This is a genomic window from Pseudomonas sp. GW821-FHT04D07 (assembly GCF_059420225.1).
Genome location: NZ_JBWKTH010000009.1, coordinates 82,678 through 137,959, shown reverse-complemented (window position 1 = coordinate 137,959; position 55,282 = coordinate 82,678). Strand labels below are relative to the sequence as shown.

Annotated in this window: 57 protein-coding genes and 1 pseudogene (1 of these 58 cut by a window edge); 39 read left to right on the top strand and 19 right to left on the bottom strand. The window is 63.2% G+C overall.

Annotation, left to right across the window (positions count from 1 at the left end):
• From AC07T0_RS13975 to galU, 5 genes are all read right to left on the bottom strand, one after another.
• A protein-coding gene (locus AC07T0_RS13975; RefSeq protein ID WP_495001731.1) for a quinone oxidoreductase family protein crosses the window boundary here: on the bottom strand, window positions 1-499 show its 5' portion. It extends 461 nt beyond the left edge of the window; only the first 499 of its 960 coding nucleotides appear in the window; it begins with the start codon at window positions 497-499; the stop codon falls past the left edge of the window.
• Between the two features lie 34 nt (window positions 500-533).
• The gene (locus tag AC07T0_RS13970) at window positions 534-707 is read right to left on the bottom strand and encodes a DUF1427 family protein (protein WP_084615061.1); all 174 of its coding nucleotides are present in this window, start codon (window positions 705-707) and stop codon (window positions 534-536) included.
• A gap of 240 nt (window positions 708-947) precedes the next feature.
• Window positions 948-1,715: an AraC family transcriptional regulator gene (locus AC07T0_RS13965; RefSeq protein WP_495001730.1), complete on the bottom strand. Its 768-nt coding sequence runs from the start codon at window positions 1,713-1,715 to the stop codon at window positions 948-950.
• Window positions 1,716-1,718: 3 nt separating this feature from the next.
• Entirely contained in the window at window positions 1,719-3,077 is a 1,359-nt protein-coding gene (gene gorA / locus AC07T0_RS13960; protein WP_495001729.1) for a glutathione-disulfide reductase, read from the bottom strand.
• A 266-nt stretch (window positions 3,078-3,343) separates the two neighbouring features.
• A complete protein-coding gene (gene galU, locus AC07T0_RS13955) occupies window positions 3,344-4,183 on the bottom strand; it encodes a UTP--glucose-1-phosphate uridylyltransferase GalU (RefSeq protein ID WP_100943795.1) in 840 nt (279 codons plus the stop codon).
• A gap of 277 nt (window positions 4,184-4,460) precedes the next feature.
• Between galU and AC07T0_RS13950 the strand changes: the two genes are divergently transcribed.
• Window positions 4,461-4,649 carry a hypothetical protein gene (locus AC07T0_RS13950; RefSeq protein WP_495001728.1) on the top strand — a complete coding sequence of 63 codons (189 nt, stop codon included), beginning with the start codon at window positions 4,461-4,463 and terminating at the stop codon, window positions 4,647-4,649.
• Between the two features lie 8 nt (window positions 4,650-4,657).
• Window positions 4,658-4,939: a hypothetical protein gene (locus tag AC07T0_RS13945; RefSeq protein ID WP_495001727.1), complete on the top strand. Its 282-nt coding sequence runs from the start codon at window positions 4,658-4,660 to the stop codon at window positions 4,937-4,939.
• A 16-nt stretch (window positions 4,940-4,955) separates the two neighbouring features.
• Here the strand turns inward: AC07T0_RS13945 and AC07T0_RS13940 are convergent, their stop codons facing one another.
• Entirely contained in the window at window positions 4,956-5,312 is a 357-nt protein-coding gene (locus tag AC07T0_RS13940; protein WP_495001726.1) for a hypothetical protein, read from the bottom strand.
• Window positions 5,313-5,521: 209 nt separating this feature from the next.
• On the opposite strand from AC07T0_RS13940, the gene AC07T0_RS13935 reads away from it, so the two are divergent.
• The 3 genes from AC07T0_RS13935 to alkB are packed head-to-tail and all read left to right on the top strand — an operon-like array spanning window position 5,522 to window position 6,719.
• A complete protein-coding gene (locus tag AC07T0_RS13935) occupies window positions 5,522-5,827 on the top strand; it encodes a DUF1883 domain-containing protein (protein ID WP_100943791.1) in 306 nt (101 codons plus the stop codon).
• A 39-nt stretch (window positions 5,828-5,866) separates the two neighbouring features.
• Window positions 5,867-6,043, top strand: a complete 177-nt coding sequence (locus AC07T0_RS13930) for a hypothetical protein (protein ID WP_495001725.1) — start codon at window positions 5,867-5,869, stop codon at window positions 6,041-6,043.
• Window positions 6,044-6,062: 19 nt separating this feature from the next.
• Window positions 6,063-6,719, top strand: a complete 657-nt coding sequence (alkB, locus tag AC07T0_RS13925; RefSeq protein ID WP_495001724.1) for a DNA oxidative demethylase AlkB — start codon at window positions 6,063-6,065, stop codon at window positions 6,717-6,719.
• Between the two features lie 11 nt (window positions 6,720-6,730).
• Here the strand turns inward: alkB and acuI are convergent, their stop codons facing one another.
• From acuI to AC07T0_RS13910, 3 genes are read right to left on the bottom strand one after another with little or no spacing between them, the layout of a single operon-like run.
• Window positions 6,731-7,714 carry an acrylyl-CoA reductase (NADPH) gene (acuI, locus tag AC07T0_RS13920; protein WP_495001723.1) on the bottom strand — a complete coding sequence of 328 codons (984 nt, stop codon included), beginning with the start codon at window positions 7,712-7,714 and terminating at the stop codon, window positions 6,731-6,733.
• A gap of 46 nt (window positions 7,715-7,760) precedes the next feature.
• Window positions 7,761-8,396 carry an acrylate utilization transcriptional regulator AcuR gene (acuR, locus tag AC07T0_RS13915; RefSeq protein ID WP_495001722.1) on the bottom strand — a complete coding sequence of 212 codons (636 nt, stop codon included), beginning with the start codon at window positions 8,394-8,396 and terminating at the stop codon, window positions 7,761-7,763.
• 58 nt (window positions 8,397-8,454) lie between these two features.
• Window positions 8,455-8,913 (bottom strand): GyrI-like domain-containing protein, encoded by a 459-nt coding sequence (locus AC07T0_RS13910; protein WP_495001721.1) that lies wholly within the window; start codon window positions 8,911-8,913, stop codon window positions 8,455-8,457.
• A gap of 187 nt (window positions 8,914-9,100) precedes the next feature.
• Here AC07T0_RS13910 and AC07T0_RS13905 point away from each other — a divergent pair, with 187 nt between their 5' ends.
• The 9 genes and pseudogenes from AC07T0_RS13905 to AC07T0_RS13865 form a co-directional block, all read left to right on the top strand.
• Window positions 9,101-10,165: an NAD(P)H-dependent flavin oxidoreductase gene (locus AC07T0_RS13905; RefSeq protein WP_495001720.1), complete on the top strand. Its 1,065-nt coding sequence runs from the start codon at window positions 9,101-9,103 to the stop codon at window positions 10,163-10,165.
• Between the two features lie 190 nt (window positions 10,166-10,355).
• Window positions 10,356-11,123: a molybdate ABC transporter substrate-binding protein gene (modA, locus tag AC07T0_RS13900; protein ID WP_495001719.1), complete on the top strand. Its 768-nt coding sequence runs from the start codon at window positions 10,356-10,358 to the stop codon at window positions 11,121-11,123.
• Window positions 11,124-11,804: a molybdate ABC transporter permease subunit gene (gene modB, locus AC07T0_RS13895; protein WP_495001718.1), complete on the top strand. Its 681-nt coding sequence runs from the start codon at window positions 11,124-11,126 to the stop codon at window positions 11,802-11,804.
• 3 nt (window positions 11,805-11,807) lie between these two features.
• Window positions 11,808-12,896 carry a molybdenum ABC transporter ATP-binding protein gene (gene modC / locus AC07T0_RS13890; RefSeq protein ID WP_495001717.1) on the top strand — a complete coding sequence of 363 codons (1,089 nt, stop codon included), beginning with the start codon at window positions 11,808-11,810 and terminating at the stop codon, window positions 12,894-12,896.
• Window positions 12,897-12,969: 73 nt separating this feature from the next.
• Window positions 12,970-15,603 carry an MGH1-like glycoside hydrolase domain-containing protein gene (locus tag AC07T0_RS13885; protein WP_495001716.1) on the top strand — a complete coding sequence of 878 codons (2,634 nt, stop codon included), beginning with the start codon at window positions 12,970-12,972 and terminating at the stop codon, window positions 15,601-15,603.
• A 420-nt stretch (window positions 15,604-16,023) separates the two neighbouring features.
• Window positions 16,024-16,320: a hypothetical protein gene (locus AC07T0_RS13880; RefSeq protein ID WP_495001715.1), complete on the top strand. Its 297-nt coding sequence runs from the start codon at window positions 16,024-16,026 to the stop codon at window positions 16,318-16,320.
• Between the two features lie 286 nt (window positions 16,321-16,606).
• Complete coding sequence (gene mgtA / locus AC07T0_RS13875; protein WP_495001714.1) at window positions 16,607-19,318, top strand: magnesium-translocating P-type ATPase; 2,712 nt, start codon at window positions 16,607-16,609, stop codon at window positions 19,316-19,318.
• A 174-nt stretch (window positions 19,319-19,492) separates the two neighbouring features.
• A complete protein-coding gene (locus AC07T0_RS13870) occupies window positions 19,493-21,223 on the top strand; it encodes a Na/Pi cotransporter family protein (protein WP_495001713.1) in 1,731 nt (576 codons plus the stop codon).
• Window positions 21,211-21,459: pseudogene (locus tag AC07T0_RS13865) on the top strand (DUF2493 domain-containing protein); the annotation flags it as partial. The gene AC07T0_RS13870 and the pseudogene AC07T0_RS13865, both read left to right, overlap by 13 nt.
• 34 nt (window positions 21,460-21,493) lie before the next feature.
• On the opposite strand, the gene AC07T0_RS13860 reads toward AC07T0_RS13865, so the two are convergent.
• Together AC07T0_RS13860 and AC07T0_RS13855 are read right to left on the bottom strand one after the other, a co-directional pair.
• Window positions 21,494-21,793 carry a putative quinol monooxygenase gene (locus AC07T0_RS13860; protein ID WP_495001712.1) on the bottom strand — a complete coding sequence of 100 codons (300 nt, stop codon included), beginning with the start codon at window positions 21,791-21,793 and terminating at the stop codon, window positions 21,494-21,496.
• 166 nt (window positions 21,794-21,959) lie between these two features.
• A complete protein-coding gene (locus tag AC07T0_RS13855; RefSeq protein WP_495001711.1) occupies window positions 21,960-22,178 on the bottom strand; it encodes a hypothetical protein in 219 nt (72 codons plus the stop codon).
• A gap of 160 nt (window positions 22,179-22,338) precedes the next feature.
• Between AC07T0_RS13855 and AC07T0_RS13850 the strand changes: the two genes are divergently transcribed.
• Entirely contained in the window at window positions 22,339-22,989 is a 651-nt protein-coding gene (locus AC07T0_RS13850; protein ID WP_495001710.1) for an HAD family hydrolase, read from the top strand.
• A 9-nt stretch (window positions 22,990-22,998) separates the two neighbouring features.
• Here AC07T0_RS13850 and AC07T0_RS13845 read toward each other — a convergent pair whose 3' ends face one another.
• The 5 genes from AC07T0_RS13845 to AC07T0_RS13825 all read right to left on the bottom strand — a co-directional run bounded on the left by AC07T0_RS13845 (window position 22,999) and on the right by AC07T0_RS13825 (window position 29,358).
• Window positions 22,999-24,252, bottom strand: coding sequence for a 3-phosphoshikimate 1-carboxyvinyltransferase (locus AC07T0_RS13845; protein WP_495001709.1), 1,254 nt, complete (start codon window positions 24,250-24,252; stop codon window positions 22,999-23,001).
• An 86-nt stretch (window positions 24,253-24,338) separates the two neighbouring features.
• A complete protein-coding gene (locus AC07T0_RS13840) occupies window positions 24,339-24,962 on the bottom strand; it encodes a helix-turn-helix transcriptional regulator (protein ID WP_495001708.1) in 624 nt (207 codons plus the stop codon).
• Between the two features lie 169 nt (window positions 24,963-25,131).
• Window positions 25,132-26,103 carry a Rossmann-fold NAD(P)-binding domain-containing protein gene (locus AC07T0_RS13835; protein WP_495001707.1) on the bottom strand — a complete coding sequence of 324 codons (972 nt, stop codon included), beginning with the start codon at window positions 26,101-26,103 and terminating at the stop codon, window positions 25,132-25,134.
• Complete coding sequence (locus tag AC07T0_RS13830; protein ID WP_495001706.1) at window positions 26,100-27,236, bottom strand: aminotransferase class I/II-fold pyridoxal phosphate-dependent enzyme; 1,137 nt, start codon at window positions 27,234-27,236, stop codon at window positions 26,100-26,102. Before AC07T0_RS13830 ends, AC07T0_RS13835 begins: the two co-directional genes overlap by 4 nt.
• A gap of 130 nt (window positions 27,237-27,366) precedes the next feature.
• Window positions 27,367-29,358: an APC family permease gene (locus AC07T0_RS13825; protein ID WP_495001705.1), complete on the bottom strand. Its 1,992-nt coding sequence runs from the start codon at window positions 29,356-29,358 to the stop codon at window positions 27,367-27,369.
• A gap of 224 nt (window positions 29,359-29,582) precedes the next feature.
• Between AC07T0_RS13825 and AC07T0_RS13820 the strand changes: the two genes are divergently transcribed.
• From AC07T0_RS13820 to AC07T0_RS13765, 12 genes are all read left to right on the top strand, one after another.
• Complete coding sequence (locus tag AC07T0_RS13820; RefSeq protein WP_495001704.1) at window positions 29,583-29,729, top strand: hypothetical protein; 147 nt, start codon at window positions 29,583-29,585, stop codon at window positions 29,727-29,729.
• Window positions 29,730-29,822: 93 nt separating this feature from the next.
• Window positions 29,823-29,906 (top strand): K(+)-transporting ATPase subunit F, encoded by an 84-nt coding sequence (kdpF, locus tag AC07T0_RS13815; protein WP_100943765.1) that lies wholly within the window; start codon window positions 29,823-29,825, stop codon window positions 29,904-29,906.
• A 61-nt stretch (window positions 29,907-29,967) separates the two neighbouring features.
• Window positions 29,968-31,695 carry a potassium-transporting ATPase subunit KdpA gene (gene kdpA, locus AC07T0_RS13810; RefSeq protein ID WP_495001703.1) on the top strand — a complete coding sequence of 576 codons (1,728 nt, stop codon included), beginning with the start codon at window positions 29,968-29,970 and terminating at the stop codon, window positions 31,693-31,695.
• Between the two features lie 16 nt (window positions 31,696-31,711).
• Window positions 31,712-33,802 carry a potassium-transporting ATPase subunit KdpB gene (gene kdpB, locus AC07T0_RS13805; protein ID WP_495001702.1) on the top strand — a complete coding sequence of 697 codons (2,091 nt, stop codon included), beginning with the start codon at window positions 31,712-31,714 and terminating at the stop codon, window positions 33,800-33,802.
• Between the two features lie 12 nt (window positions 33,803-33,814).
• On the top strand, window positions 33,815-34,438 hold the full coding sequence (kdpC, locus tag AC07T0_RS13800; RefSeq protein WP_495001701.1) for a potassium-transporting ATPase subunit KdpC: 624 nt from the start codon (window positions 33,815-33,817) through the stop codon (window positions 34,436-34,438).
• A gap of 45 nt (window positions 34,439-34,483) precedes the next feature.
• Window positions 34,484-34,768, top strand: a complete 285-nt coding sequence (locus AC07T0_RS13795) for a hypothetical protein (protein WP_495001700.1) — start codon at window positions 34,484-34,486, stop codon at window positions 34,766-34,768.
• Between the two features lie 226 nt (window positions 34,769-34,994).
• Window positions 34,995-35,585, top strand: coding sequence for an amino acid synthesis family protein (locus AC07T0_RS13790; RefSeq protein WP_495001699.1), 591 nt, complete (start codon window positions 34,995-34,997; stop codon window positions 35,583-35,585).
• A 25-nt stretch (window positions 35,586-35,610) separates the two neighbouring features.
• The gene (locus AC07T0_RS13785; protein ID WP_495001698.1) at window positions 35,611-36,444 is read left to right on the top strand and encodes an alpha/beta fold hydrolase; all 834 of its coding nucleotides are present in this window, start codon (window positions 35,611-35,613) and stop codon (window positions 36,442-36,444) included.
• On the top strand, window positions 36,441-37,922 hold the full coding sequence (locus AC07T0_RS13780; RefSeq protein WP_495001697.1) for an aldehyde dehydrogenase: 1,482 nt from the start codon (window positions 36,441-36,443) through the stop codon (window positions 37,920-37,922). The genes AC07T0_RS13785 and AC07T0_RS13780 overlap by 4 nt, the downstream gene beginning before the upstream one ends.
• Window positions 37,923-37,934: 12 nt before the next feature.
• On the top strand, window positions 37,935-38,420 hold the full coding sequence (locus AC07T0_RS13775; protein ID WP_495001696.1) for a flavin reductase family protein: 486 nt from the start codon (window positions 37,935-37,937) through the stop codon (window positions 38,418-38,420).
• A gap of 101 nt (window positions 38,421-38,521) precedes the next feature.
• A complete protein-coding gene (locus AC07T0_RS13770) occupies window positions 38,522-39,274 on the top strand; it encodes a GntR family transcriptional regulator (RefSeq protein WP_495001695.1) in 753 nt (250 codons plus the stop codon).
• Between the two features lies 1 nt (window position 39,275).
• On the top strand, window positions 39,276-39,839 hold the full coding sequence (locus AC07T0_RS13765) for an NUDIX hydrolase (RefSeq protein WP_495001694.1): 564 nt from the start codon (window positions 39,276-39,278) through the stop codon (window positions 39,837-39,839).
• 6 nt (window positions 39,840-39,845) lie between these two features.
• Here AC07T0_RS13765 and AC07T0_RS13760 read toward each other — a convergent pair whose 3' ends face one another.
• Complete coding sequence (locus AC07T0_RS13760) at window positions 39,846-40,139, bottom strand: DUF1330 domain-containing protein (protein WP_495001693.1); 294 nt, start codon at window positions 40,137-40,139, stop codon at window positions 39,846-39,848.
• 75 nt (window positions 40,140-40,214) lie between these two features.
• Between AC07T0_RS13760 and ribBA the strand changes: the two genes are divergently transcribed.
• The 6 genes from ribBA (at window position 40,215) to AC07T0_RS13730 (ending at window position 46,454) form a co-directional block, all read left to right on the top strand.
• On the top strand, window positions 40,215-41,327 hold the full coding sequence (ribBA, locus tag AC07T0_RS13755) for a bifunctional 3,4-dihydroxy-2-butanone-4-phosphate synthase/GTP cyclohydrolase II (RefSeq protein ID WP_495001692.1): 1,113 nt from the start codon (window positions 40,215-40,217) through the stop codon (window positions 41,325-41,327).
• Window positions 41,328-41,793: 466 nt separating this feature from the next.
• Window positions 41,794-42,819 carry an ABC transporter substrate-binding protein gene (locus AC07T0_RS13750; protein WP_495001691.1) on the top strand — a complete coding sequence of 342 codons (1,026 nt, stop codon included), beginning with the start codon at window positions 41,794-41,796 and terminating at the stop codon, window positions 42,817-42,819.
• A complete protein-coding gene (locus AC07T0_RS13745; protein WP_495001787.1) occupies window positions 42,816-43,760 on the top strand; it encodes an ABC transporter permease in 945 nt (314 codons plus the stop codon). Before AC07T0_RS13750 ends, AC07T0_RS13745 begins: the two co-directional genes overlap by 4 nt.
• 6 nt (window positions 43,761-43,766) lie before the next feature.
• On the top strand, window positions 43,767-44,576 hold the full coding sequence (locus AC07T0_RS13740; RefSeq protein WP_248796337.1) for an ABC transporter permease: 810 nt from the start codon (window positions 43,767-43,769) through the stop codon (window positions 44,574-44,576).
• A 17-nt stretch (window positions 44,577-44,593) separates the two neighbouring features.
• The gene (locus AC07T0_RS13735) at window positions 44,594-45,748 is read left to right on the top strand and encodes an ABC transporter ATP-binding protein (RefSeq protein ID WP_495001690.1); all 1,155 of its coding nucleotides are present in this window, start codon (window positions 44,594-44,596) and stop codon (window positions 45,746-45,748) included.
• A 70-nt stretch (window positions 45,749-45,818) separates the two neighbouring features.
• Window positions 45,819-46,454 carry an START domain-containing protein gene (locus AC07T0_RS13730; protein WP_495001689.1) on the top strand — a complete coding sequence of 212 codons (636 nt, stop codon included), beginning with the start codon at window positions 45,819-45,821 and terminating at the stop codon, window positions 46,452-46,454.
• Here AC07T0_RS13730 and AC07T0_RS13725 read toward each other — a convergent pair whose 3' ends face one another.
• Both AC07T0_RS13725 and AC07T0_RS13720 read right to left on the bottom strand, forming a co-directional pair.
• The gene (locus tag AC07T0_RS13725; RefSeq protein WP_495001688.1) at window positions 46,455-47,447 is read right to left on the bottom strand and encodes an HNH endonuclease family protein; all 993 of its coding nucleotides are present in this window, start codon (window positions 47,445-47,447) and stop codon (window positions 46,455-46,457) included. It lies immediately after the preceding gene.
• A gap of 3 nt (window positions 47,448-47,450) precedes the next feature.
• Entirely contained in the window at window positions 47,451-48,773 is a 1,323-nt protein-coding gene (locus AC07T0_RS13720; RefSeq protein WP_495001687.1) for an AAA family ATPase, read from the bottom strand.
• Window positions 48,774-50,022: 1,249 nt separating this feature from the next.
• Here AC07T0_RS13720 and AC07T0_RS13715 point away from each other — a divergent pair.
• The 6 genes from AC07T0_RS13715 (at window position 50,023) to AC07T0_RS13690 (ending at window position 55,159) form a co-directional block, all read left to right on the top strand.
• On the top strand, window positions 50,023-50,694 hold the full coding sequence (locus AC07T0_RS13715; RefSeq protein ID WP_495001686.1) for a GntR family transcriptional regulator: 672 nt from the start codon (window positions 50,023-50,025) through the stop codon (window positions 50,692-50,694).
• Window positions 50,695-50,809: 115 nt separating this feature from the next.
• Complete coding sequence (locus AC07T0_RS13710) at window positions 50,810-51,742, top strand: 4-hydroxyproline epimerase (RefSeq protein WP_495001685.1); 933 nt, start codon at window positions 50,810-50,812, stop codon at window positions 51,740-51,742.
• Window positions 51,739-52,854 (top strand): NAD(P)/FAD-dependent oxidoreductase, encoded by a 1,116-nt coding sequence (locus AC07T0_RS13705; RefSeq protein ID WP_495001684.1) that lies wholly within the window; start codon window positions 51,739-51,741, stop codon window positions 52,852-52,854. Before AC07T0_RS13710 ends, AC07T0_RS13705 begins: the two co-directional genes overlap by 4 nt.
• On the top strand, window positions 52,847-53,083 hold the full coding sequence (locus AC07T0_RS13700) for a 2Fe-2S iron-sulfur cluster-binding protein (RefSeq protein WP_495001683.1): 237 nt from the start codon (window positions 52,847-52,849) through the stop codon (window positions 53,081-53,083). The genes AC07T0_RS13705 and AC07T0_RS13700 overlap by 8 nt, the downstream gene beginning before the upstream one ends.
• On the top strand, window positions 53,080-54,378 hold the full coding sequence (locus tag AC07T0_RS13695; RefSeq protein ID WP_495001682.1) for an FAD-dependent oxidoreductase: 1,299 nt from the start codon (window positions 53,080-53,082) through the stop codon (window positions 54,376-54,378). Before AC07T0_RS13700 ends, AC07T0_RS13695 begins: the two co-directional genes overlap by 4 nt.
• Window positions 54,379-54,409: 31 nt before the next feature.
• Window positions 54,410-55,159 carry an AraC family transcriptional regulator gene (locus AC07T0_RS13690; protein WP_495001681.1) on the top strand — a complete coding sequence of 250 codons (750 nt, stop codon included), beginning with the start codon at window positions 54,410-54,412 and terminating at the stop codon, window positions 55,157-55,159.
• Window positions 55,160-55,282 lie beyond the last annotated feature (123 nt).

The following is a 55,282-nucleotide window of genomic DNA, read 5'->3' as shown; positions in this document are numbered from 1 at the left end:
CCCGCGCCCCGCGAATCTTCGCCAGGGCCAGCGCGGCGCTGCCGACGGCGCCATTGGCACCGATTACCAACAAGCGCGTGTCGGCCTTCACCAGACTGCGCTCCAGGGCGTCCCAGGCGGTGGTGAACGGCACGCCGAGGCTGGCGGCCTGGGCGAAGCTCAAGTGCGTCGGTTTGATCGCCACGCCACTGGCGGGCAAGGTCAGGTATTGGGCATGGGAACCGTCGCCGGTAAACCCCAACTCCTTGCCAGTGCCCCAGACTTCCTGGCCGAGCAACGATTGCGGTCCTTCGATCACCACACCGGCAAAGTCCCGACCGGGAATCCGCGGCAATGTCGTGTAGGAGAAACGCCCGAGCACATTTTTCACATCGCTGGGGTTCAGGCCGGCCGCCTTGATCTGCACCAGGACTTCACCGGCAGCCGGCACAGGGGTGAGCACGTCGACCAGTTGCAGGGCCGAGAGATCGCCGGTTTTCGCAAATTGCAGGGCTTTCATGAAATACGCATCCAGTCAGAAAAAAACGTGGGATTCAGGACAGCCAGCCGGCGACCAGTTGCTTGCCCAGGGGCCAGGCCTTTTCGCCCAGTTGCATGCCCAACAGGCCGACCAGGGCCACGGCGGGCGGTGCCGGGGAACGGAAGTCGAGCCCGCCGTAAAGCAGGCCGACGGCGATGCCGATAGCGAGAGAGATAAGGTAGCTCATGATCAACGCCGGGCTCGATGAGGGAATACCCAGAGTCTATGACCGGCAAAGCGTGGGCGTCGGTCAAAGGCTTCTGTATTTCGGCCAAAGCGCTTACGTAACTTGTAGGAGCGAGTTTGCTCGCGATGGACGTCAACGATAACGCGGAAAACCTGATACCCCGCGGTGCCCGGACCACCATCGCGAGCAAGCTCGCTCCTACAGGGGCAGACCGTACGCGTTATTGTTGGAGGGCAGTCGCTAGCTCGCCGGATAGTGGGATGGAGCCACGCCCAGTGCACGCCGGAACATATCGCTGAAGCTGCTGGGCGAATACCCCAACTCCCGAGCGATACGACTGACCGGCACGCCCTGGATCAGCTCCACCACGGCCGTCGCCAATTGCACCTGGCGCCGCCATTCGGCAAAGCCCATGCCCAACTCGCCCTGAAACAAGCGCGCCAAGGTCCGCACGCTGGCCCCGGCCGATTGCGCGTGCTGCTCGAAAGAAATATCCAACGACGGTGCGCTCATGACTGCCTGGCACAGGTTCATCAGCCGACGGTCACTGTCCGACGGCATCGGAACTTTCAGAAACGCACGCCGCGCCCGCTTCAGCTCCAGCAGCGCCAGGTTGACCAGCGTTTCGTAATAGTCACCCTGGGGATCCTCGGCCAACGCCACCAACTGCACGATCAACTCGCGCAGCAGCCCGCCGACCTCGATCACCTGGACCGTGTCTTCGAGGGTTTCGGCCAACGTCGGACGTAGATAGATATTGCGCATCTGCAGGTCCGACACCACCCGGATCCCGTGGGGAACGCCGGGCGGCAACCACACCGCGCGCTGCGGAGGGACCGCCAGGGCCTCGTGGGGCGTCTCGACCCACATCACCCCCGACATCGCATAGAGCAACTGGCCCCAGACATGCGCGTGGGGCTCGATAAACAAGCCCCGCGGGTAAGTCCGGGCCAGGGGTTGCAGCGGCCTGTCGGTGTCGCTCAGGTCCGGCGGTGTAGCCAGCGCCATGGTTCAGCCAGCAACCGGTGTGCGCAGGGTGACGAACTCTTCAGCCGCCGTCGGATGCACACCGATGGTTTCGTCAAAATGCTGCTTGGTGGCGCCAGCTTTCAAGGCAATGGCCAGCCCTTGGATGATTTCCCCGGCCTCCGGCCCGACCATGTGGCAACCCAGCACCTTGTCGGTCTTGGCGTCCACCACCAACTTCATCAGGGTCCGCTCCTGGCACTCGGTCAGGGTCAGCTTCATCGGCCGGAAGCGGCTTTCGAAGATCTGCACCTCGTGGCCCTGCTCCCGCGCCTGCTCTTCGCTCAGGCCGACGGTACCGATATTCGGCAGGCTGAAGACCGCCGTCGGAATCATCGCGTAGTCCACCGGACGATACTGTTCGGGCTTGAACAGACGCCGGGCCACCGCCATGCCTTCGGCCAGGGCCACCGGGGTCAGTTGCACACGACCGATGACATCGCCCAGGGCAAGGATCGACGGTTCGCTGGTCTGGTATTGCTCGTCGACCTGGATAAAGCCGTTCTTGTCCAGCTTCACCGCAGTGTTTTCCAGGCCCAGGTTGTCCAGCATCGGCCGTCGGCCGGTGGCGTAGAAGATACAATCGGCCTCCAGCTCGCGACCGTCCTTGAGGGTGGCCTTGAGGCTGCCGTCGGCCTGTTTGTCGATCCGCTCGATATCGGCGTTGAAGTTCAGGCCCAGGCCGCGCTTGGTCAGTTCTTCCTGCAGGTGACGGCGCACCGAACCGTCAAAACCGCGCAGAAACAGGTCGCCGCGATAGAGCAGTTGGGTCTTGGCGCCCAGCCCGTGGAAGATCCCGGCAAACTCAACGGCAATGTAGCCGCCGCCGACCACCAGGATGCGCTTGGGCAGTTCCTTGAGGAAGAAGGCTTCATTGGAACTGATGGCGTGTTCGCTGCCGGGGATATCCGGAATCTGCGGCCAGCCGCCAGTGGCGATCAGGATGTGCCTGGCGCTGTAGCGTTGGCCGTTGACTTCGACCTGATGCGGATCCACCAGCTTGCCGTGGCCTTCGAGCAAGGTCACGCCGCTGTTGACCAGCAAGCTGCGGTAGATGTCATTGAGGCGATGAATTTCCTTGTCCTTGTTGGCGATCAGGGTCGCCCAGTCGAAGTCCGCCTCACCCAGTGACCAGCCAAAGCCCTGGGCCTGCTCGAAGTCCTCGGCGAAATGCGCGCCGTACACCAGGAGTTTTTTCGGCACACAGCCAACGTTGACGCAGGTCCCGCCCAGATAGCGGCTTTCGACCACCGCCACCTTGGCGCCAAACCCGGCGGCAAACCGCGCCGCACGCACACCGCCGGAACCGGCGCCAATCACAAACAGGTCAAAATCGTAGGCCATTTCAATCTCCTCGGCAGGTGCACAGCATACCCGCTGTAGCCTTCTGGGTCAGCGTCAGGAGTCTATAAGGGCATTCAGATGAAATATAAAACGGTAGGCGCGAGCTTGCTCGCGAAAGAGAGCCGCCGCACCGCACCCCGTCAGCTCGCCCGCGTCATCGTTGGCCATTTTTTCGCGAGCAAGCTCGCGCCTACAAGAAGCCTGGAAGCAGCGCCCATAAAAAAGCCACCGTGAGGTGGCTTTTTTCTATAAAACAACAGGCCTTATCAGTAAGCCTTGCCCGTCTTGTAGAAGTGCTCAAAGCAGAAGTTGGTGGCTTCGATGTAGCCTTCAGCGCCACCGCAGTCGAAACGCTTGCCTTTGAACTTGTAGGCAATCACGCAACCGTCCTGGGCCTGTTTCATCAGGGCGTCGGTGATCTGGATCTCGCCACCCTTGCCTGGCTCGGTCTGTTCGATCAGGGCGAAGATGTCCGGGGTCAGGATGTAACGACCGATGATCGCCAGGTTCGACGGTGCATCTTCCGGCTTCGGCTTCTCGACCATGTTGCGTACGCGGTACAGGTCGTCGCCGATCAGGTCGCCGGCAATCACGCCGTACTTGTTGGTTTCCTGCGGATCGACTTCCTGGATCGCGACGATGGTGCAGCGATACTGCTTGTACAGCTTGACCATCTGGGTCAGGACGCCGTCGCCTTCGAGGTTGACGCACAGGTCGTCCGCCAGTACCACGGCGAAGGGTTCGTCACCGATCAATGGACGGCCGGTCAGGATCGCGTGACCCAGGCCTTTCATTTCGGTCTGACGGGTGTAGGAGAACGAGCACTCGTCCAGCAGTTTGCGGATACCGACCAGGTATTTTTCCTTGTCGGTGCCCTTGATCTGGTTTTCCAGCTCGTAGCTGATGTCGAAGTGGTCTTCCAGCGCGCGCTTGCCGCGACCGGTCACGATCGAGATCTCGGTCAAGCCGGCGTCCAGCGCTTCCTCGACGCCGTACTGGATCAGTGGCTTGTTCACCACCGGCAGCATTTCTTTGGGCATGGCTTTAGTCGCTGGGAGGAAGCGAGTACCGTAACCGGCTGCTGGGAACAAGCATTTCTTGATCATATAAGTCCTTGAAAGGGCGGTGTGTACAAGTTTCGGCGCAGTCTAATCAGGCAGCGGCCACCTTACAATGCCCGGCTGATAGCAGACTGACGCCAACATAGAGAAACCTGACGGCAGATAGTTCCGGGATTGTGTCAAATATTGCTACATCTGGCGCTCACCGAGCGGGTCAATCGTCGGTCTTTGTGCTTCGGCCATCAACTCTAGCGGCTATTGACGGTTTATGCCTTGATCTGAGCTATCATCAGCACCTTTCATCAGCCCATGAGACAGATCGATGTCGGCAGCAAAGAACGTGAACGGTTACCTGATCAATCAAGCAAAAGACGGCCAGTGGTGGCTGACCGGTGCCGATGGCGAACCGGTCGCCGGCCCCTTTCCGAGCGAAACACTGGCCATTGAAGTGGCCTCGGTCTTCGAAGATACCCCCGCCCCCGCCGCCCGGCGTCGTGGCAACAAGGACTGAATACCGGCATGAACAAATTCCTGGTATTGATTGCGCTGCTGGCCCTGGGCGGCTGCGCCACGGCGTCCAAGACCTACCTGAACAACGGCCAGCAGGGCCTGGCCATCGACTGTTCGGGCGAAGCCATGTCCTGGGCCAAGTGCTATGAGAAGGCCGATGCCTCCTGTGCCGGTACCGGCTACACCATCGTCGGCACCGATGGCACCCCCTCGCCCAAGGAAAGCGACAAGACCCTGGGCATCGATGTCGGCAATTTCAAAAGCCGCACAGTGACGGTGGTGTGTAAATAGCCAGGCGCCAGGTGCTTCAGCCTGAAATACAGTGCTCCGCCGCATCGAGCACGGCTCGCGAGCGCAACGGGAAATTCGACATGCTCTCGAAGACCTTGATGCTGCTGCCGCTGGAGCGCTCCTCGATAAACAGCACCGCCGACGGATGGGTGGAAAAACGGTCACGCACGATCACCTTGACCCCGTCCTTGTGATAAGGCTCGATCAATGAAGGCCCACGGTCCTTGGCCAGCCGCGAATCGAAGCACTGCGCATAGGCCATGGGCTTCTTGCCGGAGATCACGGCCATCGTCGGCGGTGACTGCTCGATATCCGATACATTCGCGCATCCGCTCATGACCAGAGCAACCAATGCCCACACACCCCACTTCATAAGCAAATCTCCGACAAAGACGGTAGGACAGCGTCCGGGCGATTTTTCTCCCGCGCCCAAGGATTTAATCCAAACTTTATGGCGACAAGGCTACGCAATCCGTCAGACTGGGAGGCGTAGCGGTCGAATAAATCGGCTACCGTGCTAAAAACACCCTGTTCCACATGCTATCTTTTTGATTTTGTAGAAAAAGCCTTCTGGAGACGCCCTTGAAATTCATCCACCAGCGCGAGCACCTCAACGAAGACGACATCGTCGTGATCGAATGCTCCCAGACGTGCAACATCCGCCTGATGAACGACGCCAACTTTCGCAGCTTCAAGAATGGCGGTCGTCACACTTACCACGGCGGCGCATTTGATACCTTTCCGGCGAAAATCACCATCCCGAGCACCGGTTTCTGGAACATTACCATTGATACCGTGGTGACCAAGCGCGCCATCAGCGTCACCCGCAAGCCGAACCTGACGCACTCGATTCGCATCATCCGTCGTTCCAGCTCGAAACTGCGCTGAATCGCCACCGCTGTCCATCTTCTCGTTACTGGAATCGCCGTGAACACCACACCCACCACCAAATACGTCATCAAATACAAGCTCAACGGTGAGCGTCGCTTCGAATTCGCCCAACTGGAAAACGGCAGCGACGAACAAGCCCTGGCCGCGCTGAAAGCCATTCATGGTGACAGTGACGCGGTCATCAGCGACGTGAAAGCCAGCAAGGCGCTGTAAGAACGCGCGACCGTCTGCCATGACCCTCGACCTGTTTGCCGACGCCGACCTGCAGCAACCCGAACGCTTCGAAGCCATCGGCGCACAGTCCTGCGTGCTGCGCGGCTTTGCCCTGCCCTGGGTCGAGCGTCTGCTGCCGGCCCTGGCCGAGGTGCTGGAACAGGCGCCGTTTCGGCAGATGGTCACCCCGGGCGGCTTTACCATGTCCGCCAGCTTGAGCAGTTGCGGCACATGGGGCTGGACCACCGACCGCGACGGCTACCGTTACACCCGCGTCGACCCGCAGAGCGGCCGGCCTTGGCCAGCAATGCCCGAGGTGTTCCGCCAACTGGCGCTGGAGGCGGCCCAGGCCGCGGGCTTTGCACACTTTTGTGCCGATGCCTGCCTGATCAATCGCTATTTGCCAGGGGCGAAGATGTCCCTGCACCAGGACCGCAACGAGCGCGACTTCAGCGCGCCCGTGGTCTCGGTCTCACTGGGCCTGCCGGCGATCTTCCTGTTTGGCGGCCATGAACGCAGCGACAAATCCCAACGCACCCCGCTGTTTCACGGCGATGTCGTGGTCTGGGGCGGCGTCGACCGACTGCGCTTTCATGGCGTCCTGCCGATCAAGGAAGGTCACCACCCACAGATGGGGGCCGAACGCCTCAACTTCACCTTGCGCAGCGCCGGTTAGCCGCCTGTGGCTTAGCGGTTGACGTCCACCACCACCCGGCCGCGCACCTGCCCGGCGAGCAATCGCGGTGCTAGTTCAAGCGCCTCGCTCAGACTGATTTCCTGGCTGATCAGCGCCAGCAGCCCACGGTCGAGATCTTTTGCCAGGCGCTCCCAGGCGAGGATTCGTTGCGCCTTGGGTTGCGTCACGCTGTTGATCCCGGCCAGGGTCACGCCGCGCAGAATGAAGGGGGCCACCGAGGCCGGAAAGTCCATGCCCTGGGCCAGGCCGCAAGCGGCCACCGTGCCGTTGGCGCGGATACCGGCGCAGACGTTGGCCAGGGTGTGACTGCCCACCGAATCGATAGCGGCCGCCCAACGCTCTTTCGCCAGTGGTTTGCCCGGCTGCGACAGGGTCTCGCGATCGATGATCTCGGCCGCGCCCAGCTGTTGCAGGTAGGCATGCTCGGCGGTACGTCCGGTCGAGGCCACCACCCGATAGCCCAGCCGCGCGAGCAAGGCCACGGCAAAACTGCCGACGCCGCCGTTGGCCCCGGTCACCAGCACATCGCCCTGATCCGGCGTCAGGCCATTGCGCTCCAGGGCCAGGATGCTGAGCATGGCGGTGAAACCCGCGGTGCCGATGGCCATGGTCTGCGCCGGGGTGAAGCCCGCTGGCATCGGGATCAACCAGTCACCGTTGAGCCGGGCTTTCTGCGCCAGGCCACCCCAATGCCCTTCGCCGACACCCCAGCCATTGAGCAGCACCCCATCGCCGACCCGATAATCGGCGTGACTGCTCTGCTCCACCGTTCCCACCAGATCAATACCCGGCACCATCGGAAACTGTCGCACCACCGGGCTTGCGCCGGTGATTGCCAAGCCATCCTTGAAATTCAAGGTGCTGTAGGCCACCCGCACCGTCACATTGCCTTCCGGCAACTGAGCCTCGCTGATGGACGCCAGGTTGGCCCGATAACCGTCCGCGTCCTTTTCGATCAAGATGCCACTGAACATGCTTGCCTCCAATTTAGACCGATCGCCTAGAAATAAACCCAAAAAATCAACCTGCCAGACTGCGTACAAATCCCTGCATGAAAATTTCCAACGGTGCATCGCTGCGCACCAGCCGGGCGCGCAATACCGCACCTTCCCAGCCGATCCAGAAAAAACTCGCCAAGGCCTCGCAATCCGCATCCGCCGCCAACTCGCCCGCGGCTTGCGCCGCTTGCAAACAGCGTGACAGACGCAACTCCCAACTGCGAAACACCGCCTCCAGCTGCTCGCGGTAACTGTCCGGCAACAGCGTCACTTCCTGCCCGAGATTGCCCACCAGGCAACCGCGACGAAATTCATGCCGGGCCATGCCGGCCTTGGCCTCGTCGACAAAACCGCGCAGGCGCTGCAACGGCGCCATGGACGCGTCCAGCAGCCAGCGGTCGAGCTTACGGGCAAAATACCCGGCGTAACTCTCAAGCACTGCCTGGCCAAACGCTTCCTTGCTGTCGAAGTAATGGTAGAACGAGCCCTTGGGCACCCCCACCCGCTTGAGCACGGTATCGATCCCCGTGGCCATGAAACCTTGCTCGGTGAGGATCTCGGTGCCGCAACGAATCAGCATCTCGCGGGTTTGCAGGTTCTCCCGGGGGATCTTCGGCGGACGGCCAGGCTTGCGCGGTGCAGGGGTTATCGAGGTCATGGAGACAATATAGACCGACTGACTACAAACTACATACGACCAAAGATAGAGTCCCGGCTCAATCGACGACGCCGATATACACCGCCACGCTGTCAGGCCCGGTATAGACTTCGAAATCCGTGGCAAAACGGCGCTGCCCGGGATGCTGCTCGAAGTAGGACCAGATCCGGCCCCAGGTGTCGATCACGGTTTGCGGCATGGCACCACGGCCCTCGAAGACCAGGTAGGGACCCGCCTGTACCAGCAGCGTCTTATAGCCCGGTGCGGGCGCGCTGACCGCCACCGCGGCCGTCACATCGAAATAGCCGCTGGCATCGGATTCGTAACCGGAATAGACGCCATACACCGGCGAGTCGGGCTGCCGGGTACTGATGCGCTCGGCCAATCCCTCGGCGAAAAAGCTGCCCCACAGCCCGCCGATCCTTGCCGTCCGAGGTTGCTGTTCATCCTGATTGCGGGTGCGGACCTGTGGGCCGGAGACCTGGAAAGCCGCCACTTCCATGCGTTTCACATCCATCTGAATTGTGCTCCTGAGCGGGTGTTTTGAAGTGCGACAACTTTAGGTGGATTCTGCGGCGCCGTCACCCGGGAGCACTTTTTGCGTATGCAAATAAGACGGCCGCTGGCCTTGCAGACCTTATTCCTGATACAAACCAGCCCTGTTCTCGTCGTTATCCTTTTATCTGCCCCGGAGAAAAGTCGTCATGAGCACCTGGCCTGATACCCGTATTCTTGACCTGTTCGGCATCGACCTCCCGATCATCCAGGGGCCGCTGGCCGGGGCGACCACGTCCGCCATGATGATCGGCGTGGCCCGGGCCGGCGGCCTCGCCTCCCTGCCGTGCGCCATGCTGACCCCGGAGCAGATTCGCCAGGAAGTGCAGGTGTTTCGCAGCGCGACCCAGGCGCCATTGAACGTCAACTTCTTCTGCCACCAACCGCCGGCTTCGGACCCCGAACGGGAAAAACGCTGGAAAGAGCGCCTGGCGCCCTACTACCGTGAACTGGGGGTGGACTTCAATGCGCCGACGCCGGTGTCCAGCCGTGCGCCCTTCGATGAAACCAGCTGCCAACTGGTGGAAGAGCTGCAGCCGGAGATCGTCAGTTTCCACTTCGGCCTGCCGCCCGAGGCCCTGCTCAAGCGGGTGAAGGCCACCGGCGCAACGATTATCGGCTGCGCCACCACCGTGGATGAAGCGCGCTGGCTGGAAGAACGCGGCTGCCACGCGATCATCGCCATGGGCAATGAAGCCGGCGGCCATCGCGGCATTTTCCTCAGCAACGACCTCAACACCCAGGTCGGCACCATTGCCCTGGTGCCGCAGATCGCCGATGCGGTGGATGCTCCGGTGATTGCCGCCGGCGGTATCGGCGACGGCCGTGGCATCGCGGCGGCCTTTATGCTCGGGGCCTCGGCGGTACAGCTAGGGACGGCCTATCTGTTCACCCCGGAGGCCAAGGTCTCGGCCTCGCATCACCAGGCGCTGCGCAGCGCGAAGGAAAGCGAGACGGCCCTGACCAACCTGTTCACCGGCCGGCCGGCGCGGGGCATCATGAACCGGGTGATGCGCGAACTGGGACCGATCAGCGATATGGCGCCGGCGTTTCCCCTGGCCGGCGGCGCGTTGCTGCCACTGCGGGCCAAGGGCGAGGCGGACTTCAGCAACCTGTGGTCGGGCCAGGCGTTGCGCCTGGGGGTGGAATTGCCGGCCGAGGCATTGACCCGGCAGTTGGCGGAACGGGCCCAGACGATCTTGAAAGGACGGTAACGAACAGCGCGGATCGGCCCTAATGTCGTTCAGCCAAGGAACCCTGAACGGCATTAGGGCATGCCCACTCGCCACAGGAATAGAATCGCTATATATTTATTTATATAGCGATTCATCCCTCTAAGCGCCGCGCACGTCTTATAACAAGCGGTGCATTTACCTGTCCCTTTCCTTTGAACGGAGCCGCTTCATGATCATTCGTGCCTCACGCTTTGCCCCGACTTGTCTGGCCGCCCTGCTCAGCGTAGTTGCTTTCAGCGCAGCCCAGGCCGCTGAAGTCCAGGTGGCTGTCGCGGCCAACTTCACCGCGCCGATCCAGGCCATCGCCGCTGACTTCGAGAAAGACACTGGCCACAAGCTGGTCGCGGCCTACGGCGCCACAGGCCAGTTCTACACCCAGATCAAGAACGGCGCACCGTTCGAAGTGTTCCTCGCCGCTGACGACAGCACCCCCGCCAAGCTGGAAAAAGAAGGCGATATCGTCGCCGGCTCGCGCTTCACCTACGCCACCGGCACCCTGGCCCTGTGGTCGGCCAAGGACGCTTACGTCGACGCCAAGGGCCAGGTGCTCAAGGACAACCAGTATCAGCACCTGTCCATCGCCGACCCGAAAGCCGCGCCTTACGGCCTGGCCGCCACCCAGGTCCTGGCCAAGCTGGGCCTGACCGACAAGGTCAAGGACAAGCTGGTCACCGGCCAGAACATCACCCAGGCCTACCAGTTCGTCTCCACCGGCAATGCCGAGCTGGGTTTTGTCGCCCTGTCGCAGATCTACAAGGACGGCAAGGTCACCAGCGGTTCGGCGTGGATCGTCCCGGCCGATATGCATGAGGCCATCAAGCAGGACGCGGTGATTCTGGCCAAGGGCAAGGACAACGCCGCCGCCAAGGCGCTGGTCGAGTACCTGAAAGGCCCGAAAGCCGCCGCCATCATCAAGTCCTATGGCTATCAGCTATAAATGCCGCTCTTGAGTGCCGACTTCACCGCCATCTGGCTGACCCTGAAACTGGCGTCCCTGGTCACGCTGATTCTGTTGCTGATCGGCACTCCGATTGCGCTCTGGCTGGCCCGTACCCGCTCCTGGCTGCGCGGACCGGTCGGCGCGCTGGTGGCGCTGCCGCTGGTGCTGCCGCCGACGGTGATCGGCTTCTACCTGCTGCTCGCCTTCGGTCCCCACGGCTTTATCGGCCAGTTCACCCAGTCCATCGGGCTGGGCACCCTCACCTTCAGCTTCACCGGGCTGGTGATCGGCTCGGTGATCTACTCGATGCCCTTTGTCGTGCAGCCGCTGCAAAACGCCTTCAGTGCCATTGGCACTCGCCCATTGGAAGTGGCGGCGACCTTGCGCGCCAATCCCTGGGACACTTTCTTCAGCGTGGTCCTGCCCCTGGCACGACCGGGCTTTATCAGCGCCGCGATTCTCGGCTTCGCCCATACCGTAGGCGAATTCGGCGTGGTCCTGATGATCGGCGGCAATATCCCGGAAAAGACCCGGGTGGTCTCGGTGCAGATCTACGACCACGTCGAGGCCATGGAATACCTCCAGGCCCATTGGCTGGCGGGCGCCATGCTGGTGTTTTCCTTTCTCGTGTTGCTGGCGCTGTACTCGAGCCGCAAGACCAAAATGGGCTGGAGTTGAACCATGACGTCTTCGATACAGGTCCGTCTGCGCCAGAGTTATCCGGACTTTTCCCTGGATCTCGACCTGCAACTGCCCGGCCGTGGCGTCACCGCCCTGTATGGACACTCGGGCTCGGGCAAGACCACCTGCCTGCGCTGTATCGCCGGTCTGGAAAAAGCCCCCGAGGCCTTTATCCAGATCAACGACCAGGTCTGGCAGGACAGCAGCCGCCAATTGTTCGTCCCGCCGCACAAGCGCGCTTTGGGGTATGTGTTCCAGGAAGCCAGCCTGTTCGCGCACCTATCGGTCCGCGCCAACCTGGAATTCGGCCTGCGCCGCATACCCCGCGCCCAACGCCGGGTCGACATGGCCCACGCCACCGGGTTGCTGGGGATCGGCCATTTGCTCGACCGCCAGCCACAGCACCTGTCCGGCGGCGAGCGCCAGCGCATCGGCATTGCCCGGGCGCTGCTCACCAGCCCGCAACTGCTGCTGATGGACGAACCGTTGGCGGCGCTCGACAGCCAGCGCAAGAACGAGATCCTGCCGTACCTCGAGCGCCTGCATGACGAACTGGATATCCCGCTGCTCTATGTCAGTCACTCCCAGGACGAAGTGGCGCGCCTGGCCGACCATATCGTCCTGCTCAGCGAAGGCAAGGCCCTGGCCAGCGGCCCCATCGGCGACACCCTGGCCCGGCTCGACCTGCCCCTGGCCCTGGGCGACGACGCCGGCGTGGTGATCGAGGGCACGGTCAGCGCCTACGACCCCCAATATCAGTTGCTGACCCTGCAATTGCCCGACAGCCTGCTGAACGTACGGGTGGCCCACGCACCGCTGGCCCCGGGCAAGCGTCTGCGCATCAAGATTCAGGCCCGCGACGTCAGCCTCAGCCGGCAACCAGGCGAACACAGCAGCATCCTCAATCTGTTGCCGGTGACCATCACCGGGGAAGCCCCCGCCGACAACAGCGCCCACGTGCTGGTCCGGCTGGAGGCTGCGGGCACGCCGTTGCTGGCGCGGATCACCCGCTACTCGCGCGACCAGCTCAAGCTGGCGCCGGGACAGGCCCTCTGGGCGCAGATCAAATCAGTGGCGGTGCTCGCCTGACGGCAACCGACTTCCCGCAAGGGAGCCGGTGCGTTCTACACTGCTGCTCAGTCCCCCAGCGACGGAAGACCCGATGACGGCCAAACCAGCAGCGACGCTTCTCGACACCCTTGAAGGCCAGCGCCTGGCGGGCGAGGATGCCGCCCGCTGGCGCGAATGGGGACCGTACCTGAGCGAACGGCAATGGGGCACGGTACGCGAGGACTACAGCGCCGACGGCGATGCCTGGGCCTATTTCCCCCACGATCACGCCCGCAGCCGCGCCTATCGCTGGGGCGAGGATGGCCTGGCGGGGTTCTCCGACAGGTCCCAGCACTGGTGCCTCGGGCTGGCCCTCTGGAACGAGCGCGACCCGATTCTCAAGGAGCGCCTGTTCGGCCTGAACAACGCCGAAGGCAATCACGGTGAAGACGTCAAGGAGCTGTACTTCTACCTCGACGGCGTGCCCAGCCACGCATACATGCGCATGCTCTACAAATACCCGCAGGCGGCCTTCCCCTACAACGACCTGGTCACGGAAAATGCCCGGCGCGGCCTGGGCGATGCCGAGTACGAGATCCTCGATACCGGGGTGTTCGAGGACAATCGCTATTTCGATATCACGGTGGAGTACGCCAAGCAGGGGCCGAACGACATCGTCATGCGGGTCAGCGTGCACAACCGCTTTCACCTACCCGCGCGCCTGCGGGTGCTGCCGCATCTCTGGGCGCGCAATGACTGGAGCTGGAGCCTCCATGCCCGGCGGCCGAGCCTGACCCTGGAAGGCGACCGGGTCATCGCCCAGCACGCCGGCTGTGACCCGATGCAAGCCAGTGCCTGGGGCGATGGCGGCTTCGAATGGCTGTTCTGCGAAAACGAAACCAACACCCGGCGACTGAACGGTTCGCAAGCCGGCGGCCCGTTCAAGGATGGCATCAACGACCATGTGGTCGACGGCGCCGAGAGCATTCGCCGGGATGCCGGGACACGGGTGGCGGCGCACTTTTCCCTGACACTGCAAGGGGATGAAACCCGCACGGTCTACCTGCGCTTCGCCGCGCCCGACAGCGAAAAAATCAATGCCCGTCAGCTGTTCGCCAAGCGCCGCCAGGAAGCCGATGACTTTTATGCCGCCCTGCAACATGACCTGGCCGACGCCGACGCGCGCAATGTCCAGCGCCAGGCCCTGGCCGGCCTGCTGTGGTCCAAGCAGCTCTATTACTTCGACGTGAACCAGTGGCTCGACGGCGACCCGACACAACCGCAACCGCCGGCCGAACGCCTGCATATCCGCAACAAACACTGGCGGCATCTGTCGAACTTCGACATTGTCTCCATGCCGGACAAATGGGAATACCCCTGGTACGCCTCCTGGGACCTGGGTTTCCAGGCGGTGGCCTTCGCCCTGATCGATCCGGGCTTCGCCAAGCAGCAGTTGCTGCTCCTGGTCAAAGACCGCTTCATGCACCCCAACGGCCAGTTGCCCGCCTACGAGTGGCGTTTCGACGACGCCAACCCGCCAGTGCATGCCTGGGCGTCGTGGCGGGTCTACCAGCGGGAAAAGGAACTGATGGGGACCGGCGACCTGGATTTCCTCGAACGGATCTTCCACAAGCTGCTGCTGAACTTCTCCTGGTGGGTCAACCGCAAGGACGCCGAGGGCCGCAACCTGTTCCAGGGCGGCTTCCTGGGGCTGGACAATATTGCCTTGTTCAACCGCTCCGACGACCTGCCGCCCGGCGACACCCTGGATCAGGCCGACGGCACCGCCTGGGTCGCCGCCTATGCCCTGGACATGATGCGCATGGCCCTGGAACTGGCCAAGCGCAATCCGGTGTATGTCGATATCGCGGTGAAATTCTTCGAGCACTTTCTCTATATCGCCGGGGCGATCAACCGGGTCGATGACAGCGCCGAAGGCCTGTGGGACAGCCAGGACGAATTCTTCTACGACGTGCTGCAACATCCCGATGGGCGCAGCGAACCGGTGCGCCTGCGCTCCATCGTCGGGCTGATGCCACTGTTCGCCGTGCTGGTGCTGGAGCAGCGCGAACACGAAGGCCTGCCCGGCCTGCGTGAGCGGCTGCTGGGCTTCCTGCACCACCGGCCGGATCTCGCGGCCCTGGTCTCGCGCTGGAACGAACCCGGCGACGGCAATCGCCTGCTGCTGGCCCTGCTGCGCGGCGAACGGACCAAGAACCTGCTCAAGCGCATGCTCGATGAGGCCGAGTTTCTCTCCGACTTCGGCGTCCGCTCGCTGTCCAAGGCATTTGCCGAACAGCCATTGGCCCTGCAGCTCGACGGCAAGCTCCTCAGCGCCCGCTATCAGCCGGCGGAGTCCGACTCGCGCCTGTACGGTGGCAACTCCAACTGGCGCGGGCCGTTGTGGATGCCGATCAACTACCTGCTGATCGAATCGCTGCGCGAATTCCACCGTTACTACGATGATCACTTTTCCGTGGAGTACCCCAGCGGTTCCGGCTACCTGTCGTCACTCGGCGAAGTCGCCGACGGCCTGGGCCGGCGCCTGACCTCGCTGTTCCTGCTGGACGAGGACGGCCGGCGGCCGACCATGGCGGCCTATGCACAGTTGCAGGCCGACCCGGCGAGTCGCGACCTGGTGCTGTTTCATGAGTATTTCCACGGCGACAGCGGACGCGGCCTCGGCGCCTCCCATCAGACCGGTTGGAGCGCGCTGGTGGCCTTGTTGCTGCAACCGCGAAAATGATCCGCTGCCAGGCTGAAAACATCAGCCTGGTTAAACGTCCCCATGAATATGCACCCAAACAGCTCGGTACATATTCATTTCATGGCAACAAAACAACTTCAGAACTCAATGCCCGAAACTCATTTCCATCACGTCAGCTTATATTCAGGTTACTCCAACAAAACGCCACATTGGATGTTGACTTCAAGCACTTCGTTGAGTAAATTTCCCCTGCCTGCTGCTCAGGCCTTTTTTTAACTCACAAAAGAACCCAATGGACACAGTATCTAGACGCTGTCCGGTTCCCGCGTATGCGGCTCACCGGACGCTTAACCCAGAAAATGACGGGACTCGACGCACAGGTCGGGTGAGCTGCGCCAGGGCTTGATGCTCTTTCCGTAACTCGCCTCTGCCGGCGCCAGTCCGGTCGCGAGGTGTGTTATGACTTTCAAATCCTCTGTAATGCCCGGCGTTCGCGCCTTTGCTTCGAACATGCGCGTCAAACTGTCCCGCGAACCGGTGAAATCGGCGCGCGGCCATGCCCTGTTCGCCGCCCCCGCCTCCTCCAAGGCTTGCGCACGCGCCTCCATCGGCTGGCGTATCTGCCCGGCCACCGGTCAGCTGCAGCAACGCTGGAATTTCGATGACAGCCAGGACCCGCAGAGTCTTGGGCTTGCGCAGCTGTTCCAGCGCGCCGGCCTGACCCTGAACCTGTATGTCGAGGCCCGCGCCGCTTAATCGCCTGGCGCTGACACTGACAACTACCGCAACAGCATTTCCAACTTGGAAGTGCACGGCATTGTCATATCCTTAATTATTAAAACTTGAGCACTTCATTATGGACGAAGCCAGTAGACGGTTCGCTGTCCGTTACTCTTTCGTGGACGGGCAGCGAACGTTAAAACCTTATAAACCCTCTTATTCGAATCCATCGCCCCGGCGTGACTCGGCCTGTATTCGTTCGCCTGTTGAATAGGTGAGTCGTCTATATGCCCGGTCACGCAGAGGTGACAGAGGCATCGCTATGAACGCAGTCAAAGACCCTATCCGGCCAACCGCAAACCGCGCCAAGGAAGACAGCAAGCTGTCGATGCGCGCCGCTCGTGAAGCCCAACACACCCTCGCCACCACCTTCAGCAACGTCAACGCCAGCCGTGATGGCCTGACCGAACTGGATGCCGCCGGCCGCCTGCAACGCGAAGGCTTCAACGAAGTCGCCCACGACAAGCCGCCACACGCGCTTGTCCAGTTCCTCCAGGCGCTGAACAACCCCTTCATCTACGTACTGCTGATCCTCGCCGGCATCAGCTTCTTCACCGATTTCTGGCTGGCCGAGCGTGCTGGCGAAGAAGGTGACCTGACCAAGGTCATCATCATTATGACCATGGTGACCCTGAGCAGTACCCTGCGCTTCTGGCAGGAACACCGTTCGGCCAAGTCCGCCGAAGCCCTCAAGGCCATGGTCCGCACCACCGCCACCGTGCTGCGTCGCGAACAACTGGGCAACAAGCCGGTACTGCGCGAAGTGCCGATGCGCGACCTGGTGGCCGGCGATATCGTGCACCTGTCGGCCGGTGACATGATTCCGGCGGATATCCGCCTGATCGAGTCCCGTGACCTGTTTATCAGCCAGGCGGTGCTCACTGGCGAAGCCTTGCCGGTGGAAAAGTACGACACCCTCGGCGATGTCGCGGCAAAGTCCGCCTCCACCAACACCGATCAGAGCAATCTGCTGGACCTGCAGAACATCTGCTTCATGGGCACCAACGTGGTCAGCGGCACCGCCAAAGCCGTGGTGGTCGCCACCGGTGCGCGCACCTACTTCGGCTCGCTGGCCAAGGCAATTGTCGGCTCGCGGGTGCAGACCGCCTTTGACCGCGGGGTGAACAGCGTCAGTTGGCTACTGATCCGCTTCATGCTGGTGATGGTGCCGATCGTGTTCCTGCTCAACGGCTTCTCCAAAGGCGACTGGAGCGATGCCCTGCTCTTCGCCTTGGCGGTCGCGGTGGGCCTGACCCCGGAAATGCTGCCGATGATCGTCAGCGCCAACCTCGCCAAGGGCGCCATGGCCATGGCCCGACGCAAGGTGGTGGTCAAACGCCTGAACGCCATCCAGAACTTCGGTTCCATGGACGTGCTGTGCACCGACAAGACGGGCACCCTGACCCAGGACAAGATCATCCTCGAGCACCACGTCGACGCCGTCGGTCAACGCGACGAAGCAGTGCTGGGGCTGGCCTGGCTCAACAGCTATCACCAGAGCGGCATGAAGAACCTGATGGACCAGGCGGTCCTGCAGTTCTCCCGGGAGAATCCCAACTTCCAGGAACCGCTCGCCTACAGCAAGGTTGATGAACTGCCCTTCGACTTTGTCCGTCGGCGCCTGTCGATCATCGTCAAGGACAGCCGCAACGATCACCTGTTGGTGTGCAAGGGCGCGGTCGAGGAAATGCTCGCCATCTCCAGCCACGTCATGGAAGGCAATAACGTCGTGGCCCTGGACGAGCAGCGCCGCAAGACCCTGCTGGCCCTGGCCAACGATTACAACAAGGACGGTTTCCGCGTCCTGCTGCTGGCGACCCGCGACATTCTCCAACCGCAAACCAAGGCGCAATACAAGACCGCCGATGAGCGTGAGCTGGTCATCCGTGGCTTCCTGACCTTCCTCGACCCACCGAAGGAAACCGCCGGGCCGGCGATTGCCGCCTTGCGCGATATCGGTGTCACGGTCAAGGTGCTGACCGGCGACAACGCCGTGGTCACCTGCAAGATCTGCCGCGAAGTCGGTCTGGAGCCGGGCCTGCCGCTGCTCGGCCAGGACATCGAACACATGGACGAGGCGACCCTCAAGCTGCGGGTCGAGGAACGCACGGTCTTCGCCAAACTGACCCCACTGCAGAAGTCCCGGGTGCTCAAGGCCCTGCAAGCCAACGGCCACACCGTCGGTTTCCTCGGCGACGGCATCAACGATGCACCGGCCCTGCGCGATGCCGATGTCGGCATCTCGGTGGACAGCGGCACGGACATCGCCAAGGAATCGGCCGATATCATCCTGCTGGAAAAGAGCCTGATGGTGCTGGAAGAAGGTGTGCTCAAGGGCCGCGAAACCTTCGGCAATATCATGAAGTACCTGAACATGACCGCCAGTTCCAACTTCGGCAACGTGTTCTCGGTGTTGGTGGCCAGTGCGTTCATCCCGTTCCTGCCGATGCTGTCGATCCACCTGCTGCTGCAGAACCTGATCTACGACATCTCCCAGCTGGCCCTGCCGTGGGACAAGATGGACAAGGAATTCCTGCGCAAGCCGCGCAAGTGGGATGCGAAGAACATCGGCCGCTTCATGCTGTGGATCGGGCCGACCTCGTCGATCTTCGACATGACCACCTTTGCCCTGATGTGGTACGTGTTCGCCGCCAACAGCGTGGAAGCCCAGGCACTGTTCCAGTCCGGCTGGTTTATCGAAGGCCTGCTGTCGCAGACGCTGGTGGTGCATATGCTGCGGACCCAGAAAATCCCGTTCTTCCAGAGCACCGCCTCGTTGCCGATCATCGTCATGACCTGCCTCGCGGTGTCCATCGGTATCTACCTGCCGTTCTCGCAACTGGGCACGCTGGTGGGCCTGGTGCCGTTGCCGATGGCCTATTTCCCATGGCTGGTGGGCACCCTGCTGGCCTACTGCGTGGTGGCCCAGGGCATGAAGACGTTCTATATCCGCCGCTTCAAGCAGTGGTTCTAACGCGACGCCAAGGATGACACCGAACCTGTAGGAGCCAGCTTGCTGGCGATAGCATCCGCAAGGTCGATGCAAGACTCCCCGGCCTCATCGCCAGCAAGCTGGCTCCTACAGGGTTCGTGGCGTTCACACCATTGTATTTCCGGAAAGTAAAAAACCAGTACGTGGAGAATCCTCATGTCTGGAACCGCTCTGTTGATCCACCTCGCCGGCGCCATAACCCTGTTGCTGTGGGGCACCCATATGATTTCAACCGCCCTGCTACGCGGCTTTGGCACCCAGCTGCGCAATGGCCTGGGCCGCAATCTGGATAAACGCTGGAAGGCCCTGCTCTGCGGCATCGGCATCACCAGCGTGCTGCAAAGCAGCACCGCGGTCAGCCTGATGGCCACCTCCTTCACCGCCGCCGGCACCCTCAGCCTCGCTCCGGCGCTGGCGGTGATGCTCGGGGCCAATATCGGCTCGACCCTGGTCGTGCAACTGCTCAGCTTCGACACCTCGATCGCCATCCCCCTGGTGTTGCTGGCGGGCTTCGTGGTGTTTCGCCTGCGCGACGATTCGCGCTATGAAAGCGTCGGCTGTGCCCTGATCGGCCTGGGCCTGATGCTGCTCGCCCTGAGCCTGCTCAGCGCCGCCCTCGGGCAGATGGAAAGCACGCCACTGTTCCATGTGCTCATGCAAGGCCTGGACGGCGACCTGTTGATCGCCCTGCTGGTGGCGGTAGTGCTGACCTGGATGTGCCATTCCAGCGTCGCGCTGATCCTGTTGATCGCCTCCCTGGCCGGTACCGGGCTGATGTCGCCGGTCACCACCCTGGCCCTGGTGCTCGGGGTCAATATCGGCGGCGCCCTGCCCTCGGTGATGAATGCCACGACCCCGGTCGCCCGACGCCTGCCCCTGGGCAACCTGCTGGTGCGACTGTTCGGCGCGCTGCTGGTGCTGCCGTTCGCCTCGCTGCTCGGCAAAAGCCTGGCCGACACCGCCGTCGCTCCCGCCCATCTGGTGGTCTACCTGCATATCGCCTTCAACCTGCTCCTGGGCCTGGGCTTTATCGGCCTGGTGGACTGGCTCGCCAACGGCCTGACCCGGCTGCTGCCAACACCGGAGCAGGCCGCCGACCCGGGCATGCCGCAGTACCTCGACGAGGCCGGCCTGGAAGTGGCCAATATCGGCCTGTCGAACGCCGTGCGCGAAGCCCTGCGGATCGCCGACATGCTCGCGGTGATGCTCGACCGGGTGCTGCAACTGTTCCAGAAACCCGGCGAAGTGTCGGCCGAAGATATCCGTCAGCTCGACCAGTCCCTGGACCTGCTCAGCGCGGCGATCCGCGCTTATCTGGCGGATATCGGCCAGGACGGCCTGAGCGACGAGGATGCCGACCGCGCCCAGGAAATCCTCATGTTCGTGATCAACCTGGAACATGCCGGCGACATTCTTTCCAGCAACCTCGCCCAGTTGGCGGCACGTCGGCGCCGCCGTGGCGAACGCTTCTCGGCGTTCGAGTTGGCGCACATCTATCCGCTGCACGAGGAACTGCGCGAAAGCCTCAGCCTGGCGGTCACGGTGTTCCTGCGCGAAGACATCGTCACCGCCCACCGCCTGGTCGAGCGCAAGGAAGTGATTCGCCGCCTGGAAGCCAGTGCCAGCCGCGAGCACTTTCGCAAACTCAGTGCTGACAAGAGCACCTGGGCCGAATCGGGAGATATTTTCCAGCGGGTGCTGCGCGATTACCGGCGCGTGCACCACCACATCGCGGCGCTGGCCTATCCGGTTCTCGAACGCTCGGGAGAACGCGCCCTGGAAGCCCGGCCCCTGGGCGCGAACGAGCCGGCGCCAGGGCCCGGGCACGGCCTTGAACTCCACCACGAGCACTTGACCGACAAGGACAACTACCCATGCGCGTCCTGATCTGCGCCGGGCGCTACGACCTCAATGCCGCCATGTGCCGGAAGATCCTGGAGGCCTATCACCGGACCCACAAGATGGGCGTGCTGATCCACGGCGGCAACCAGTTCCTGGGCAGCGAAATCGAGGATTGGGCCCGGGAAAACGCGGTGCATCTGGTGCGCTATCCGTCCAATTGGCAGCTCTACGGCAAGCAGGCCGAACGTCGGCGCAACGGTGCGCTTCTAGAAAACCGGCCGCGAACCTGGCGCTTGCCAGCCAGGTTCATCCGCGTTACTGCCCAGGGACCTCATCCAGCTGCAGCACCTGGCGCGCGCTCAACAAATCGCCGATTGCCACGGCCATCACCCGGTAGTGCGCGGTGTTGCGGTGGTGTTCGATGGCAGCTTGATCGATCCAGCGCTCGACGAAGACGAAACGCTCGGGGTCGGCCTGATCGACATGCAGGATATATTCACGGCAGCCGGGCTCGGCGCGGGAAGGTACTACGCACGCCCTGAGATGGGGCTCCAGCTCCGCGGCCTTGCCCGGTTTGGCATGAAGGATGGCCACAACACGAATTTCATGGTTCATGGAATTTCCTGGAATCAAGGGAGATGAGGTCGTGTGCGATCATGAGCCCTTGCCCCGGCGCCTTCAAGTCAAAGGAGCGCATTCGCCACGGGCGCGGCGTTGATCGGGTCCGGGTTTTCAGCGGCAGACCAACGGCACCGCCCGGCTTTGCGCCGGGCCGTGTGCCTCAGGGTTTGAGCGGCAGTTCTTCATCCAGCTCCGACAGGCTCTTGCCGTCGTCGGGGTGTTTCCAGGTTTGCGGTGGCACCTGCTCATCGGTTTCGTCGCTCGGGCTCTCACTGGGCGGTTCTTGATCCTCATCCGGGATCGGCACCTGGCGCCAGGGCATGGCCTGGACGCGCGAATACGCAAATGCCGTGAACGGGGAAGCAGGTTGAGTGTCCATACGCACCTCGCGTCAGCAGCCCGGACCACCCGGGCTGTCAATTTCAGTGTAGGCAATGCAGGCACAGGTTGCTGTATGGCCGGCCGCCAAAAAACATCTGAAAAGCCCGTGTTAGCATAGCGTTTTGCCCTGAGGCAAGGGCTGATCATGGAGAACAGAGATGGTTGAAGGTCAGCGATTCGCGGCGTTTCTATTCGATATGGACGGGACGTTGCTCAACTCCATCGCCGCCGCCGAGCGCGTCTGGGCCCGGTGGGCAGAGCGCCACGGCCTCGATGTGGAAACTTTCCTGCCGACCATTCACGGTGTCCGCAGTATCGAGACCGTGCGCCGCCAGAACCTGCCGGGCGTCGATCCCGAGCGTGAAGCCGCGGCGATCACCCAGGCCGAAATCGACGACGTCGAAGGTGTGATCGCCATCGAGGGCGCGAAAGCCTTTCTCGCCAGCCTGCCAGCGGAGCGCTGGGCGATTGTCACCTCGGCGCCACGGGCCCTGGCCGAACGCCGGATGGCCGCGGCCGGCCTGGACTTTCCAGCGTTGGTAATCACCGCCGAGGATATCGCCCACGGCAAGCCGGCGCCCGATTGCTACCTGCTGGCGGCGCGGCGCTTGGGCGTTCGCCCACAAGACTGCCTGGTATTTGAAGATGCCCCGGCGGGCATTAGCGCCGGCGAAGCGGCTGAGGCCCGGGTGGTGGTGATCAGTGCCACCCACGCCCACCCGATGGAAACCCCGCACCGGGTGCTGGCCGATTACCGCCAGGTCGCCATCGATATCAACGATCAGGGCCTGGCGCTGGTCCAGGCCTGAGCGAATCCGTCAGGCGTACTGTACGCCCAGCGAAGCCAGGGCCTTCCAGTAATCCGGGTAGGTCTTGGCCACGCAATCGGGGTCCTGGATACGGATACCCGCCACTTTCAGACCGGCCAGGGCAAAGCACATGGCAATGCGATGGTCGGAGTGGGTGTCGATCAGGGCATCGCAGGTGGTGCCAGCCAGGGCCGGATCGGCAGCCACCAGCAGGTCGTCACCTTCCACGCTCGCCAGGCCCGGACGAATGCCGTTGAGGCCATCGAACAGCGCCTGGACCCGATCGCATTCCTTGACCCGCAGGTTCGCCAGCTCGACGAAACGCACCGGGGTTGTATTGAACGCCGCCAGCACCGCCAGGGTCGGGATGGCGTCCTGCATCTGCGAACCGTTGATCAGCGCCGGCATATGCGGGAACTGCTGGATCACTTCCAGCGCCTTGGCGTCCGGCTGGGTGAAGTCTTCGCCGGCCACGCCCAGGTCGATATGGCCGTCGGTCAGGGCTTGCGCCGCCCACAGGTAAGTGGCCGCCGAAGCATCCGGCTCGATCCGGTAGTCACAGGCATGGTAGCCAGTGGCCGCGACGCGCCAGAGGGTCTCGTCGAGCACTTCGACCTGGGCACCGAAGGCCTGCATGCAGGCGATGGTCAGGTCGACGTAACCGCGGGCACCGATGTCCTTGCCGGTCAGCGCCACCTCGATCGGCGCCTCGCCGCAGGCCGCCAGCATCAGCAATGCCGATACGTACTGGCTGGACAGGCCGCCGTCGATCTCGAAACGCTTGGCCTGCACGCCACCACGCCCATTCACGATCACGGGTGGGCAACCGGTCTCGCTGGCGACATCCAGGCCACCGCGTTGCAGGGCTTCGAGCAGCGGGCCGATCGGACGCTTGCGCATATAGTGGTCGCCGTCCAGCACCACGCGGCCGTTCACCGTGGTCACCGCCGCGGTCAGGAAGCGCACCGCGGTCCCGGCATTGCCGAGGAACAGCGGTTGCTCCGGCACTTGCAGCTTGCCATTGCCGGTGACCACGAAGGTGGTTTCGTCCGGCTCGTCGATCTGCACGCCCATCTGCCGCAGGGCGGTGGACATGTGGCGGGTGTCATCGCTTTTCAGCGCGCCGGACAGGCGGCTGGTGCCCTTGGCCAGGGCGGCGAGCAACAAGGCCCGATTAGTGATCGACTTCGAACCGGGCGGCGTCACCTTTCCGTTCAGGGGCGCGTTCGGCGGGATCACGGTGAGGGTTTGCTGCACAGCCATTCATCAACTCTCCAGGCTCTAAAGATAAGCGCACAAGCCAGTGCGCCTCGACAGTCCGCCATGATGCCATTAATGCGCCCGCTGGATCATCCGTTTCCGTCGTCGGCGGCAATGGCTTTCAGGTAGTTGTAAACCGTCGCCCGGGAAATCTCGAAGTATTCAGCGAAATAATCGACGAAATTGCGGATATCCAGCAGCCCGCAGGCCTTGGCCTCGATCAGCGCCAGGCGGACTTCCCCACGGCCGAAATCGCTGCGGCGCACAGATTGGCGGACCGAGATCGCCTCGACGATATCGTTGAGTTTTTCCCGCCAGTCGGCGTTGAACAACGCCTGCGGGCGTGGTTGTGGTTTGAGGCCGGCGGCAAAGCCGCCGAGCAACTTCTGCACCTGGGACAGGGCCGTGACATCGAAATTCAGGCACAGCAGGGCCACGATCTCACCGCTGTCGGCGCGCGCGGCGATGCTGATGGAGCGCAACTGGCGGTTGTTGGCCCCGTTTTTTTCGTAGGGGCCGATGACGTCCGCGCCCTGCTCCAGTTCAGCGAGGTCGTCGAGCAGCGAGGGATCGCCGACCTTGCGCCGGGAGAAGCCATTGGCGATATGAGTGATCCGTGCGCTGCGAACATCGTGGACCACCGCTTCGAGGTCGGGAAACAGCAACGCCGCGAAGCCTTCGGCGGCGGCGTTCATAAAGGCGATATCGACCATAGGGGAGCCGGGCCATTGAAAATAAGTGGAAATTGTACGCAATGCCCCCTGTAGGAGCGAGCTTGCTCGCGATGGTCGTTAACGATAACGCGTGTTTATCAGGTACACGCGGCGCTCTTGAGCCCATCGTGAGCAATCGAGCGTCGACCGGTTGCGCCTACAACGGCGCCTAGCGCTCGGCGTTGCGCAGCGACTCGATCGCCAGGCTGGCAATGGCGATGTCATGGGCCGCCAATCCCGTCAGGTCGGCCACGGTCACGTCCTCGTCGCTGAAGCGTCCCGGGACCTTGCCCGCCAGCACCTGCCCCAGTGAAACATCGACCCCGGACTCAACCAGCCCCGCCGCCAGGGCATGGGCCAACTCGCCCCGCTCGGCGCATTGATGACGATCATCGGTCATGATCACCCGGGCCCGGGCCAGAATCGCCGGGTCCAGTTCCTGCTTGCCAAGGCTGTCGGCCCCCAGCGCGACGATATGGGTGCCGGGCCGCACCGCCGAAGCCGGGACCAGCGCTGCCGTCGAAGGCGTGCAGGTGATCACCACGTTACAACACTCGAACAGTTGCTCCACGCTCGGCAGCGCCTGGGCGATCAAGCCCTGATGGCTGAGACTGGCCGCCAGCCGCGCGGCTTTCTCCGGGCTTCGGCCCCAGATAAACACCCGGTCGATGCCGAGCATCTCGGCGCCCCAGCGCGCCTGGTGTTCGGCCTGATGCCCCGTACCGACAATGCCCAGCGCCGAAATTTTCGACGGCGCGCCGGCCTTGGCCGCCAACGCCCCGGCCGCGGCGGTCCGCCAACTGGTCAACCAGCCCTCATCATTAAGCACAGCCAACGTCGCCCCGGTCCGTGCATCGAAAACCAACATCAGGCCGTTGTTGGTCTCAAGCCCCTTGGCGGCGTTCTCATAGAAGCCCATCGCCACCTTGACCACCAACATCTGGCCACCGCGAAAATGGCCGAACTTGATATGACAATCCCCCGGCGGATCCTGGAACAGCAACTCACCGCCACCGGGCGCGACGACTTCACCCTCGGCATGACGGATAAAAGCCTCACGCACCACTCGCAACATATCCTTGCGCAGCAGCACGTCGCGCAACTCGCCCAAGCCGTAGACCGGCAGCGCTATCGGGCTCATGGGCGACGACCGCGCAGGTAGTCGGCAAACACCTCCAGCCCCTCCTCCATATGCGCCCGGCCATAGCCGATGCGGAAGCGATCCTGGGGCACCGGCCCCAGTGCCGATTCATAGATGCTCGACGGTAATAACAGCACGCCAGTGCGTTCCACCAGGTCGGTGGTGAAACGCTCGACCCCTTCGGCACCCAGGTAACGCGGGTAGGCAATACAACCGCCATCGGGGCGATACCACTCGAACAGCCCTTCGAACTCACGGAAAAACCCGTCCAGCAGCGTGAGGTTGTGGCGCATCAGTTGGTGAATCCGCGCCAGGATCGGCTCGCGGGCCTTGAGCGCGATCCGCGCCAGCACTTCACTGGGGCCCGCATTACAGATCGACAGGTAGTGCTTCATGCGTTCCATGCGCGACAGCAACTCACGGTCCTGGCAGGCAATCCAGCCGATCCGCAACCCCGGCAAGCCATAGGGCTTGGACATCACCGCCAGCGACAGGCCGCGTTCGTAGACATCGGCCACCGCCGGCAACTGCCCGCCCTCACCCAAGCCCAGCAAGCGATAGGCCTCGTCGCTGAACAGGTAGATACCGTGCCGGCGACACAGGTTGACCAGTGCGTCAAAACGCTCGCGTTCGAGGATCTTGCCAGTGGGGTTATGGGGGAAATTGATCGAGATCAGCCGGGTGTTGGGGCGAATCGCCGCCGCCAGCGCATCGATATCCAGCGTCCAGCCCTGCTCCGGGTCCAGGGCCACGCCCGTCACCTCGCAGAGACTCAAGGGGATGGTTTCCGAAGACTGGTAGTTGGGCGTCACCACAATGGCATGGTCGCCTTTGTCCAGCAGCGCATGCATGGCCACGTAGAGCCCTTCCTCGGCTCCGGCGAAGCAGAGCAGGTTGGCCGGGGTCTGGCGCTCGTAGGTCGAGGCGATCACGTCCAGCAGCTCGGGCGCGCCGAATGTCTGGGTGTAGCCCAGGGACAGCGTCTCGAAGGCTTCGCGGTCCGGCGCGTCGGCCAGCGCCAGCAGGTCCTTGATGGTCAGGCTTTGCGCATCGGACGCGGTCATATGGTAGCGCGCGGAGAATTCCCACTTGGAAAAGTAGGTCTCCAGTCGAAAATCCGGAAGTGTGGCCATGCGTTGTTCCCCAGGTCGATTCAAGTCACGGCCCTCGTGTCAGGGACAACAGGCCTTGGACTGAGAATACGCAGAATTATACAAACTGTCTATTTTTTACATTTGATGCAAAATAAACATTCCGGAGCACTCAGGCCATCACACTCTTATGCTCGGACCCGTTCAATCTGAGGGGCAAAATCACCAAGGGAATGCCATCCAGGTGCAGCCGGCGTTGCAATAACAGCGGCGTCTGGTTGTGCAACCACTCGCTGAAGCCCCAACTGTCCTGCAGGATCAGCTTATTGCTGAAGCACACGCAGCCGGGGTAGTGCCGGGTCGCTTCGCCCAGCAGCTTCTGCAGTTCGGCGACCGGGTCGGTGCCGTAGCCGATCCGCCGCGTGGCGCTGATACCGGCCTGGGCACAGAAGGCCTCCAACTGATCCATGGATTCGTCGAGCCGGGTCTTGCGCCGTTGCACACCGTCAATCCGCCCCCACACGTGGCCCTCCACCTTGACGATACCGACAAACACCACGTTGGCGAAACGATTCGGGAACAGGCGTTGCACCCAGAGCAAGGTATGGATCGCCGCGCCCCAATGTTCGGTGGCCAGGATCACTGCCGTCGGTGCATCCGGCGAGGGCTCGATGCGGGTGACCGTTGCCAGCACCTGCGCCGGCAGGGTGAATTCGCTATCCATCTGCGTCCGCAGGGTTTCCACCTTGGCGTAGTGATGCCGAACCAGGGCGCAACCGCCGATCACCAGCAGGGTCAGGCAAAGGGTCGCCCAGCCGCCTTCGAAGAATTTTTCCGTCAGGGTCACCAGCAGAATGCCCGAGGCCACGCAAAAGCCGGTGACCGCCACCAGCATCCGCCCGAGCCAAGGCCCTTCGCGGCGATGCTGCCACCAGTGCCGGCACAACCCGGCCTTGGCCAGGGCCAGGCTGAGGAACACATTGATGCTGTAGAGCACCACCAACAACCCGAGGGATCCCCGGGACAACAACAGGATAAACAGCGCGCAGGCCCCGACGAAAACCACCCCGTTCTGCTTGACCAGGCGGTTGGACAAGTTGCAGAAACGGTGAGGCAGCCAGGAATCGGCAGCCATGCGACCGAGCAGCGAGGGGGCGAAGATCAGGATCGAATTGGCCGCCACGAACACAATCGCGCCTTCCAGCGCCAGGGTCAGCAGGAGCAGTGCGTGGCTGACGCCCGGGGCGACTCCGAGTTGCTCGATAACGGACTTGAACACCACCGCGTTCAGGGTCTGCCCATAGGTCGGTTGCGCGCCCCAGAGGCTGTACAAAAGAATCATGCCGCCGGCCATGAACGCCAGGGAAAAACCGACCGAGAGCAAAGCGATACGCCCGGTCTTGATCCGGGGTTCGGCCAGCAGGTTGACGTTGTTGGCAATCGCCTCGGACCCCGCGTAAGTACTGCCGCCCAGGGAATAGGCGCGCAGGAACAGGGCCACCAGCAGCGGCCAGCCGATATCCCCGGACAATGCCACGGTGTCAGCGGAGCTGCGGACCAGCGTACCCGTCAGGTCACCGGCTTTCGAGGCAACGCCATAGACGATCAGCCCCACGTGCACCAACACAAACCCCAGCGTCAGGGGCAGCAACAAGCGGATCGAGTCGGCGATACCGCGCAGGTTCAATAGGATCAGCAGCAGCACCAGACCGATTTCCACCACCAGCTTGTGGCTCTGGAAATCCACGGGCAGCAGGCTGAACAACGCATCGGTGCCGCTGGCCAGGCAAACCGCAACGGTCAGCACATAGTCGACCAGCAAAGCGCAACCGGCCACCAAGCCAAGCCTGGGGCCCAGCAGTTTCGAGACGATCTTGTAGTTGCCGCCGCCCGAAGGAAACAGTTCGACGACCTGACGGTAGGCCAGCGACAGGACCCAAACGGTCAGCAGCGTCGCCAGGGCCAGGAACACCCCCAACTCAGGATGGGCTCCCAGCGCCAGATAGGCCCTCTCCGGGCCATAACTGACCGAAGCCAGGCCGCTGGCGCCAAGGCCCGCCCAGGCCAGCAGACCGACCAGCAGCGTATGGGCCCGTGTATCGGGGGCCAGTGGATCACGCGCGGGCCCGATAACCCCCTGTGCCAGCCGTTCCAGTTTGAGCATGACCGCCACCTTGAATGCTTTGTTTATAGCCTTGATGTCAGTTAGGACCCCACGTATCAATTCGCCAAGTTTTTTTACGGAAAATTGATAGCGCCAAAGCCTAAAAAGACACAGGCCTTATCAGACCCGAATAAGCCTCTACTTATACTTGAACTGTACCCACCGAGATCGGCAAAGCCGATTGAAAGTGCCCACTAACGCTACAGGTATCGAGGACTAACGTCATGTTACTCAGCGCACTCCTGTTTGCAGCGATCATCGGCTTCTATCTGTTGTGCGGGCTGGTCGTCTACTTTGCCGATAACGTCATAACGCCCTCGAAAGCCCCGGATATCAAGCCTGTGCTGCAGAACCGGCACAGCCGCAACTGACCCTGAAAACGGCTCGCCGAGCGATTTAAAGCACCGCCGCGGGCGCTCTTCGCCCGCGGCCCCACTCAAGCACGACAACATGGAAGACTCGATATGGCTATTGATCTGTTACTGGCACTGGTGGTCGGCGTAGTGATCTACCTGTTCTACGCCGTTATCAACCCGGAGAAGTTCTGACTGCCCTGTTTCTGCCTGATGGAGCACTCCAGAAAAGTCCGTTGATTCAGGAGTTAATGCAATGTCACACCTCTGGCTACAAATCATTATTACCTTGATCGCCACCCTGGCATTGAGCCTGGTGCTGGGACGTTATCTGGCCAGGGTGGTGACTGATCAGAAAACCGTGCTCGACCGGGCGCTCGATCCGCTGGACAACCTGCTCTACCGGCTGATCGGCAAACAGGCCTGCAGCCAGGCGATGAACTGGAAAAGCTACACCCTGCACATGCTGGCGACCAACCTGGTAATGGCCCTGCTGATCTACCTGGTGCTGATCTTCCAAAATGTGCTGCCGCTCAACCCGCAGCATTTCGCCGGCATGGAACCGATGCAGGCGTTCAACACCGCCATCAGTTTTATCACCAACACCAACTGGCAGAGTTATGGCGGCGAAAGCACCCTGTCCAACTTCAGCCAGATGGCGGCCATCACCTTTCCGATGTTCACCTCGGCGGCGACCGGCTTCGTGGTGGCGATTGCCTTTATTCGCGCCTTGCTGGTCACTGACGGTGGCGCCAATCTCGGTAACTTCTACCGCGACCTGATCCGCTTCACCACCCGGGTGCTGCTACCGGTGGTGCTGGTGCTGAGCCTGTTCCTGATCTGGCAAGGCGTACCGCAGACCCTGGATGCCAGCGTGGTGACCGACACCCTTCAAGGCGGCCACCAGACCCTGACCCTGGGCCCGGTCGCCACACAGGAAGCCATTGAAAACCTGGGGACCAACGGCGGCGGTTTCTTCAACGTCAATGCCGCACACCCGTTCCAGAACCCCAACGCGCTGACCAACTTCGTGCTGCTCCTGCTGATGGCCAGCCTGCCCGCCGCCCTGGTGGTGATGTTCGGCCACATGATCAAGAACCGTCGCCAGAGCACGCTGATCTACAGCGTCATGGCCCTGATGATGGTGGGTTTCCTGCTGCTCTGCGTGATTCCGGAACAGGCCGGCACGCCGCTGCTGAGCCAGCTGGGTATCGACACCCACGCCAGCGCCCTGCAGGCCGGCGGCAATATGGAAGGCAAGGAAGTCCGTTTCGGCATCGCCGAAAGCGGACTGTACGCCGCCTACACCACGGCGTTCACCACCGGTTCGATCAACTCGATGCACGACAGTTTCACCCCGCTGGGCGGCCTCTCGACCCTGGTGCAGATGATGCTGCAATGCGTCTTCGGCGGTAAGGGCGTGGGCTTTCTCAATTTCCTGATCTACGGCCTGATCGGGATCTTCGTCGCCGGCCTGATGGTCGGGCGCACCCCGGAGTTTCTCGGCAAGAAGATCGAGAAACGGGAAATTATCCTGGTCTCGCTGGCCATGCTGATTCACCCGCTGGTGATCCTCGCGCCCTCGGCCTGGTCGATGGTGATGCCCTACGGTGTGGCCGCGCTGGGCAATGCCGGGGTGCATGGCTATTCGGAAGTGCTCTATGCCTTCACCTCCGCCGCCGCCAACAACGGCTCGGCCTTTGGCGGCCTGAACGCCAATACGCCCTGGTACAACCTGGCCATCGCCTGCGTGATCATCATCGGTCGTTACCCTTCGATCATCTTCCTGATGGCGGTCGCCGGCTCATTGGCCGCCAAGCCGACCCTGCAGCCCAGCATAGGCACCCTGCGTACCGATACCCCGCTGTTCGGCATCTGGTGGCTGGCGACGATCGTCATCGTCGGCGCACTGACCTTCCTGCCGGCGCTGGTCCTTGGACCGATCGCCGAGTTTTTCGCCATGAACAAGCACTTGCTGTTCTAAGGGTGAGGAGACTGAGATGAAAGTTGAAAAAGCATTGCCACTGGCCCCGCTGTCGCCCCCTGTCGCAGCCCGCAAGGCGCCGCGCGCAGACGACCGCCAGGAAAGTCTGCGGCTGATCCTGGTCGAACCGCTGAAAAAGCTCGACCCGCGGGTACAAATCAAGAACCCGGTCATGTTCGTGGTCTGGATCGGCACCCTGGTGACCGCCGCGCTGACCCTCAACCCGCAACTGTTCGGGCCGTCGAATGCGACCTCGCTGTACAACGGCGTGGTGACCTTCATCCTGTTTATCACGGTGTGGTTCGCCAACCTCGCCGAAGCCATGGCCGAGGGTCGCGGCAAGGCCAAGGCGGCGTCGCTGCGCCAAACCACCACGCAGCTCAGTGCCACGCGGCTGCTCCCCGGCGGTCGTATGGAAGTGGTGTCCGCCGCTTCACTGCGCAAGGATGACCTGATCAAGGTCAACCGCGACGAGCTGATTCCCATGGACGGCGAAGTGGTGGAAGGCGCCGCTTATGTCGACGAGTCGATGATCACCGGTGAATCCGCGCCAGTGATCAAGGAGTCCGGCTCGGACGTCAACTCCAGCGTGACCGGGGGTACCAAGGTGATCTCCGACTCACTGGTGATCCTGGTCACCGCCTCGCCGGGCAACACCTTTCTCGACCGCATGATCAGCCTGGTGGAAGGCGCCAAACGACAGAAAACCCCGAACGAGATCGCCCTCACCGTGTTGCTCTCGGTGCTGACCCTGATCTTCGTCATCGTGGTCACCGCCATTGCCCCGGTGGCGAGCTACCTCAATGCGCAGATCAACGTCGCCGACCTGGTGGCGCTGATCGTCGCGCTGATTCCCACCACCATCGGTGCCCTGCTCTCGGCCATCGGCATCGCCGGTATCGACCGCACCTTGCACTTCAATATGCTGGCGATGTCCGGCAAGGCCGTGGAAGCCGCCGGCGACGTCAACACCCTGCTGCTGGACAAGACCGGCACCATCACCATCGGCAACCGCCAGGCCACCGAGTTCCTGCCGGTCAGGGGCGTTACCCGCCAGGAACTGCAACAGGCGGCCTACCTCGCCTCACTGTTCGACAGCACCCCGGAAGGCAAGTCCACCACGGCCTTTGCCAAGGCCCAGGGCATCCACGAGGAAAGCCGTCTGGAAGAAGCCGTGGGCATGGACTTCTCGGCGCAAACTCGCATGAGTGGTTCGGACCTGGCCGACGGTCGTGTCGTGCGCAAGGGCGCGGTGGATTCCCTGGTCAGCTACGTCAGGGACAGCTATGGCAGCGCCATTCCCGCCGACCTCGAGCGCCTTGCCCTCGGCGTCAGCCAGCAAGGCGCGACGCCCCTGGCGGTGGCCATCGACGGGCAAATCCTGGGCATCATCAACCTGTCCGATGTGCTCAAGCCGGGGATCCGCGAACGGGCCGCGCAATTGCGCGCCATGGGGATTCGCACGGTGATGGTCACCGGTGACAACCCGACCACCGCCAGCGTGATCGCCGCCCAGGCCGGCCTCGACGACTTCGTCGCCCAGGCCACCCCCGAGGACAAGCTCAAGCTGATCCGCAGCGAACAGGCGGCCGGGCACCTGGTGGCCATGACCGGCGACGGCACCAACGACGCCCCGGCCCTGGCCCAGGCGGATGTCGGCCTGGCCATGTACACCGGGACCATGCCGGCCAAGGAAGCGGCGAATATCATCGACCTGGACTCCGACCCGACCAAGCTGCTGGACCTGGTCACCATCGGCAAGCGCATGCTGATCACCCGCGGTGCCCTGACCACCTTCTCCATCGCCAACGACGTGGCCAAGTACTTCGCCATTCTGCCGGCGCTGTTCATGGTCGCCCTGCCGGGCCTCGCGGCATTGAACCTGATGCACCTGGCGACGCCGCAAAGCGCCATCCTGTCGGCGCTGATCTTCAACGCGCTGATCATTCCGGCACTGATTCCCCTGGCCCTGCGCGGCGTCAACTTCATGCCAAAAAGCGCGGAAACCATGTTCTATCGCAACTTGCTGGTGTACGGCGTCGGCGGGCTGATTGCGCCCTTTATCGGCATCAAGCTGATCGACCTGTGCCTGGCACCCTTCCTGTAGGAGGATCGGCTCATGATCAAGTTCTTGTCACCGGCGCTGCGTGTCACCGCCGTCACCTTCGTGCTCTGCGGCCTGATCTACCCCTTCGCCGTCACCGGAATCGGGCAACTGCTGTTTCCCGCACAGGCCAACGGCAGCCTGGTGAAAAGCGCCGAAGGCCAGGTCATCGGCTCGGCGCTGATCGGCCAGCAATGGGACGCCCCGCAGTGGTTCCATGGGCGGCCATCGGCCACTACCGACACCGATCCCAAGGACCCGCTGAAAACCGTGCCGTCGCCCTATAACGCGGCCAGTTCCTCGGGCTCCAACCTGGGGCCGACCAGCCAGGCCCTGAGCGATCGATTGAGCGCCGACCGGCATGCCCTGGAACAGGCCCAGCCGGAACTGGCCGGCCAGCCCCTGCCCGCCGATATGCTGACCACCTCGGCCTCCGGCCTGGACCCGGACATCAGCCCGGCCAATGCCGCCTTGCAGGCCACCCGCGTGGCGCAACAACGTGGCACCGCGCTGGACAATGTGCTGGCGCTGGTCCAGGCCAATACCCAGGCACCGACGCTGGGGCTGTTCGGCGAATCGCGAGTCAACGTGCTGACCCTGAACCTGGCTTTGCAAAGGGACTATCCGAGTCATCAATAAGGCGGGACAATAGGCGGGACTTACTCTGCAACAGCGACAATAGACATGAACGTACAGCTTTCACGAAGCGCCCCGCCCCTGTTCTGCCTGCTGATGCTGGCGATCGGATGTTCAATGATCGCCGGCTGCTCGGGGAGAGGTTCGCAAACCCCGGTCGAAGGTTACGCCTGCTACGCCAAGGCGGTACCGACGCAGGGGGATGGCGGATTGGCCTGGGGACCGAACGTGAAAAACGCCAGTGCCAAAGCGATGGGTAACTGCCAGCGCTACGCCGCGGAATCGGGCGGAACGCCCTCGACCTGCAAGGTCACCCTGACCGGCTGTCGCTAAAAAACACCGCCCCCCCTGTAGGAGCCAGCTTGCTGGCGATGACGGCCCCGAAGTCGGTACAAGACTGACAGGCCTCATCGCCAGCAAGCTGGCTCCTACCGGTTTCTGGGCATTTTCAAAATCCCACACGCAGACAGGACTCACAAACTTACAGAGGGGGCTTGCACAGTCAATATTATGGTATACCATCATACCATCTGATCAACGTGCACCCAGGAGCCCCCTTATGAGTTTCGAAATCCGCAAGATCGTCAGCTATGCCGAACAGACCCTGATCGAAGGCGGCAAGGCCGCGGACAAACCGGTGACCATGATCGGCCTCGCCGTGGTGATGAAAAACCCCTGGCTGGGTCGCGGTTTCGTCGAAGACCTGAAGCCGGAAATCCGCGCCAACTGCTCCGACCTCGGCGCCATGATGGTCGAGCGCCTGGTGGCGGCCATCGGCGGGGCCGAACGCATCGAAGCCTACGGCAAGGCCGCGGTGGTCGGCGCCGACGGCGAAATCGAACACGCCTCGGCGGTGATCCACACCCTGCGCTTCGGCAACCACTACCGCGAAGCGGTCCAGGCCAAGAGCTACCTGAGCTTTACCAACAAGCGCGGCGGTCCCGGCACCTCGATCCAGATCCCGATGATGCACAAGGACGACGAAGGCCTGCGCTCGCACTACATCACCCTGGAAATGCGCATCGAAGACGCCCCGCGTGCCGACGAGATCGTCGTCGTCCTCGGTTGCGCCGACGGTGGCCGCCTGCACCCGCGCATCGGCAACCGTTATATCGACCTGGAAGAACTGGCCGCCGAGAAAGCCCGGTAATCAACAAGAAAGGCAGGAGCGCTCCATGATTCGGCACACCGCTGAACGCACCCCGGCCGGCACCAGTTACCTGGCGACCGGCGACGGCCCACCCGTGGTCCTGATCCACGGCGTAGGGCTGAACAAAGAAATGTGGGGCGGCCAGGTCGTCGGTCTGGCACCGCACTACCGGGTGATCGCCTACGACATGCTCGGCCACGGCGCCAGCCCGCGCCCCGACCCGGACTGCGGGCTGCCCGGCTATGCCGAGCAGTTGCATGAGTTGCTCGAACACCTGCAGTTGCCGGCGGCCCACGTGATCGGTTTTTCCATGGGCGGCCTGGTGGCCCGGGCCTTCGCCCTGCACTACCCGCAACAGCTGCAAAGTCTGGTGGTGCTCAACAGCGTGTTCAACCGCAGCGCCGAACAGCGGGCCGGGGTGATCGCCCGCACCAGCCAGGCGGCGCAACATGGTCCGGATGCCAATGCCGAGGCGGCCCTGTCGCGCTGGTTCAGCCGCGAGTACCAGGCGGCGAACCCGGCGCAGATCGCCGCCATCCGCCAGACCCTGGCCGGCAACGATCCCCAGGGTTACCTGACCACCTACGAGCTGTTCGCCACCCAGGACATGTACCGTGCCGACGATCTGCACGGCATCCAGGCGCCGACCCTGATCGCCACCGGCGAACTGGACCCGGGATCGACCCCGCAGATGGCCCGGCAACTCGCCGAACGGATTCCCCACGCCCAGGTTGCCGTGCTCGCCGAGCAACGGCATATGATGCCCGTGGAGTCGCCGCGCCTGGTCAACCAGGTGCTGCTGGACTTTCTTGCCAGCGCCCACGCCCGCCCAAACCAGATAAAGGGGATCGTTGCATGACACTCACCCGCTTCCAGATGTGCATCGACGGTGAATGGGTCGATGCCCTGTCCGGCAAGACTTTTGAAAGCCTGAACCCGGCCCTGGCCCAAGCCTGGGCGGAACTGCCTGACGCCGACGAAGCCGACGTCGAACGCGCCGTGCAAGCCGCGCAGACCGCCTTCGACAGCCCGGCCTGGCGTGGACTGAGCGCCACTGCTCGCGGCAAACTGCTGCGCCGCCTGGGCGATTTGATTGCCGAAAACAAAGAACAACTGGCCCAGCTGGAAAGCCGCGACAATGGCAAACTGATCCGCGAAACCCGCGGCCAGGTCGGTTACCTGCCGGAGTTCTTCCACTACACCGCGGGCCTGGCTGACAAACTCGAAGGCGGTACCCTGCCCCTCGACAAGCCCGACCTGTTTGCCTATACCGTGCACGAAGCCATGGGGGTGGTCGCGGCGATCATTCCCTGGAACAGCCCGCTGTACCTGACGGCGATCAAACTGGCGCCGGCCCTCGCGGCCGGCAATACCATCGTGATCAAGCCATCCGAGCACGCCTCGGCGACTATTCTGGAGCTGGCCCGCCTGGCCCTGGAAGCCGGCATTCCAGCGGGTGTGGTCAACGTCGTCACCGGTTACGGCCCGAGCACCGGCGCCGCCCTCACCGGCCATCCACTGGTACGCAAGATCGCCTTCACCGGCGGCGCCGCCACGGCGCGGCATGTGGTGCGCAGCAGCGCCGAGAACTTCGCCAAGCTGTCCCTGGAACTGGGTGGCAAGTCGCCGAACATCATCTTTGCCGACGCCGACCTGGACAGCGCGATCAACGGCGCCATCGCCGGGATTTACGCCGCGTCGGGGCAGAGCTGCGTCTCCGGCTCGCGCCTGCTGGTGCAGGACGAGATCTATGACGAGTTCGTCGAACGCCTGGTGGCCCGCGCCCAACGTATCCGCATCGGCAACCCGCAGGACGACAGCAGCGAGATGGGCCCCATGGCCACCGCGCAGCAACTGGCGGTGGTCGAAGGCCTGGTCGCCGACGCCCTGGCCGAAGGCGCGCGCCTGCGCCTGGGTGGCAAGCGTCCGGAGAACCTGGGTGAAGGCTGGTTCTACGAGCCGACCCTGTTCGAGTGCGACCGCAACTCGATGAAGATCATGCAGGAAGAAGTCTTCGGCCCGGTGGCCTCGGTGATCCGCTTCAAGGACGAAGCCGAGGCCCTGGCCATCGCCAACGACTCGCAGTTCGGCCTCGCCGCTGGCATCTGGACCCGTGACCTGGGCCGTGCCCATCGCCTGGCCCGGGACATCCGCTCCGGGATCATCTGGGTCAACACCTACCGCGCGGTCTCGGCCATGGCGCCCATCGGCGGGTTCAAGAACAGCGGCTACGGTCGCGAGAGCGGCATCGATTCGGTGCTGGCCTATACCGAGCTGAAAACCGTGTGGATCAACCTCTCGTCGGCGCCGATGCCCGACCCCTTCGTGATGCGCTAGGAGGCAGACGAAATGATCGAACCCGGTATCTACAAAGAAGTCATGGGCTCCTTCCCGTCAGGCGTCACGGTGGTCACCACCCTGGACGCCGAGGGCGGCATCGTCGGCATCACCGCCAGTGCCTTCAGCGCCCTGTCCATCGACCCGGCGCTGGTGCTGTTCTGCCCCAACTACGCCTCGGACACCTACCCGATCCTGCGCAACAGCAAGCAGTTCGCGATTCATCTGCTGTCCGCCGAGCAGACCGCCGAAGCCTATGCGTTCGCCGGTAAAGGCAAGGACAAGGCCCGCGGCATCGACTGGCACCTGAGCGCCCTGGGCAATCCACTGCTGCGCAACGCCACGGCGATTATCGAGTGCGAACTGTGGCGCGAATACGACGGTGGCGATCACGCCATCATCGTCGGCGCGGTCAAACACCTGATCCTGCCCGAGCAGCCGGTGACACCGATGATCTACCACAAGGGCAAGCTCGGCCCGTTGCCCGCGCTGGCCTGAGCTTTTGCCCTGGCGCGAGCCGACGCGGATGAACGCCGCATGATAAGCTTGCCGATGATTTCGGCCCTCGATCGGCCCCACGAACTTTTAGAGCGGATCCCATGAAACGCCTGCCACTCGACGACAGCTTCAAGGTCAATCGCAACCCCGTTACCCTGCGCGAAATCGTGCTGGACAAGCTGCGAAGTGCCATCATGAACTTCCAACTCATGCCGGGGGACCGCCTGGTCGAGCGCGATCTGTGCGAACGCCTCGGCGTCAGCCGCACGTCCGTGCGCGAAGCCCTGCGGCACCTGGAGTCCGAAGGCCTGGTGGCCTTCGCCGACGCCAAGGGCCCGAGCGTCGCCGTCATCACCCTGGCGGATGCGGTCGATATCTACGAACTGCGCTGCGTGCTGGAAGGCCTGATCGTCCAGTTGTTCACCCTGCGAGCCAAGGCCAAGGACATCAAGGCCCTGGAAAAGGCCCTGGAGGTCAATCGCAAGACCCTCAAGGAGGGCGAACTGCAACAGGTGATCGATTCGGTGCAAGGCTTCTACGACGTGCTGCTCGAAGGTTCGGGCAACCATGTCGCCGCCACCCAGCTGCGCCAGTTGCAGGCCCGGATCAGCTACCTGCGGGCCACCTCGGTGTCCCAGGAAAACCGGCGCGGCGCGAGCAACCAGGAAATGGAGCGCATCGTCGAGGCGATCAAGAGCGGCGACCCGCTGGCCGCCCACCAGGCCTCGGTTGACCACGTGCGCGCGGCGGCCAAGGTGGCGCTGGAGTACCTCAAGCGCAAGCAGGACGAAGCCGGTCCGGCCCCCGAGATCACCGCCCCCATCGCCCTCAAAGAACCACGCATGGGCCGCTGACATGTCCAGCCCACGCTTCTGCCCGCAGTGCGGCGCTGCCGACCTCGGCCGGCAAGTGCCGCCGGGCGACAGCCATGAACGCCTGATGTGCGGGGGCTGCGGCTACATTCACTACGTCAATCCGAAAATCATCGCCGGCTGCATCATCGAACGCGACGGCCAGTACCTGCTGTGCCAACGGGCGATCCCGCCACGGCCCGGCACCTGGACCCTGCCGGCGGGTTTCATGGAAGCGGGCGAGACCACCGAGCAGGCGGCCCTGCGCGAAGTCTGGGAAGAGAGCGGCGTGCGCGCGGAAATCCTCTCGCCCTACTCGATCTTCAGCGTGCCGAAAATCAGCGAGGTGTACATCATCTTCCGCGCCATCGCGCTGGAGATCACCGGCCAGTTCGGGCCGGAAACCCTGAACTACCAATTCTTCGCGCCCGAGGATATTCCTTGGGACAGCATCTACTACCCGGCGATCCGGCAGATCCTCGAACGCTACATCGAGGAACGCCAGGCCGGGGTCTACGGCATCTACATCGGCAACGACGACAGCGGCAAGATTCACTTTATCCGCTGAGCGCCTTCAGGGCGCCATCCCCTCGACAATGATCACTTCAGCCCGCGCCGCGCCTTCGCGGTGTCCGCGCGCCTCCTGATATTGCGCCGAACGATAGCAGGCCAGCGCCTGATCGTAGGAATCGAACTCGATCACCACATTGCGCTGTGGCGTTTCCCGCCCCTCCAACGCCTCGGCGCGTCCGCCCCGTGCCAGCAGGCGTCCGCCGTAAAGGGCAAATACCGCTGGCGCGCGGCGGGTGTACTCGGTGTATTGCTCGGCGTCCGTGACATCCACATGGGCAATCCAGTAAGCCTTCATCAATGACCTCATTGCGGGTTTATTTTGTATTATGGTATACCATAATCCACACTTTCATACAAAGCGAGCACCGGCATGGCCTTTGACCGTATCCAGGACATCATCGACGACTACCGCCAGGGCAAGATGGTCCTGCTGGTGGACGACGAAGATCGCGAAAACGAAGGCGACCTGCTGATCGCCGCCGACTGCTGCAACGCCCAGGCTATCAGCTTCATGGCCCGTGAGGCGCGCGGGCTGATCTGCCTGACCCTGACCGACGAGCATTGCCGGCGCCTGGGCCTGGAACAGATGGTGCCGAGTAACGGCAGTGCGTTCAGCACCGCCTTCACCGTGTCCATCGAGGCCGCCCACGGCGTGACCACCGGTATTTCCGCCGCCGACCGCGCCCGCACCGTCGAAGCCGCGGTGGCCGCCGATGCCCGCGCCGAAGACCTGGTACAACCCGGGCATATTTTCCCCCTGCGTGCCCGTGAAGGCGGCGTGCTGACTCGCGCCGGGCACACCGAGGCCGGCTGCGACCTGGCGCGCCTGGCCGGCTTTACCCCGGCCTCGGTGATCGTCGAAGTGATGAACGATGACGGCAGCATGGCCCGACGTCCGGACCTGGAAGTGTTTGCGCGTCAACACGGCCTCCGGATCGGCACCATCGCCGACCTGATTCACTACCGCCTCAGCACCGAACACACAGTGCTGCGGATCGGTGAACGGGAACTGCCGACGGTGCACGGCACCTTCCGCCTGATCACCTTCGAGGACCGCATTGAAGGCGGCGTGCACATGGCCATGGTGATGGGCGATATCCGCCGCGATACCCCGACGCTGGTGCGGGTTCACGTCATCGATCCGCTGCGCGACCTGGTCGGCGCCGAGTACCACGGGCCGAGCAACTGGACGCTGTGGGCCGCGCTGCAACGGGTCGCCGAGGAAGGCTGTGGCGTCGTGGTGGTGCTGGCCAACCATGAATCGTCCCAGGCCCTGCTTGAACGTGTACCGCAACTGACCCGGCCGCCGCGCCAATACAGCCGTTCGCAATCGCGGATCTATTCGGAGATCGGCACCGGGGCACAGATACTGCAGGACCTCGGTGTCGGCCAACTGCGCCACCTCGGGCCGCCGCTCAAATATGCCGGGCTGACCGGCTACGATCTGCAGGTGGTGGAGAGCATCCCCTTCCCGCAACCCTGAGACCACCGTCACCCTGTGGGAGCGCCGGTCGACGCTCGATTGCCAGCAATGAGGACCGCGAGTCTTGCACTGACTGTCCAGACGTCATCGCCGGCAAGCCGGCTCCCACATTAGGCCCTGGTGCACAGCAAGATAGCGTCACCCCCGCCCCCCCTGTAGGAGCTGGCTTGCCAGCGATGAGGACCGCGAGTCTTGCATCGACTGTCCAGACATCATCGCCGGCAAGCCGGCTCCCACAAAAAAGCGTCAAGGCCGGATCACCGGTAAGGCAAAGTGCTTGCAGAAAGTTTGGAATACCATAATATGATATTCCGTAGACCGGAGATATTTGCCAAGTGCCCCCGACAGGGAAAGCACAAGAAAATGCCCTTGGCACGGTCGCCTTAACAGGCCCCGATGGACCTACTGCTCCCGATAGGCGGGCATCAACAACCCGCTCAAAAACACAACAAATGAGGGCGTGAAAATGGTGTTGAACAAAGCTGCAAGCGCGACATTGCTCGCGGGTTTCCTGGCAATCGGCAGTTCCTTCGCCATGGCCGCCGACAGCGTCAACTTCGTCAGTTGGGGCGGCAGCACCCAGGACGCGCAGAAACAGGCCTGGGCCGACCCGTTCAGCAAGGCCAGCGGCATCACCGTGGTCCAGGACGGTCCGACCGACTACGGCAAGCTCAAGGCCATGGTCGAAAGCGGTAACGTGCAGTGGGACGTGGTCGACGTCGAAGCCGACTTCGCCCTGCGCGCCGCCGCCGAAGGCCTGCTCGAACCGCTGGACTTCAGCCAGATCCAACGCGACAAGATCGACCCGCGCTTCGTCTCCGACCACGGCGTCGGTTCGTTCTACTTCTCCTTCGTACTCGGCTACAACGAAGGCAAGCTGGGCGCCGGCAAGCCGCAGGAGTGGAGCGCGCTGTTCGACACCAAGACCTACCCGGGCAAACGTGCCCTGTACAAATGGCCGAGCCCCGGCGTGCTGGAGCTGGCCCTGCTGGCCGACGGCGTCCCCTCCGACAAGCTCTACCCGCTGGACCTGGATCGCGCCTTCAAGAAACTCGACACCATCAAGAAAGACATCGTCTGGTGGGGCGGTGGCGCGCAATCTCAGCAACTGCTGGCCTCCGGTGAAGCCAGTCTCGGCCAGTTCTGGAACGGTCGGATCTACGCCCTGCAGCAGGACGGCGCACCAGTGGGTGTGAGCTGGAAACAGAACCTGGTCATGGCCGACATCCTGGTCGTGCCTAAAGGCTCCAAAAACAAGGCGGCGGCCATGAAGTTCCTGGCCAACGCCAGCAGCGCCAAGGGCCAGGCCGACTTCTCCAACCTCACCGCCTATGCCCCGGTCAACGTCGACAGCGTCGCGCGCCTGGACTCGGTACTGGCACCGAACCTGCCGACTGCCTACGCTAAGGATCAGATCACCCTCGACTTCGCATACTGGGCCAAGAACGGTCCGGCCATTGCGACGCGGTGGAACGAATGGCTGGTCAAATGAAATTGGCGGCCACGCTTTCCCCTGACACCCGTCCGACCGGGAGCGCCCCTGGCGCTGCCGGCCTGGCCAGCAGCAAGGCGGCGGTCATGCAGCAGTCTTCCACGTATGCGCAGCGCTGGCGGGGGGCGGGCAACCTGTTACCCGCCCTGCTGTTCCTCGGCCTGTTTTTCCTCGCGCCGCTGATCGGTCTGTTGCTGCGCGGCGTGCTGGAGCCCACGCCCGGGCTTGAGAACTATCAGCAACTGTTCGCCAACTCGGCCTACGCGCGGGTCCTGCTCAACACCTTTTCGGTGGCCGGGCTGGTCACGCTGTTCAGCCTGTTGCTGGGCTTTCCCCTGGCCTGGGCGATCACCCTGGTGCCGCGTGGCTGGGGCCGCTGGCTGCTGAGTATCGTGCTGCTGTCGATGTGGACCAGCCTGCTGGCGCGGACCTATTCGTGGCTGGTGCTGCTGCAGGCCTCGGGGGTGATCAACAAGGCGTTGATGGCCATGGGCATCATCGACCAGCCACTGGAGATGGTGCACAACCTGACCGGCGTGGTGATCGGCATGAGCTACATCATGATCCCGTTCATCGTTCTGCCGTTGCAGGCGACCATGCAGGCCATCGACCCGATGATCCTGCAGGCCGGCGCCATCTGCGGGGCCAGTCCCTGGCGCAACTTCCTGCGGGTATTTCTGCCGTTGTGCCGGCCGGGGCTGTTTTCCGGCGGGCTGATGGTCTTCGTCATGTCCCTGGGTTACTACGTCACTCCCGCCCTGCTGGGCGGCGCGCAGAACATGATGTTGCCGGAGTTCATCATTCAACAGGTGCAGTCGTTCCTCAACTGGGGCCTGGCCAGCGCCGGTGCCGCCCTGCTGGTGCTGATCACCCTGGTGTTGTTCTACTTCTACCTGAAGCTCCAGCCGGAATCCCCGGTTGGCGCCAGTAACGCGAGGTAAGTCGTCATGCTCCTGACTCCCAATGCCATGAGCCGGCGCCTGCGCCTGGGCCTCTACCTGACCACCGGACTGATCGCCCTGTTCCTGCTGCTGCCGATCGTGTTCATTGTCCTGCTGTCGTTCGGCTCCTCGCAGTGGCTGGTGTTTCCGCCGCCGGGCTGGACCCTGAAATGGTACGCCCAGTTCTTTTCCAACCCGGACTGGATGAATGCCGCCCTGGCCAGTTTGAAGGTGGCGATCCTGACCACCTTCTGCGCCGTCGCCCTTGGCCTGCCGACCGCCTTCGCCCTGGTCCGTGGGCGCTTCCCCGGCCGGGAATTGCTCTACGGCCTGTTCACCCTGCCGATGATCGTGCCGCTGGTGATCATCGCCGTGGCGGTGTACGCGCTGTTTCTCAAGCTCGGCTACACCGGGACGCTGTTCGCCTTCGTGGTCAGCCACGTGATCGTCGCCTTGCCCTTCACCATCATCTCGATCATCAACTCGCTGAAGCTGTTCGACCAGTCGATCGAGGATGCCGCGGTGATCTGCGGTGCTTCACGCCTGCAGGCGGTGTTCAAAGTGACTTTCCCGGCGATTCGTCCCGGCATGGTCGCCGGCGCGCTGTTCGCCTTCCTGGTGTCGTGGGATGAAGTGGTGCTGAGCGTGATGATGGCCAGCCCGACCCTGCAAACCTTGCCCGTGAAAATGTGGACCACCCTGCGCCAGGACCTGACCCCGGTGATCGCCGTCGCGTCGACGCTGCTGATCGCCCTGTCGGTGCTGGTGATGGTGCTCGCCGCCGCCCTGCGCCGGCGCAATGAACTGCGCCCCTGAGCGCCCTGGAGTAAAACATGAGTGCCGTGATCAAAGACCCCGCGCAGTCCCACGACCGCCCCCTGGTCAGCTTGCGCAACCTGAACAAGCACTACGGTGACTTCGCCGCCGTGGACAATATTTCCCTGGATATCCAGGAGGGTGAATTCCTCACCTTCCTCGGCTCCAGCGGCTCGGGCAAAAGCACCACCCTGTCGATGCTGGCCGGTTTCGAAACGCCCAGCAGCGGCGAAATCCTGGTGGGCGGACAGTCCCTGGTCAAGGTCCCGCCGCACAAACGCGATATCGGCATGGTGTTCCAGCGTTACTCGCTGTTCCCCCACCTGTCGGTACGCGACAACATCGCCTTCCCGCTGACCCTGCGCAAGCTCAGCAGCGCCGAACGCGAGCGCCGGGTCGAGGCCATGCTCAAGCTGGTGCAGTTGGAAAGCTTTGCCCATCGACGCCCTTCGCAGCTTTCCGGCGGCCAGCAACAGCGCGTGGCGATTGCCCGGGCGCTGGTCTACGAACCGCGCATCCTGCTGATGGACGAACCCCTCGGCGCCCTGGACAAGAAGCTGCGCGAAGACTTGCAGGATGAGCTGCGCCAGCTGCATCGGCGGCTGGGCATCACCATCGTCTATGTGACCCATGACCAGGAGGAAGCCATGCGCCTGTCCCAGCGCATCGCGATTTTCAGCCATGGCAAGATCGTCGGCCTGGGCAGCGGCTACGACCTCTACCAGAACCCGCCGAACGCCTTTGTCGCCTCGTTCCTCGGCAACTCGAACTTCCTCAAGCTCAAGGCCCGCGGCAACGCCGTGGCGGACTTCGAGGGCCAGGCCCTGGCGATCCGGCCGACTTCCGGGGTGTCCAGCGAGCAGCCGCTGCTGCTGATGGTGCGTCCGGAGAAGGCCCTGGCACTGAGCCTCGAACAGGCCGCCGCCGAACCCTTGCCGGCGGGCTGGAACGAGGTGCCGGCCAAGGTCGGCGAAATGCTCTTCCTCGGCGAAAGCCAGACCTGCAGCGTGGTCACCGACGGCGGCACGGCGATGACGGTCAAGGCGCTGTCGGCCACCGGCATGCCACTCAAGGCCGGCGATCCGCTGCGGGTACGCTGGGCCAGCGCCGATGCCTGCGTCTATACCCAATGGAGCGAAGGCGATTTGAATAAAGCCGCTGGCGCCCATTGAATAAAACCCGGGCCAGGGGTGTTATATCCGGGTAGCCAGGCACAATCGGCCGTGCAACCCGGAGATCCGAATGAACATCCTGTTATCTGCGACCGCGCTGGCCAGTGCCCTCCTCTGCACCTCGACACTGGCGGCGCCCCCGGACTGGCGCCTGGCCAAGGACGAAGACGGCATCCAGGTGTACCTGAGCCACGTCCCGGGCTCGCGCTACCAGAGCTTTCGCGGCGTGACGCGGATCAACGCCGATGTCGGCACCCTGAGCAACCTGCAGGAAAACCTCCGGGTCGCCTGCAAATGGCTGTACGCCTGCGCCGATATGCGCCTGCTGAAAAATGACGGCGACGACACCTGGGTCTATCTGACCACCGCGTTGCCGTGGCCGGCGCAGACCCGCGACATGGTGATTCACGTACACAGTGAGCGCGCCGACGACGGCAGCCTGACCCGGCATCTGGAGGCGGTGCCCGGCTTCGTACCCAGCGTGCCGGGACAGATCCGCGTCAGGCAGATGAAAGGCACCTGGACCCTGCACCCGGAAAGCGACACGCAAACCCGCGTGACCTATGAGCTGCAAGCCGAGCCAGCCGGTGATATCCCGTCCTGGCTGGCCAATCAGTTTGTGATCGATGCACCGATGGTCAGCCTCAGGACCTTGCGCGTGGTGGCCGAGCACCAGGGCCTGCGCAGCGTCGAAACAGCGCCCTAGTCAGGCCTGGAGCCGTACCTTGAAGTCCTCGATCCAGGCCCGGACCATGGCGGAATAAGGCGCCTCGGGCCGGGCCATGCGTTTCATTTCCCCGAGAATCTGGTCCTGGAGGAAGTACAGGCGCTTGGCGATACTGACCAGTTTGGCGGAGGGCGGCGCCTCGGAATCCGGTAAAAGCTCGTCCGCCATCGCCCCCACTTCCAACGCGAGCATTTCCAGGAACTCCAACTGGCGCAGCAGTCGCGTGCGCTCCTGCACCAGGCCCAGCCGGTTCAATCCGTAGACATGAATCGAGACGCTACCCTTGAGGCTCAAGCCGGCCGCCAAGGCTTCCTCGACGTTGCCATCCAGGGCGGCAGCCATGGGTGGCAGGTCGGCTCCCGTGTGCGGCCTGGGCAGCACCAGGCCGATCAGATTGCTCCGGTCGATATGAAATTTCAGGTGTTCGTCCGGGTTGTCGCGACACGGGTCGAGCAGCAGCGGGTACTCGTCGGCAAAGTCCTGCGTGGCGGACATGACCCGCTGGCCGAGGATCGGGAAGCTGTCTTTCTTGCCGGAAAGCAGCAGGCTGCCCTGGTTGAAACCCTGGCGGTCGTCCCGCAGGGTCAGCAACTTGGCCGACAGCCTGGGGCTGACCTGCTTGCGCTTGCGGTTGCAGTCGATGCAACTGGGCAACAGGTTGTCCCAGTCCATGGCGAGCCACCAATAGCCAGGATGGCTGGCGTCTTCGGACACCGCGCCCTTGGGGCGGTAGTGTTCGACATCCACCGGCGCGGTCGAGGCGAAGAAGCTTTCGCAATAGGCGCATTTGCCGTGGAACAGTGCGTCGAGCTGCTGCTTGACGCTGTCGGCCTTGTACACCGCGAAGGCCGGTGGGCTGCCGTTGGGCGCGGCGAACCAGGCCTTGAACTTTTGCAATTCCTTGGCGGCGGGCGAGTCGGCTCCGGACAGAGCCTCCGGTGCCTTGGCAGTGTTGCGGGTCACGGCGCGCATGCTTCAGATCCCCTCCAGGACCGCGAGGATCCGTTTTTTGGCGTCCTTGCGCAGCTCGCCGAGCTTGAGCGCACTGGCCTGGCGGCGGTTGCGCAGGTATTCCACCACTGCTTCCTGTACCAGCCGCTGGACTTCGCTGGCCCCCACCGGCAAGGCGTCGCTGATATCCCGTTGGAAGCGGCTCCAGGCGTGCTGCTGCGCCTCGCTCAGCGGCTGACCCTGCTCCCGGGCGGCGAGCAGGTCGGCGAACATCGCCAGCTCGCGCTCGGTGTCCGGCTGGTCGGTGGAGGTGAGGCTGAAAAAGTCCGAGGTCAACAATTGCTCGATGGTCAGCTGGCTGACGTTGGGCAGGCGGATCACCTGCTCCACCATCACCGGCCAATCGCTGTCGGGATTGGCCTCGCTGGCGACCCTTTGCATGACGATCACCTCGCCGTCCTGCATGCCGCGCAGGCACAGCGGATCGTGGGTGGTGGCAATGAAGGTGACGTTCGGCAAGGCGCTGCGCAGCGCGCTCATGATCTGGATTTTCCAGCGCGGGTGCAGATGGGCTTCGACCTCGTCGATCAGCACCACGGCCTGGGCGGTTTCCAGGCTGTCGAAGCAGGGATTGATGCGCCGGTTCATCAGGCCCTGGATGATGTCGCAGACCATCGCCAGTACCGAGCGATAGCCTGATGACGCCAGGCTCAGCGGGGTTCGACACAGGGCCTGGCTACCGGCAGCCGCCGTGACGATCAGGCAGCGTTGGTTGGCAAAATCGCGTTCCATGACCTCGAACCCGCCCTCGATGGAGAGGATATCCCGCAAGGCGCGCACCACGCTGTCGAACTCGACCTGCTTGAGACCCAACAGCCATTTCTCCGGGTTGGACAGCAGGGCCGTGGCGTCGAAAAGGTTGATGACCGATTTGCCCGGGCTGTAGCGCCGCACCTGTTTCTGGTATTGGCGGAAGGCGCCGTAGGCAAACACCGGCGGCGCGATGGGCGTACCTGCGGGCCAGTAGCCTGCGCCGGCGATGGTCAGCTCTCGTTGGCTGGCATCCTCGAAGGTAACGGTCACCGTCGCCGAGGTGCATCGCGGGACCTGCCCCGCGCCCAACAGCTCGGGATCGAGGGGCAGCGAGGCAATGTCGACCGGTAGTTGCGCGCGTGCTTCTTCGGTGCAGAGCGCCAGGGCCGTGGCCTCGAGGATGGAGCTTTTGCCGGCGGCGTTTTCACCCAGGATCAGCAGGGCGGGTCGAGTGGGCTTCGAGTTCGGCGCGTGTCCTTCCTGCGCAAGTGGCATCACCAGTTCGAGTTGCTCGATTCCCTTGAAGTTACTCAAGTGAATCGATGCCAGGGGTGAGTGCTCCCGAGGCAAGGATTGCGGCCGTTTCGGCGTTTGTGCGGACGTTTTCACAACCGCGAGTGCCAGTCTGGCTTCAAGTCCTTCACTCCAATATTCAAAACCTGGATTTAGAGCAATGGTGTGAAACGTCCAGTTAATACGACGACGCGAAAGTGCCAGCGGCTGGAGTTTTTCCGGAGAAAGCGCCAAAAGGATACGACGGCACAGCAAGTACCAAAGACCTCCGAACTCCAGTGTGGAAAAGTCAAGGACCGGCGGAAATGACACCTTATCCTCCTCCGCTTGAGGGAGCTCGAAGTTGAACAGCTCATCGAAATATAATTGCAGCCTGCTTCTACGCCGCTCAACCAACTGACTGCGATTGAGCTTGAAGTGGGAGATCGTTTCACGTCCGCGCCCTGTCAGCGCAAATAGCTCACCCGAAAGATCGACAGATAGGTGATTGACCAGACTGACTCGCTCACAAGGATCGAGCAGGAGGTGATGCTCCTTAAGCGGATAGTCACGCCATGTCCCCAAACTCTCCGCCACATAACCTCTAAGCTGAAGCGCTGTCGGCAAAGGCGCACGTTTGCCCCGAACAGGGAAGTAGTCCGGCCGGTCGGGCCTGCAATCCTTGCATAGGGGATAGATATTCTCCCAGACGCTGCTCAGCCAGACGTAATACAGGTGGGCATCTGGCGTTTGCTCGACTGGACTGACACCTGTACCAGGACGAAATCGGTAAGAAAGCGTGGGGACCTTGCTTTCACAGAACGCGCACTTGTCATGAAACAACCGGCTCAGGCTAGCGTGAACGGATGCATCATCCAGATCGAGGATCAACTCTGGAGCCCGAGTCTGTGCCCTCTTCATCTGGGCCGCCTGAAAGTACTTGGCCAGCGCTTCCCTGTTGGCCCTGGCCTCCGGACCTTGCAACAAACTCGGTGGTGGCACGGAACTGCGATCAAAGCGTTGCATGACTCTCTTCCCTAAGCAGTCAGGGGAAAGCCTGTCACCCTCCCCAAAAGCCAACGACTCTAAACGGCACCTCGGGAAAAGTGGAGGCGTTTTTCGCTCAATATCGCCCGGCCAGCTCCTGGCACCGTACCCTGACCGAACCATTGGAACAGCCGCCGCGACACCTGTCGCCAGAGCAAATGGCGGGATCGTTCGGCTCATCACCCAGGAACAGCCACAAGATTTCGTATACCATCTGCACAAATCATCTCGAACGATCAGAACCGTGGCCCTACCAAAACTCAACGCCCCCGATCTCGGCAATTCACCGTCGACCTCGGAAATCATCACCCGGCATCTGCGCGACGCTATCGTCGCCGGGCATTTCGCCGAGGACGAACCGATTCGCCAGGACGATATCGCCCGCCAGTTCAACGTCAGCAAGATTCCGGTGCGCGAAGCCCTCAAGCGCCTGGAGGCCGAAGGCCTGGTGATGTTCCAACGCAATCGCGGGGCAATGGTCACCCGGGTGTCCGATGCGGAACTGGCGCAGATGTTCGAAGTGCGCATGCTGCTGGAAGACAAGGTGCTGCGCCTGGCGATTCCGAACATGACCGAGGAAACCTTCGCCCGCGCCGAACGCATCTGCCAGGAATTTATCGGCGAAGATGACGTGGGCCGCTGGGCCGAGCTCAACTGGGAACTGCACGCCTGCCTCTACGAACCGGCGCAACGCCCATTTCTGGTGGGCCTGATCCGCTCGGTCAACGACAAGCTGGAACGCTACCTGCGCATGCAGATGAGCCTTTCCGCCGGCAAGGAGCGCGCCGACCACGAACACCGGGAAATTCTCGCGGCCTGTCGCGCCGGCAATGTGGACCTTGCGGTGAAACTGCTCGACGCGCATATCGCCGGCGTCTGCAAGACCCTGTTCGAACACTTGCCCCACAGCCACTGAGCAGCGCAATGCACTGTGCCGATTTCGTCATCGGCACCGGCTAAATCCCTCAAGCCGACACCCCCCTCCACAGGCCACTCTTCCCTTCACTTATCTGAACGGACGTGGCCCTCCCATGAAACGCATCAGCGTGATCGACTCCCACACCGGCGGCGAACCCACCCGCCTGGTGATCGCCGGTTTTCCTGACCTGGGCAACGGCAGCATGGCCGAGCGGCGCCAGCGCCTGGCCGAAGAGCATGACCCGTGGCGCGCGGCCTGCGTGCTCGAACCCCGTGGCAGCGATGTGCTGGTCGGCGCGCTGCTCTGTGAACCGGTGGACCCGAATGCCTGTGCCGGGGTGATTTTCTTCAACAACAGCGGTTACCTCGGCATGTGCGGCCACGGCACCATCGGCCTGGTGGCCTCGCTGGCGCACCTGGGCAAGATCGGCCCCGGCACCCACAGCATCGAGACGCCAGTGGGCACGGTGCAGGCGACGTTGCACGAAGACCATTCGGTCAGCGTGCGTAATGTCCCCGCCTATCGTTACCAAAAAGCCCTGGCGCTGGAGGTACCGGGCATCGGCCAGGTTATTGGCGATGTCGCCTGGGGCGGCAACTGGTTTTTCCTGATCGCCGAGCATGGTCTGGACATTGCCGGCGACAATCTCGAGGCACTGACCGCCTATACCTTCGCCGTCCAGCAAGCCCTCGAGGCCCAGGGTATTCGTGGTGAAGATGGCGGGCTGATCGATCATATCGAGCTGTTCGCCGATGACCCGCGCGCCGACAGCCGCAACTTCGTCCTCTGTCCCGGCAAGGCCTACGACCGCTCCCCTTGCGGCACGGGCACCAGTGCCAAGCTGGCGTGCCTGGCGGCCGACGACAAATTGCAGCCGGGGCAGATCTGGCGTCAGGCCAGCGTTATCGGCAGTGAGTTCGAGGGCTCCTACGAACGACAGGGCGAACGCATTGTGCCAACCATTCGTGGCCGCGCCTTTATCAGCGCCGAAACCAGCCTGATCATCGAACAGGACGACCCGTTCGCCTGGGGCATTCGCCCGTGAACGTGGGCCGGGTGGCCGATGTGATCGTGATCGGCGCCGGCATCGTCGGCGCCGCCTGTGCCCAGGCGCTGGCCCGACGCGGCTTGCAGGTCCTGGTGCTGGATGCCGGCCTGCCCGGGGCGACGGCGGCGGGCATGGGCCATCTGCTGGTGCTCGACGACAACCCTGCCGAGCTGGCACTGAGTCAATACTCCCTGCAACGCTGGCGCGAAACGGCAGCGGAGCTACCCGACGGCTGCGCCTACCGCAGCAACGGTACCTTGTGGCTGGCGGCCAATGTCGAAGAAATGGCCGTCGCCCAAAGCAAATACCTGAACCTGCAGGCCCGGGGTGTGGCCTGCGAGTTGATCGGCAGCAGCGCCTTGCGCCAGCGCGAACCCGAATTGCGCGAAGGCCTGGAGGGCGGGTTGCTGATCAATGGCGACGGTATTCTCTATGCCCCGGCAACCGCCCGCTGGATGCTCGATACCGTGAATATTAGTCAACGCCGGGCACGGGTCAGTGAAGTCGAGGGCAACCGCGTGCGCCTCGATGACGGTCACTGGCTGAGCGCCGATGCCGTGATTCTGGCCAACGGCGTGCAGGCCAGCGAGCTGTGCCCGGAATTGCCGATCGTGGCGAAAAAAGGCCACTTGCTGATCACCGACCGCTACCCCGGCAAAGTCACCCATACCCTGGTGGAACTGGGTTATGTCACCAGCGCCCACAACGCCAGTGGCCCTTCGGTTGCCTGCAATATCCAGCCACGCCCGACCGGGCAGCTGTTTATCGGCGCCTCGCGGCAATTCGGCACCACTGACCCGCAGGTCGAAGGCTGGATGCTCGCCAGGATGCTCAGACGTGCCACCGAATACATGCCCGGGCTGGCGCAACTCAATGGCATCCGCGCCTGGACCGGCTTTCGCGCCGCCAGCCCCGACGGCTTGCCGCTGGTGGGCCAGCACCCGCAACGGCAAGGCTTGTGGCTCGCCGTCGGTCACGAAGGCCTGGGGGTCACCACGGCACCCGGCACCGCCGACCTGCTGGTGGCGCAACTGTTCGACGAAACACCCGCGCTGGCCGCACAACCTTATTTGCCACAACGTTTTCTCGGGGAGCCTGTTTATGCCTGAATTGATGCTGGACGGCCGTGCCCTGAAAGTTGCCGAAGGCACCAGCGTCGCCGCAGCACTGGCCCTGGCCGGTGACGGCTGCACGCGAACCGCAGTCAGTGGCCAACGCCGCGCACCGTTGTGCGGCATGGGCATTTGCCAGGAATGCCGGGTGAACATCGACGGCCGCCGGCGCCTCGCCTGCCAAACGCTGTGCCGTGACGGCATGCAGGTGGAGACCCACCCATGAGCGACTACGCCGATCTGCTGATCATCGGTGCCGGCCCCGCCGGCATGGCCGCCGCACTCGCCGCCGCGCCAAGCGCCGCGCGTATCGTGATCCTCGACGACAACCCTCTGCCGGGCGGACAGATCTGGCGCGACGGGCCCCAGGCCAAGCTACCGAACCAGGCCCGTCGTCTGCGTGAGCAACTGGAGCGTTGCGGCAATATCCAGCGCCATGCCAGCACCCGGGTGATCGCCTGTGTCGGGCCGAAACAGCTGCTGCTCGAGGATGATGAGCGCGGTTGGATCATCCGTTACGACAAACTGATCTTGTGTACCGGCGCCCGTGAGTTGCTGCTGCCCTTCCCGGGCTGGACCTTGCCCGGCGTGACCGGCGTCGGCGGACTCCAGGCGCTGATCAAGGGCGGTCTGCCGGTGCGAGAGGAGCGTCTGGTGATTGCCGGCAGCGGCCCCTTGCTGCTGGCCAGCGCCGCGACGGCCAAGCACAACGGCGCCCGGGTGCTGCGTATCGCTGAGCAGGCAAGCACCAGCGCCATCGCCGGCTTTGCCGCGCAGTTGCCGCGCTGGCCGGACAAACTGCTGCAGTCGTTCAGCCTGTTCGACCCTCATTATCGAACCGGCAGCCATGTACTCGCCGCCCTGGGCAGCGACCGACTGGAAGGCGTACGCCTGCAACAGCAGGGTAAAATCGTCGAGCTGGCCTGCGATCGCCTGGCCTGCGGCTTCGGCCTGATCCCCAACACGCAGCTCGGCCAGGCGCTGGGCTACGCACTCGATGGCCAGGCACTGGCGGTCGATACCTGGCAAGCCGGCAGCCGCGTCGATCACTATGCGGCAGGCGAATGCAGCGGTTTTGGCGGCAGTGAACTGGCCTTGGTCGAAGGCGCGATTGCCGGGCACGCGGCGGTTGGTGAGCGTCCGCAGGCCCAGGCGTTATGGCCGCTGCGGGCACGCTGGCAGGGTTTTGCCAAGGTCTTGAACCATGCCTTCCGCCTCAAGCCACAACTCAAGTCGCTGGCCCAGGCCGACACCCTGGTGTGTCGCTGCGAGGATGTGCCTTACTCCGCACTGGTAACGCACAGCGACTGGCGCGAAGCCAAACTGGCCAGCCGCTGCGGGATGGGCGCCTGCCAGGGCCGGATCTGTGGCGCCGCCGTGCAGCAGCTGTTCGGTTGGCAACCCTCGGTACCGCGCCCGCCCTTCAGCCCGGCGCGGATCGAGACCTTGCTGTGCCTGGACGTCTCGCGCCGGCCTGAATGCCGGCCCGGGGCTTCCGGGCCCGGCGCCGAGCCTCTATGATCGGCAAGATCGCCCCCAGACTGCCAACGCCATGTACGCCTCGCTCAGCCACTTCAAACCCTGCGACCTGCCGACCCTGCTGAGCAGTTTGCAGCCGCTGGCGCCGCTGCTCGATAGCCTGCCGGACGTGGTGTTTTTCATCAAGGACTGCGAGGCCCGCTACGCTTTCGTCAACCAGACCCTGGCGCGGCGCTGTGGCTTCAAGGCAAGTGCCGAGCTGCTCGGGCGCACCGCCGACATGGTCTTCCCGGAACGCTTCGGCCCGCTCTACACCGCGCAGGACCGCCGGGTATTGTCGAGCGGCCGCGAGCTGGCCGACCAACTCGAACTGCACCTCTATTACGGCAACCAGCCGATCTGGTGCCTGACCCACAAACTCGCGCTGCACGACCTGCAAGGGCGTATCGTCGGCCTCGCCGGCATCTCCCGCGATTTGCAACTGCCGCAGTCCAGTCATCCGGCGTTCCCCAAACTCGCCGCGGTGGATGCCCATATCCGCAGCCACTTCGCCCGGCCCATCAGCCTTGCCGAGTTGACGGCGATTGCCGGGTTTTCCGTCGCGCAACTGGAACGCCATTGCAAGCGGGTGTTCCAGCTCACCCCGCGGCAAATGATTCACAAGGCACGCCTGGAAGAATCCTCGCGGCTGTTACTCGACACCGATTTGCCGATCACCGAAATCGCCCTGCGCTGCGGTTACACCGACCACAGCGCTTTCAGCCGACAGTTCCGCGCCCTGACCAGCCTCGCCCCCAGCCAGTATCGCGACAGCCGTCGCTGAGCCTCCCATCCCCTTGAAACCCACAACACTGTTATGTGGTGTCACTGTGGGGGGGGGGGGGGGGGGGGGGGGGGGGGGGGGGGGGGGGGGGAGGGGGGGGGGGGGGGGGGGGAGGGGGGGAGG

What these genes read in the sequence shown, in the direction of transcription:
- AC07T0_RS13970 (WP_084615061.1), bottom strand. Translation starts at nt 707, where the DNA reads ATGAGCTACCTTATCTCTCTCGCTATCGGCATCGCCGTCGGCCTGCTT.
- AC07T0_RS13965 (WP_495001730.1), bottom strand. Translation starts at nt 1,715, where the DNA reads ATGGCGCTGGCTACACCGCCGGACCTGAGCGACACCGACAGGCCGCTG.
- gorA (WP_495001729.1), bottom strand. Translation starts at nt 3,077, where the DNA reads ATGGCCTACGATTTTGACCTGTTTGTGATTGGCGCCGGTTCCGGCGGT.
- galU (WP_100943795.1), bottom strand. Translation starts at nt 4,183, where the DNA reads ATGATCAAGAAATGCTTGTTCCCAGCAGCCGGTTACGGTACTCGCTTC.
- AC07T0_RS13950 (WP_495001728.1), top strand. Translation starts at nt 4,461, where the DNA reads ATGTCGGCAGCAAAGAACGTGAACGGTTACCTGATCAATCAAGCAAAA.
- AC07T0_RS13945 (WP_495001727.1), top strand. Translation starts at nt 4,658, where the DNA reads ATGAACAAATTCCTGGTATTGATTGCGCTGCTGGCCCTGGGCGGCTGC.
- AC07T0_RS13940 (WP_495001726.1), bottom strand. Translation starts at nt 5,312, where the DNA reads ATGAAGTGGGGTGTGTGGGCATTGGTTGCTCTGGTCATGAGCGGATGC.
- alkB (WP_495001724.1), top strand. Translation starts at nt 6,063, where the DNA reads ATGACCCTCGACCTGTTTGCCGACGCCGACCTGCAGCAACCCGAACGC.
- acuI (WP_495001723.1), bottom strand. Translation starts at nt 7,714, where the DNA reads ATGTTCAGTGGCATCTTGATCGAAAAGGACGCGGACGGTTATCGGGCC.
- acuR (WP_495001722.1), bottom strand. Translation starts at nt 8,396, where the DNA reads ATGACCTCGATAACCCCTGCACCGCGCAAGCCTGGCCGTCCGCCGAAG.
- AC07T0_RS13910 (WP_495001721.1), bottom strand. Translation starts at nt 8,913, where the DNA reads ATGGATGTGAAACGCATGGAAGTGGCGGCTTTCCAGGTCTCCGGCCCA.
- AC07T0_RS13905 (WP_495001720.1), top strand. Translation starts at nt 9,101, where the DNA reads ATGAGCACCTGGCCTGATACCCGTATTCTTGACCTGTTCGGCATCGAC.
- modA (WP_495001719.1), top strand. Translation starts at nt 10,356, where the DNA reads ATGATCATTCGTGCCTCACGCTTTGCCCCGACTTGTCTGGCCGCCCTG.
- modB (WP_495001718.1), top strand. Translation starts at nt 11,124, where the DNA reads ATGCCGCTCTTGAGTGCCGACTTCACCGCCATCTGGCTGACCCTGAAA.
- modC (WP_495001717.1), top strand. Translation starts at nt 11,808, where the DNA reads ATGACGTCTTCGATACAGGTCCGTCTGCGCCAGAGTTATCCGGACTTT.
- AC07T0_RS13885 (WP_495001716.1), top strand. Translation starts at nt 12,970, where the DNA reads ATGACGGCCAAACCAGCAGCGACGCTTCTCGACACCCTTGAAGGCCAG.
- AC07T0_RS13880 (WP_495001715.1), top strand. Translation starts at nt 16,024, where the DNA reads ATGACTTTCAAATCCTCTGTAATGCCCGGCGTTCGCGCCTTTGCTTCG.
- mgtA (WP_495001714.1), top strand. Translation starts at nt 16,607, where the DNA reads ATGAACGCAGTCAAAGACCCTATCCGGCCAACCGCAAACCGCGCCAAG.
- AC07T0_RS13870 (WP_495001713.1), top strand. Translation starts at nt 19,493, where the DNA reads ATGTCTGGAACCGCTCTGTTGATCCACCTCGCCGGCGCCATAACCCTG.
- AC07T0_RS13860 (WP_495001712.1), bottom strand. Translation starts at nt 21,793, where the DNA reads ATGAACCATGAAATTCGTGTTGTGGCCATCCTTCATGCCAAACCGGGC.
- AC07T0_RS13855 (WP_495001711.1), bottom strand. Translation starts at nt 22,178, where the DNA reads ATGGACACTCAACCTGCTTCCCCGTTCACGGCATTTGCGTATTCGCGC.
- AC07T0_RS13850 (WP_495001710.1), top strand. Translation starts at nt 22,339, where the DNA reads ATGGTTGAAGGTCAGCGATTCGCGGCGTTTCTATTCGATATGGACGGG.
- AC07T0_RS13845 (WP_495001709.1), bottom strand. Translation starts at nt 24,252, where the DNA reads ATGGCTGTGCAGCAAACCCTCACCGTGATCCCGCCGAACGCGCCCCTG.
- AC07T0_RS13840 (WP_495001708.1), bottom strand. Translation starts at nt 24,962, where the DNA reads ATGGTCGATATCGCCTTTATGAACGCCGCCGCCGAAGGCTTCGCGGCG.
- AC07T0_RS13835 (WP_495001707.1), bottom strand. Translation starts at nt 26,103, where the DNA reads ATGAGCCCGATAGCGCTGCCGGTCTACGGCTTGGGCGAGTTGCGCGAC.
- AC07T0_RS13830 (WP_495001706.1), bottom strand. Translation starts at nt 27,236, where the DNA reads ATGGCCACACTTCCGGATTTTCGACTGGAGACCTACTTTTCCAAGTGG.
- AC07T0_RS13825 (WP_495001705.1), bottom strand. Translation starts at nt 29,358, where the DNA reads ATGCTCAAACTGGAACGGCTGGCACAGGGGGTTATCGGGCCCGCGCGT.
- AC07T0_RS13820 (WP_495001704.1), top strand. Translation starts at nt 29,583, where the DNA reads ATGTTACTCAGCGCACTCCTGTTTGCAGCGATCATCGGCTTCTATCTG.
- kdpF (WP_100943765.1), top strand. Translation starts at nt 29,823, where the DNA reads ATGGCTATTGATCTGTTACTGGCACTGGTGGTCGGCGTAGTGATCTAC.
- kdpA (WP_495001703.1), top strand. Translation starts at nt 29,968, where the DNA reads ATGTCACACCTCTGGCTACAAATCATTATTACCTTGATCGCCACCCTG.
- kdpB (WP_495001702.1), top strand. Translation starts at nt 31,712, where the DNA reads ATGAAAGTTGAAAAAGCATTGCCACTGGCCCCGCTGTCGCCCCCTGTC.
- kdpC (WP_495001701.1), top strand. Translation starts at nt 33,815, where the DNA reads ATGATCAAGTTCTTGTCACCGGCGCTGCGTGTCACCGCCGTCACCTTC.
- AC07T0_RS13795 (WP_495001700.1), top strand. Translation starts at nt 34,484, where the DNA reads ATGAACGTACAGCTTTCACGAAGCGCCCCGCCCCTGTTCTGCCTGCTG.
- AC07T0_RS13790 (WP_495001699.1), top strand. Translation starts at nt 34,995, where the DNA reads ATGAGTTTCGAAATCCGCAAGATCGTCAGCTATGCCGAACAGACCCTG.
- AC07T0_RS13785 (WP_495001698.1), top strand. Translation starts at nt 35,611, where the DNA reads ATGATTCGGCACACCGCTGAACGCACCCCGGCCGGCACCAGTTACCTG.
- AC07T0_RS13780 (WP_495001697.1), top strand. Translation starts at nt 36,441, where the DNA reads ATGACACTCACCCGCTTCCAGATGTGCATCGACGGTGAATGGGTCGAT.
- AC07T0_RS13775 (WP_495001696.1), top strand. Translation starts at nt 37,935, where the DNA reads ATGATCGAACCCGGTATCTACAAAGAAGTCATGGGCTCCTTCCCGTCA.
- AC07T0_RS13770 (WP_495001695.1), top strand. Translation starts at nt 38,522, where the DNA reads ATGAAACGCCTGCCACTCGACGACAGCTTCAAGGTCAATCGCAACCCC.
- AC07T0_RS13765 (WP_495001694.1), top strand. Translation starts at nt 39,276, where the DNA reads ATGTCCAGCCCACGCTTCTGCCCGCAGTGCGGCGCTGCCGACCTCGGC.
- AC07T0_RS13760 (WP_495001693.1), bottom strand. Translation starts at nt 40,139, where the DNA reads ATGAAGGCTTACTGGATTGCCCATGTGGATGTCACGGACGCCGAGCAA.
- ribBA (WP_495001692.1), top strand. Translation starts at nt 40,215, where the DNA reads ATGGCCTTTGACCGTATCCAGGACATCATCGACGACTACCGCCAGGGC.
- AC07T0_RS13750 (WP_495001691.1), top strand. Translation starts at nt 41,794, where the DNA reads ATGGTGTTGAACAAAGCTGCAAGCGCGACATTGCTCGCGGGTTTCCTG.
- AC07T0_RS13745 (WP_495001787.1), top strand. Translation starts at nt 42,816, where the DNA reads ATGAAATTGGCGGCCACGCTTTCCCCTGACACCCGTCCGACCGGGAGC.
- AC07T0_RS13740 (WP_248796337.1), top strand. Translation starts at nt 43,767, where the DNA reads ATGCTCCTGACTCCCAATGCCATGAGCCGGCGCCTGCGCCTGGGCCTC.
- AC07T0_RS13735 (WP_495001690.1), top strand. Translation starts at nt 44,594, where the DNA reads ATGAGTGCCGTGATCAAAGACCCCGCGCAGTCCCACGACCGCCCCCTG.
- AC07T0_RS13730 (WP_495001689.1), top strand. Translation starts at nt 45,819, where the DNA reads ATGAACATCCTGTTATCTGCGACCGCGCTGGCCAGTGCCCTCCTCTGC.
- AC07T0_RS13725 (WP_495001688.1), bottom strand. Translation starts at nt 47,447, where the DNA reads ATGCGCGCCGTGACCCGCAACACTGCCAAGGCACCGGAGGCTCTGTCC.
- AC07T0_RS13710 (WP_495001685.1), top strand. Translation starts at nt 50,810, where the DNA reads ATGAAACGCATCAGCGTGATCGACTCCCACACCGGCGGCGAACCCACC.
- AC07T0_RS13700 (WP_495001683.1), top strand. Translation starts at nt 52,847, where the DNA reads ATGCCTGAATTGATGCTGGACGGCCGTGCCCTGAAAGTTGCCGAAGGC.
- AC07T0_RS13695 (WP_495001682.1), top strand. Translation starts at nt 53,080, where the DNA reads ATGAGCGACTACGCCGATCTGCTGATCATCGGTGCCGGCCCCGCCGGC.
- AC07T0_RS13690 (WP_495001681.1), top strand. Translation starts at nt 54,410, where the DNA reads ATGTACGCCTCGCTCAGCCACTTCAAACCCTGCGACCTGCCGACCCTG.